The sequence below is a fragment of the Flavobacterium sediminis genome (genome assembly GCF_003148385.1).
In the GTDB taxonomy this organism is placed as follows: domain Bacteria; phylum Bacteroidota; class Bacteroidia; order Flavobacteriales; family Flavobacteriaceae; genus Flavobacterium; species Flavobacterium sediminis.
This window is the reverse complement of the sequence record NZ_CP029463.1, coordinates 1,556,080-1,613,750: the sequence shown is the minus strand read 5'-3', so window position 1 is coordinate 1,613,750 and position 57,671 is coordinate 1,556,080. Positions and strand designations below refer to the sequence as shown.

Below are 57,671 nucleotides of genomic sequence, written 5' to 3'. Positions count from 1 at the left end.
GAATAATCCTTGCTCTATAGTCATCCAGTCTGGATCTGTCCGTAGCATTTTTTCCGATATTCCAACTCACAGAATAATTAACCTCAACAATTGCCGGCTGGGTCAATGTAAAGGAAGTAGCTGTACCTCCTATGGGTATACCAACTTCACTAAATCCTGATCCTTCTCCTGTTTGATTAATTAAAGAGGTTGGATTCTGAACATCTTCTAAATAATTTTCAGAATCAAAAATAACGTCAACATTGTCCTGTAATGTTCCAAGCACCAAATCTCCATTTGCATCAGCATAAACTTTGGTCGTCAATCCGGTTCCTAAATTATTCGGATTGTAAAACTGCCCGAGACCTTCTATTCTAATATTAGAATCGGTTCCCGCGATATGCAATTCTTCCTCCGGCGTATAGGTTTTAATTCCCACTTGCGAATTAGCAGCAAAAGCACTTAAAACAATATATATATATGTAATTTTTTTCATGATTGTAAAATTTAATTGTACACTCTAACTTTTAAGTAATCACTCGCCCCGCCAAAACCTACATAAGTTTCAACATTCGGGTTATCCAGTACTACACCGAAAAAATATAATGAATGTGTTCCGGGTGGTAATGAAGCAAAACCTTGACTATTCATATAAGAATACCCCAATGCTCCTCCGGCATCACTCCCGTATGATTGTCCGTTAAAACCATATTTAACAGCATATTCTGCAGGTGATAAACCATCATTATTAATATCTATACAAAAAAATGTCTGAATAACTCTTGTTTTTAGATCACTTATACTTTCCGGTGGATTTGTTGTTAAATCAAGAGAAGACATCAGAAACGTCAGTCCGTATTTAACCTCTATAGTACAATTCTGAGGAGCTGTAAAAGGAACACTATAAATAAATTGCTCTGCATAAGTAACTCCAGCCGGATTACTAACCACTCTCCCTAATTTATCATAAGGAGGAGCTAACATCAAAAGGTTATCCGGAACAAAATTAGGCACATCAATTAAAAAGTTTATCGGAAGCCCCATTCCGAGATTATAACTTGGCGGAGTCAAAGTTAAATTACCTCTATAATCCACATATACCGGAGCTAGGTCTACTCCATTATTTAGCGGATTATTTGCCGTACTGAAACTTTCCACTCTTATAGTATTAGGACCTGCAATATGCAACGTTTCCTCCGGGGTTTCAGTTCCTATACCTACATCTTGGGCATTCACTACACAATAGTTTAACAGTATGACTAACAGTAGTATTTTTTTAAAATAATTATGTTTCATAGTAAGTAGTTTATGAGGGGGTTAATGTAATCTGAACAATAATGAATCATTTCCTCTGGCAAATTTCACGCAGGTTTCCTTTCCTGTAAAAGATGTACTGGCTGTGATTCCGGATGAAACTTCACCAAAAAAGCGAATCGTATAACTACCAGCTGCCGGCAGAGTTATGTAGGTTGTAGAAGTATTATACATCAATCCGGTTTTACTATCACGCGATCCTCCGGTATAACATTTTGAAGCGTGTCCAAACTGTCTGGACAAACCATCAAGCATAAAATACGTATTGACTCTTCTTGCGGCCATATCTGTTAAAACATCTTCCGCTAAGTTTTGAAAAACCTCAAAACTAATACTGTACTTTACTTCCAATAAAGCTAAACTATTTGTATTGATCGTAAAGCTAAAGAGTTCTGCCACTTCAACGCCGTCTTCGTCTCCGCCGGGTAAATAAACTACAGATTCCGGCAAGGTAGCTGGATTTAAAGCATCAGAACCTTCACTATTATAAAGAGACCTGAACTCAAGAGTTAAGCTTCCTTGATCATCAACAAATAATGGGTATGTATTTGTACCACCTCCGTTAAACTCATTATTGGTCTCATTTAATCCTTCAACACGGATAGTGCCCGTGGGTGATCCAAGATGTAATGCCTGCTCCGGCACCGTTTCGTTAATGCCTACACCACTTACTTGCGCATGCACACAAGCAAACCCAGCGAGGCAAATCACTGATAGTAAGTAACTTTTCTTCATAAGAATGATTTATGTATAGATTTGATTTTCAGCATTGAAGATATCAATTTTTTTTGAAACCTCTTAAACTTATTTTAACAATTTCTTAAAAAAATGTTGTAATTATGTTAATTGTTACGAAAATGTGTTAAATAAAAAAATCGCGTTATATTAAAAACATTTTTTGATTTTTTTACAAAGCATTATTTTTTAAATCTGAAAAAATTCCATTCAAAAAAATTTAGCCTTACATTTGAAGAAAAAAATGAAAAAAGGAGTTTTATTAATTAATTTAGGATCTCCGGATAGTACATCTGTAAAAGACGTAAAAAAATATCTGGACGAATTTTTAATGGATGAAAGAGTCATTGATGTCCCTTATTTATTAAGAGCTTTTTTAGTCAAAGGAATTATATTAAACACCAGACCTAAAAAATCTGCTGAGGCATACAAAAAAATATGGTGGCCGGAAGGCTCACCGTTAATCGTTCTTTCAGAAAGATTACAAAATAAAGTTCAACAAAATGTGAGTGTTCCCGTTGAACTCGCCATGCGGTACGGAAGTCCGAGTATTGAAAAGGGACTTCAGGAATTAAACAATAAAGGAGTTGAAGAAGTATTGCTTATTCCTCTGTATCCGCAGTTTGCTATGGCAACTACTGAAACAATATTAGTTTTGGCTGAAAAAATCCGTAAAAAGAATTTTCCGAATATGGAATTTACCGTTTTACCTGCTTTTTACAACCAAAAGGACTATATAAGAGATTTATCTAACGCTATAAAAAGGTCTCTTGAAAGTTTTGATTCTGATTATTTATTGTTTTCCTATCACGGTGTACCGGAACGTCATATCAAAAAATCAGATGTTACCCAATCGCATTGTAAGATAGACGGAACTTGTTGCAACACTCCATCGAAAGCTCATGACTTTTGTTATCGCCATCAGTGTTATGAAACGACGAAGCAGGTTGCAGAATTCTTGGGCTTAGCCGAAGGTACATATAGCACTTCTTTCCAATCCCGTTTAGGAAAAGATCCTTGGCTACAACCTTATACAGATGCCACAATTGACGGACTGGCACAAAAAGGGATCAAAAATCTGGCTGTAGTTACTCCTGCGTTTGTTTCAGATTGTTTGGAAACCTTAGAAGAGATAGGAATGGAAGCTGCTCATAGCTTTAAAGAAAACGGAGGCGAAAACTTTTTAGCTATTCCGTGTCTTAATGATAATGACGACTGGGTGAAAACCTTAAGTCGATGGATCGATCAATGGGCTTTAGCATAAATCAACTATTATTAAATGGCAATAACTTCTGACGAATTAGGTACATTAGATATTAAAAAACTTTTATTGAAGCAATCTATTCCGGCATCAATAGGGATTTTATTTATGTCATTGAATATCTTAATTGATACCATTTTTGTAGGACAATGGATAGGTTCATTAGCAATTGCTGCGGTTTCCGTTGTATTACCTTTTACCTTTTTGATCTCATCTTTAGGGATGGCTATCGGGGTAGGCGGAAGTTCTATTATTTCAAGAGCTTTAGGCGCTAAAGAACCTGAAAAAGCAAGAAACACCTTTGGCAACCAGCTAACCATGACTCTTGTTTTAGCTGTCGTTTCTGTAACGATCGGTTACTTATTTTCAGATAAGGTTCTTGTTCTGTTTGGTGCTAACGGGGCAATCCTTAAGCCTGCCCGGGAATTTTATTTTCCCGTTTTGTTCGGAGTTCCCTTTTTAGCGCTTTGCATGACAGGAAACACTGTGATCCGTGCTGAAGGAAAACCAAAATTTGCCATGTATGCCATGCTAATACCTGCTTTTGGAAATCTAATTCTTGACATTCTTTTTATTAAGGTTTTGAATTATGGTATTTTCGGTGCAGCCTTGGCTACTTCAATTTCTTATTTTTTATGTTTCATATTCATCTTATGGTTTTTCATTGCCAAATCAGAAATCAGAATTTCAACTTCGCATCTTATACTTAAAGGAAAAATAGTTCAGGAAATTTCATCATTAGGCTTCGTTACTTTTGCACGTCAAGGGGTTGTAAGTCTTCTGGCTATTATTGTTAACACTACTTTATTTGTGCACTCAGGAGAAGCAGGCGTTACTATTTATGGTATTATCAACCGAATGCTTATGTTTGCTTTATTTCCTATTTTAGGCATTACACAAGGCTTCTTGCCTGTTGCGGGTTATAATTTTGGCGCTCAACAATTTGCCAGAGTTAAACAATCCATTTATTATTCTGTAATTTCCGCTTCAGTTTTAGCCAGCATCATTTTCTTAGGGATTTTTGTTTTTTCTGAATCTATCATTCGGATATTTACGACTGATGAAACCATTATACACAGTTCTTCTGATGCTTTGCGATGGGTTTTTGCTGTTACCCCTATTATTGCTATCCAATTGATCGGCGCTGCATACTTTCAGGCTATCGGTAAAGCGATCCCCGCTTTATTATTGACATTGACCAAGCAAGGTTTCTTCTTAATACCGTTAGTTTTAATTTTACCGAAATATTTCGATACTTTTGGGGTATGGCTTGCTTTTCCGATATCTGATTTTCTGGCTACAATAGTCACCGGATATTTTTTGAGAAAAGAAATTATAGCTACACTTAACAAATCGTAAAATGGAATACAATTATATAAAAGCGCTACATCTTATTTTTGTCGTAACCTGGTTTGCCGGACTCTTCTATATTGTCAGGCTGTTTGTATATCATGCAGAAGCAAAAGATAAATCTCAACCGGAACAAGATATTTTAATGAAACAATACCAATTAATGGAATACCGTTTGTGGTATATCATTACATGGCCCAGTGCTGTTCTGGCAAGTATTTTTGCTTTTTGGATGTTATTTTTTACAGAAGCGGGAAAAATCTGGTTACAAATGCCATGGATGCATGTTAAACTCTTTTTTGTTTTTTTACTGTATCTATACCATTTGAAATGCCATCAAATCTTTTTGCAATTGCAAAAAAATGAGATAAAGCATTCTTCTTCATTCTTCAGACTATGGAATGAGGGAGCAACGATCATCTTATTTGCTGTTGTTTTTTTAGTGATTTTAAAAAGTGCCATTAACTGGATTTTTGGTGTTATCGGGATTATTTTATTTTCCGTTTTATTAATGATAGGATTTAAACTCTATAAAAAGATAAGAGAGCGTAACGAAAAAAACAATGACTGATTGGTTTAGCATAAAAAGGTTATCATTGCGTACGAGAATTTTTTTCTCCATGATCTTGTTGACTTTGATTGCTTCTGTTTTAATTGCCGGAGTTTCTATCTATCAATTTCGCAAAGAAGCCAAAGTTTACCATCAAGATCGGTTAGAGCGCAAAGAGAACTCTATTTTAGAACATATCAATTATGTTCTGCAAACCACAACTTACCCGCTGACGACTGAAAATATCCCCTATATTTTTAAAGAAAAGATCTTTGAGCTATCTGATATCCACAGTATGGAAATCAACTTTTATGATTTGGAAGGAAATCTTTTGGTTTCTTCGAAAGCCGTTTTTAAACTGGATAGTGTTCAACCTAAGATCAATAAAGCCACACTACAAATCTTACGAAATTCTTTAGAAAAACGCTATATTGAATTTACTACTCGTGACGGACAACAATTTCGATCGTCCTACTCTTATATCAAAGATACCAAATTTAAACCTTTGGCTATTTTAAACCTTCCTTATGAAGAGGATACTACTTTTTATGATAATGAGATCAAGAACTTTCTGATCCGGTTTGGTCAGGTTTATATCTTAATGTTTTTGATTGCTATCATTTTATCTTATTTCTTATCAAGTTATATCACTCAATCCTTAAAGATCATCAGTGATAAAATAAGAGAAACTAATTTTAATCAGTTGAATCAAAAGATTGAGCTGGAAGCCGGAAGCAAAGAGATCAATCTACTGATACAGTCCTACAACAACATGGTAGATCAATTGGAGGCCAGCGCTACAAAATTGGCTCAAAGCCAAAGAGAACAAGCCTGGCGTGAAATGGCAAAACAAGTTGCCCACGAGATTAAAAATCCGTTGACTCCAATGCGTTTAACAGTTCAGAGCTTTCAGCGTAAGTTTAATGAAAACGATCCTGACATTAAGCAAAAATTAGATGATTTTACTAAAACACTCATTCAGCAAATAGATACCATGAGTTCAGTAGCCAGTGCTTTTTCTAATTTTGCTTCTATGCCGGCGCAGCAAAATGAAACATTAGATATCGTTAAGGTAATCAAACTGACTCTGGAGATCTTCAATGAAGACTATATTGAATTTCAATCCTCAACAGAGAAGATCGTTACTAAATTAGACAGAACCCAACTTATCCGCATCATCACTAATTTAGTTAAAAACGGTATTCAGGCTATACCGGAAGAACAGGAAAATAAAAAAGTACTGATTGCCGTAACACAGGAGAGCGACTCTGTTTTGATTAAAGTACAGGACAACGGAAAGGGAATACCGGAAGAAAACAAGCCTTATGTTTTTGAACCTAAATTCACTACTAAATCAAGCGGAATGGGTTTAGGATTGGCTATCATTAAAAACATTATTGAAAATTATAACGGAACTATTACCTTTGAAAGTGAAGAAAACAAAGGAACAATATTTTATGTTCATTTACCTATAACTGAATAAATTTTAAAAACAAATGGAAAATATTTTAATTGACATTCAAGACCATGTCGCTGTTGTTACGATCAACCGCCCAACAAAACTTAATGCTCTTAATAAAAGTACTATTGAAGAATTACACCAAGCCTTTGCAAAACTTTCTACTGATGAAACTGTTAAATCCGTTATTGTAACCGGAAGTGGTGAAAAAGCTTTTGTGGCAGGAGCTGATATTTCGGAATTTGCTAATTTTAGTGTAGAAGAAGGCGGAAAACTTGCCGCCAAAGGTCAGGAATTACTTTTTGACTATGTACAAAATCTTAACAAACCGGTAATTGCTGCTGTCAATGGTTTTGCTTTAGGAGGTGGATTAGAGTTAGCAATGGCTTGTCATTTCCGTATCGCATCAGATAACGCAAAAATGGGCTTACCCGAAGTAACTTTAGGTGTTATTCCAGGTTATGGAGGAACGCAACGTCTGGCACAATTAGTTGGAAAAGGAAGAGCAATGGAAATGATCATGACAGCCGGAATGATCGATGCTAATACGGCGCTAAATTACGGACTCGTAAATCATGTAGTTACACAAGCCGAATTACTGGATTTTGCCAAAGGAATTGCTCAAAAGATAAATAAAAATTCAGGAGTGGCTATTGCTAAAGCTATTGAAGCTATAAACGCCAACTATCAGGATGGTGTAAACGGTTTTGAAATAGAAATCAACAACTTCGGAGCTTGTTTCGGTACTGAAGATTTTAAAGAAGGTACAACCGCTTTCTTAGAAAAACGCAAAGCTAATTTTCCGGGAAAATAAAAAAACAAAAAACTGTCATTTTCAATGTAGAGAATGACAGTTTTTTTATTGCTATATTATCGGTTAAAAATTTAGTATCCTAATTTTTCTCTAACACGTCTTAACACATTACCACCAATTGCGCTTGCTTTTTCAGCACCGGCCAATAACAATTTGTCAACCTCCTCCAGATTGTTCATATAGTAATGGTACTTTTCTCTTTGAGTTGCAAATTTTTCAACGACCAATTCAAACAAAGCCTGTTTTGCATGTCCGTAACCATAACCACCGGCTAAATAGTTTTTACGCATTTCCGCTGTTTGTTCAGGAGTGGCTAATAACTTGTAAATAGCAAAGCAGTTACACGTATCCGGATTTTTAGGTTCTTCTAAAGGCGTACTATCTGTTTGAATACCCATAATCTGTTTGCGCAACTTTTTATCCTCTTCAAAAATATTGATAAAGTTATTGCGCGATTTACTCATTTTCTCTCCGTCAGTTCCTGGAATGATCATAATAGTTTCATCGATCTTTGCTTCCGGAAGCACAAACGTTTCTCCCATTTGATGATTGAATCGGGAAGCAACATCTCGGGTAATCTCTAAATGTTGTAATTGATCTTTCCCTACCGGAACAAATTCAGCATCATACAATAAAATATCGGCTGCCATTAGCATCGGATAGGTAAACAATCCGGCATTTACATCGTCTAAACGGTCTGCTTTATCTTTAAAAGAATGTGCCAACGTTAAACGTTGGTACGGAAAAAAACAACTCAAATACCACGAAAGTTCTGTAACCTGCGGAACATCACTTTGACGGTAGAATACTACTTTTTGAGTATCTAATCCGCATGCCAGCCATGTAGCCGCAACACTATAGGTATTAGCGCGTAATAACTCGCCATCTTTAATTTGTGTAATAGAATGCAAGTCTGCAATAAATAGGAACGATTCGTTCTCCGGCTTTTGGGTCATTTCAATGGCCGGAAGAATAGCTCCTAACAAATTTCCTAAGTGTGGCGTTCCTGTACTTTGAACTCCAGTAAGTATTTTTGCCATTTTATATAATTTTTTGCAAAATTAGGACATTTCAGTGTAAGGAGAAAAGAAAACCGCCATACTTATGCTTTTATTCATAAAGAAACCGGGAACTTCTCGGTTTAATGTCAAATATTCTTATTTTTGACATCAGAAGTTTTGCCTACATAGAGGTAAAGTAATTAAATAAAAAACACCTACAGACAATTCTCAATGAAAATTCTACAATATATCTTTTGGTTTTTCTGGCGTATCTGGTTTTACATTCTGGTAATGATCCCGATTCTTGTTCTTTCACCGGTTTTATTAGTATTAGTAAGTTCAGAAAGTACTTATAAACTTTTTTTCAGAGTGGCTCGCTTTTGGGCCAAATTTGTCCTTTGGGGTATGGGGTTTTATCATAAAATCAAATGGGAAGCTCCTCTTGAAAAAGAAAAAAGTTATATGTTAGTTGCCAATCATACCTCAATGACCGATATTATGTTAATGCTGATCGTTGTTAAAAACAATCCTTTTGTATTTGTCGGCAAGAAAGAACTTTCTAAGTTTCCTATTTTCGGTTTTTTCTATAAAAGGGTTTGTATCATGGTCGACAGAAGTAGTAGCAAAAGCCGATATCAAGTTTTTGAGAGAGCACAGAAAAGATTACATCAAGGGTTAAGCATTTGTATTTTTCCGGAAGGCGGTGTACCGGACGATGAAAGTATTATTTTAGACGAGTTTAAAGACGGTGCTTTTCGTTTAGCCATTGAACACCAAATTCCTGTTGTTCCCATGAGTTTTATTGACAATAAAAGGCGATTTCCATTTCGTTTCTTTAGCGGAAAACCGGGGAGAATGCGTGTTACCGTTCACAAACCTATTGAAACTACAGGTATGACACTTGACCATAAATCCCATTTGAAGAAAGAAGTCCGGGAAATTGTTTTAAAAGATTTAAAACATTAAAAAAAGTCCCGTATTCTGCGGGACTTTTTCAGTTCTATACTTTTACAAGCTACAGAACACTTAACTAAAAATTTAAGCCTAACCAACTAAAGTTTATTAAAAATGGTAGCTTATACCGGTATATAAACCTATGGCATACGGTTTAAAATTTCCGGCGTTTTCACTAAACGTATTGATCTGGTATTTAAACATTGGTTGTAAATTCGCTTGAAATGATTTAAAAAACACATATTTAAAACCCAAACCGACATTACTACTAAAATGTATATTGTTCAAATTATTGGCTTTACCAAAATCCATTTCCATTCCTTCGGAAAGTAATTTCACTTCGTTTTGTTGTAAAAATAAGGTACTCATACCACCTATAACTTCTATTCCGAATTTTTTATCTAAAAGCTTATACGTCAACTCAAACGGAACCTCAATATAGCCGATCTGTTGATTCAGGCTTCCTATCTCATCTTGTGTGAAATTCTCAACATCACCATAAACATTTGCGCTTTTATTATAAAGTACTACACTTTGAGCCGCTTGGGTTCTATCTACATGCAATGTACTTTCTGCTAACTGTTGTGTTCCGATACTTCGCTTCAATACAGAAGAATGATATACATTCTGCGTATCATAACTAAGTGCCAAATTGTTTATTCCGGCTCGAAGTGCTAATTTTGGCGTAACCTGATATTGTACTCCAACTCCGTAACTCAACGATGTTTGATAGCTTTTTGTATTAGATGCAAATTGCTCGTCCAAAGGAGATCCTTCTGTTAGAGAATTAAAATAAACGGGTGCCGCACTAGTACTGACAGCCCATTTATTTCTTTTCTCTTCTTTTTCTTTTTCATCAGCATTCTTTCCCTCTTCTTTTTCTTTGAGCAATTTTTCAAGCGCATTTTCTTCTTTTAATACTTCTGCAACTTGAGAACTATCTTGAACAATCTGTTTCTCTAAATCAGCCAGAACCTTATTATTAAATAAGGAACTGTCTATCACCTTGACGTTGTTATCAAACTCTGCTATTCCATCAATTTCATTTTTGTTAAAATCAATTACACCTTCTGTAAGTTCCTCACCGGTATTGATCTGATTTAACAATTCCTCTACATTAGTTTTTTCTTTTCCGTTATTGTTATTCTGAACAATTGTATTATTTACTCCTTGTCCGTTTACAAGTCCGTCATTGTCTTCTTCAATAGCAATTTTTCCCTTTTGGTAATTCGTTTTATTGGTCTTTGCATCAGCAATATTTTGCTCTGCTTGCTGCTGTTTCAATTCATTTATCAGGTCATTTTGATAATCTCCTTCTTCTTGTAAAATCAAACCTTCCTGTTGTTTGTTTTTATGATCAGATATTCCTGAATTATTATTGGTCAAAGGTTCGGTTTCAACCCACTTTAAACTATTTCTATCCGAATTGTTTTGACCTGCTTTTTCGTTTTCTTCTCGGTTGTTATTAACTAAAGCTTCCCCTTTCTTTAAAATTGACGGCTTTACCAATTGGTTCTTTTCTGAACGATTTCCTCTTTCAGTCCGTTTATTTTGTTGTTTTTCTAAATCAACAAATTGATCTTCCCGGTAAGAAGATGATTCCCCTGCTTCATTTAAGGTTCTGCCATTATCAACACCTGTAACGATCTCCCCGGGTTGCACAAAAACCCCATTTGGATTATTCTGGTCGAAACCTGATTTTTCATTATCTTGTTGTTCTGTTTTTTCTGTATTCGATTTTCCGTTTACTAACCCCGGCACTTCATTTGTTAGTCCTCCGTCAGGTTTACTTCTATCTATAATACCTGGAAAAAAGGAATCTTTAGCAAAATAGAACAAGAAAAAGCCTAAAACTAAAGAAGCCGCTATTCCGGAAGCTTTAAACCAAAACGGAAGAACACGTCTTTTTTTCTTCTTTTCATTTAGTCTTTCTTCAATATTGCTCCAAGCGTCCTGAGGCGGTTGTACCTCAAAATCTTTGAACTTTTCCTGAAACAATCTTTCTATGTTTTTATTTTCTTTCATTACACTATTTGTAAAACATCACTTTACATTGGGCCAGATAGACTGATTATGTTTTTCAATACGTTCTTTTAATATTGCTTTGGCTCTTGCCAGATTAGATTTTGACGTCCCTATATTAATGTCCAGCATTTCGGCAATTTCTTTATGGGAATATCCGTCGATAACATACAAGTTAAAAACCAGTCGATAACGATCCGGTAATGCCTGAATGATCTGAGTCAGAAATTCTAATGAAATGTTCTCATCTTCTACTTCTACTTCTTCCTGTTCCGGAAGATTCTCACTTATAATCTCAAAAACTCCTTTTGTCCTATACTGCTGTAATACATAATTAATAACTACCCGCTTAGCCCAACCTTCGAAAGAACCTTTAAACTGATACTGATTTATTTTTTCAAAGAGCAATAAAAAACCTTCTTGTAAATTATCCTGAGCTTCCTCATAACTTCTTGAATACTTAAGACAGACTGCAAATATCTTAGGACTTAAAAGTCTGTATATTTGCTCCTGAGCTTTAGTATTTCCTTTCTTACAATCATGTATAAGTTGCTCTACTATCAAAATTCATTTTAGTTAATTCACAACCGGTACTTCTACTTCATAAAAAATATTTTCCAAATTTTCATCAACACCTTGCCAAAATTTAAACACATAAGAACCATTGTTCGTTACATAAAAGTCTAATGTCGCCGATTTCAGTTCATCTGTAACTGTTTGACATGTTTCTGAATCCAAAACGACACTTTGGATAGCAATTGTTCTTTCATTCAAATTCTTCTCATAATAAAAACCTCCGAAAGAATAGCAAGTAGAGGGCTTATAATACCATACCTTAATCTGATAGGTCTCACCCATTACAAATTCAGTAGGCAGCTCAACTTCTTCTATTGGCAACAGTTCATAATGAAAGTTCGGTTCATCATTGTTAACACTACAAGCCGAAACTATAAACAACAAACTTAATAACAGAACTATTTTTTTCATCATTCTTATTTTTTATATGGGGGCATTTATTTATATGATACACTTTTAATCAAAAGGTTGCGTTGAATTTAAAAAAAAATCCCGAAATATTTCGGGATTCTCTTTTTTAGTGTTGATTTTTAATAGTCTCTTTGATTTTTTCTTCCAGTTCTTCCATCAGTTCCGGATTGTCTTTTATAAGTGTCTTAACGGCATCTCTACCTTGTCCTAACTTCGTTTCTCCGTAACTGAACCACGAACCGCTTTTCTTTACAATTTCAAAGTCTACTGCCAGGTCTAAAATTTCACCGACTTTAGAAACTCCTTCTCCATACATAATATCAAACTCAGCTGTTCTGAAAGGCGGTGCCACTTTATTCTTTACAATTTTCACTTTGGCACGATTTCCTATCACATTTTCTCCATCTTTGATTTGAGATGATTTACGAATATCCACACGAACCGAAGCATAGAATTTCAAGGCATTACCTCCTGTTGTTGTTTCCGGGTTTCCGAACATTACCCCGATTTTATCACGCAACTGGTTAATAAAGAAAACCGTGCAATTTGTTTTATGAATAGTACCGGTTAATTTACGCAACGCTTGTGACATTAAACGGGCATGTAATCCCATTTTACTGTCTCCCATATCTCCTTCAATTTCACTTTTTGGTGTTAAAGCAGCAACCGAGTCTATTACTACAATATCAACTGCTCCTGAACGAATCAAACTTTCTGCAATTTCCAATGCTTGTTCTCCGTTATCAGGTTGTGAAATAATTAAATTATCGATATCTACACCTAATTTTTCTGCATAGAAACGATCAAATGCATGTTCGGCATCTATAAAAGCGGCAATTCCTCCTGCTTTTTGAGCCTCTGCAATGGCATGTAATGTTAACGTTGTTTTACCAGACGATTCAGGTCCGTAGATCTCAATTATTCTTCCTCTCGGATATCCATTTACTCCTAAAGCTAGGTCAAGTCCTAACGATCCTGAAGATATTGATTCTACTTCTTCAACAGCAGAATCTCCCATTTTCATTACGGTTCCTTTACCATAAGCTTTATCTAGCTTGTCTAACGTTAATTGAAGGGCTTTTAATTTGGCTTCTTTATCTGAACTCATACATCAATTTATTTTGTGTAAAAATACAATTTTTTATTCTCGTAAAATCTTGGGTATTAAAAATAAAAGTTCATTTTCATAAAAAAAATGAAAAATATCATTATGTTCTAACTCTTCCATAGTATGGATCGGTTTTTTTAGCAACTCTGAGACATACTTTCTTATCTCTTCATTTTGGAATTCAAGTAAAACTTCATTTTCCCTCCATTTAACAAGACAATCTTTTTCGGTTAAATCATATACTGAAACAGGGTTTAAAAAAACATCAAAGTCTTCAGTATCATAAGTTTTCTGCAATAACTTAAACAATGCTTCCATAACTTTTACAGCAGAAATTGACGACAAACAAACTCTATCTTTACAGTTAATGATAACATCATAATTGCACTTCAACGTACAATTTCCGGGTTTTCCCCATACAATTTCATTCTGCTCAGAAAAACTCCCCAAGAACCCGGACCTGTCGGCCCGTAAATACCAACCGTTGGCACATTAAAAGCTCCCGCTACATGGGTAATACCTGCATCGTTTCCAATATGAAAGATTGCTGCTGCCATGGCTTCGCCAACTTCATGTAAATCTCCCGTAACCAAATCAATATGAGAATATTCTTTTGACAAAAATTGCTGCGGATTGGGGTCGTCTTTTCCTAAAATAATTTTACATCTTAGTTTTGGAAAAACTCTGTAAATCTCTTCTATAAGCTCTGCATAGTTTTCCGTAGGCCAAATTTTTAATAGAAATCCGGCTCCGGGATGTAGTGTGTAGTGAAGATTATCAAAATCCGTTTCACGATCAAAATACGGAAATCCTGTATACTTATTTGATAACTCTTTATGAAAACGACAAACCGCATCTATATAATGTTGAATTGAATGCTGTTTTACTTTTTTACTGGTAACATACTCTATTTGATCTACACTCCTATCAAAAATAGGATAGTTACCGAATTCAATTACCGTATCAAATTCAGCATGGTCTATTTGAGTAGCATCTACAACTTGAATTCCTTTCAAGTATTTTTGAAAGAAGCTTACCAAACGCGGACTCAATGCGTAGGTTACCGACTCAGAAACTTTCTTCAGTTTATAAACAGCAGGAAGTGTAAAAAAGATATCCCCTAAACCGGCATAACTTTTCAACAACAAAACCTTTCCTAACGATTTGGAAACAACATTTTGTTTTGAAATAGCTTTAATTTTATCCCAAAACTCCGGAATAGCAGACTGCATTTCTTCTTTTGCACGCTCTTTATCATCTGGATAAAAGTCAAAAGACCATGTTCCTACTCTATCATTGGTTATCAATTCACAACCTGATAGAAATGCTTCCGCAGCCAATCTTCCCGATGGTTCCGGCCAAACCGGTTTAATAACTATCTCTTTAGTTTTACCTAAAACTTTTAAAACTTCCGCATTATCAATCGGCTCTCTGAATTCTATATTTTCAGGAATATCTCTTCTAAGTTTATTACTTCCATAGACTACAAAACTCTTATTAGGATGTTCCAATGCGTAATCCACAAAAGCATCGCCACCTTTTAAGTAACTTAACTCACTAAAAAAAGGAATTGCATCTGTTTTCTCATCTGAAATAGAAATATTTTCCACATCCACTGTAGGTGGCATAACCAAATAATTATGGGAAACAGCTTCGCCATAGAATGCAACGTGAGCCTCAAAGTGTTTTGGCGATTGAAAAATATTAAGTTGAGAATTAGCAAAAAGGGTACGATACAAATGAAATTTATCGGTATCACAACAATTTCTGATATTTCTGTCTAACGTGCATAGAATATTCCTTCGAACACAGAAATTATAGTCAAACTCTATCTTACAAAACGGAATTTCGGAATCTAAAACAAAATTTAAAATATCACGTTCAAACTTACATCTTGATGTATTGCAAATGATAAGTAGATCTTGCGATAAAATATGTGTTTGGACTTCTTCAAGATTATCAAGTAAATCGACTTCAACAAGAAAGCCCAACTCATTTCCTTTTGAAACCAGTTGGGCAATCGTTAACTCTGCCCCTCTTTTTAAAGTAAGGGCTGTATCATGTAAAAAAAGAATTTTTTTCAAATCTTAACCTCCGTAATAACCATCGTCATAATAGCCATCATCGTAGTAACCATCATCATAATACCCGTCATCGTAATATCCGTCGTCATAATAACCATTACTAAAGTTATCACCGTCATCCGAGGAACAAGAAGCTATTAAATTACCTGTAATTACAATAGCTGAAGTAGCCAAAAGTACCTTTCCTGAATTTTTTAAGAAGTTACGTCTATTCATAGCCTTAAAATTTACATCGCAATATAAACTATTTTTCTGAAAAATTCTCTAAAAAAAGATTTACAGTTATTTTTAATCGATTATTGTTACCTTTGCCCCGAATTCTTCCATTTAGAATTCAAAAATTATATTTCTCACTTAAATGTTATAGCATGCAACTGTACAACACTTTAAGCGCAGAAGAACGTGCCCGTTTAATTGACGAAGCGGGAAAAGAAAGAATCACACTTTCGTTCTATGCGTATGCCAAAATTGAAAACCCGCAACAATTTCGCGACGATTTATTTTTAGCCTGGAATCCACTGGAAGCTCTAGGTCGTATTTATGTTGCTCATGAAGGAATTAATGCCCAAATGAGTGTTCCAGCCGATCAATTTCAAGCTTTCAAAACCACTTTAGACGAATATGATTTCATGCACGGCATTCGTTTAAATGTCGCTCGCGAACAAGACGATCATTCTTTTTTAAAGTTAACCATAAAAGTGCGTCACAAAATTGTTGCCGATGGATTAGACGATGCTACTTTTGATGTAACCAATAAAGGAATTCACTTAAAAGCGAATGAATTCAACCAATTATTAGACGACCCTAATACAATTGTAGTCGATTTTCGCAACCATTACGAAAGTGAAGTAGGACACTTTAAAGGCGCCATCACACCCGATGTAGATACATTCCGTGAAAGTTTGCCTATTATTAACGACCAACTAAAAGACTACAAAGAATCTAAAAACTTATTGATGTATTGCACCGGAGGAATTCGTTGCGAAAAAGCTTCGGCATACTTCAAACATCAAGGCTTTAAAAACGTATACCAATTAGAAGGTGGCGTTATTGAATATGCACGTCAGGTAAAAACTGAAAATTTAGAAAGCAAGTTCATTGGTAAAAATTTCGTTTTTGACAATCGTTTAGGCGAAAGAATTACCGATGATATCATTTCGCAATGTCACCAATGCGGAAAACCTTGTGATACCCATACCAATTGTGCAAATGACGGCTGTCACTTACTATTCATTCAATGTGACGAATGTGCTGCCAAAATGGATCATTGTTGTTCTACCGAATGTCAGGACATCATTCATTTGCCTTTAGTGGAACAAATTAACTTACGAAAAGGACAAAGCAACAGCAATAAAATTTTCAAAAAAGGAAAATCTGATGCTTTAAAATTCAAACATTCAGGGACATTGTCTGATGTTTCTTTGGCTAAAGCAAAACCAGAAAGCGATTTACCTATTCGTCAAAAAATTGCCACTAAAAAAGTTTTGGTAGGTAATGGCGAACATTATTATTCTAAATCGCAAGTCGCTTTGTTCAAGCTTACGAATAAAGAAATCAATACAGGCGATTTACTTTTAATTTCCGGTCCGACAACCGGTGAAGTTGAATTTACTTTGAAAAAAATGTTGGTTAACGGAGTTGAAAATACATTGGCAACAGCTGGCGATAAAATTACTATCGAATTGCCTTTTAAAATTAGAAAATCAGACAAACTATTTAAAATCACTAAGAAATAATGACTTCTACAGGAAAAATAGAATTAATGGCGCCTGCTGGTAATTTTGAATCCTTACAGGCAGCTTTAGACAACGGATGTGATTCGGTTTATTTTGGTGTAGAGCAGTTGAACATGCGTGCTCGTGCTTCCATCAATTTCGTCTTAGACGATTTACCGGAAATAGCACGTCGTTGCCAAGAAAAAAACGTTAGAACCTATCTCACTTTAAATACAATTGTTTACGATCACGATTTGTCGATTGTAAAAACACTTTTAAACAAAGCAAAAGAGGCCAACATTACAGCCGTTATTGCGTCTGATCAAGCGGTAATTATGACCGCTAGAAGCATTGGAATGGAAGTTCATATTTCTACTCAAGTAAATGTGACCAACATTGAAACAGTGAAGTTTTATGCCATGTTTGCCGATACTATTGTGCTTTCCCGCGAATTAAGTTTACGCCAAGTAAAGAAAATTACGGAACAAATAGAGAAAGAGCAAGTAAAAGGACCAAGCGGCAATTTAGTTGAAATTGAAATTTTCGGTCACGGTGCATTGTGTATGGCAGTTTCCGGAAAATGCTATTTGAGCCTGCATTCTCACAATTCTTCTGCAAACCGCGGGCATGCAAACAAAATTGTCGTAAAAAATACACGGTTATCGACCAAGAAACTGGTTTTGAAATTGAAATCGATAACGAATACATGATGTCTCCAAAAGATTTATGTACGATTGATTTCTTAGACCAAGTAATCGACTCAGGTATCAAAGTACTAAAAATTGAAGGTCGCGGTCGTGCTCCGGAATATGTGGCTACAGTTATCAAAACCTATAGAGAAGCTATTGATTCGTATTATGACGGAACATTTTCTCAGGAAAAAGTGGCAGAATGGATGGAAGCTCTAAATACCGTTTACAACAGAGGTTTTTGGAGCGGTTATTATTTAGGTCAAAAATTAGGTGAATGGAGTAAAGAATCCGGAAGCAGTGCTACACAAAAGAAAGTATATATCGGTAAAGGGATGCACTATTTCCCTAAAGCCAGCATTGCTGAATTCAAAATTGAAGCCTACGATCTTAAAAAAGGAGATAAAGTTTTAATTACCGGTCCTACAACAGGCGTTCAGGAATTAGTTATTGAAGAGATGATGGTAAACGATGAGAATTCTGAAAAAGCCACTAAAGGAGATAGCTTAACGTTAAAACTCCCATTCAGAATCCGATTGTCTGACAAGTTGTATAAAATCGTAGAAGCATAATGGTCATTGTTACATTACAACGAGACAAATGTATTGGTTGCAATTATTGTGTTGAATTTGCGCCCAAGCAATTCCAGATGTCTAAAAAAGACGGAAAAACCGTTCTGATAAAATCAGTAAACAATAAAGGTTTTCACACGCTAAAATCGCACGATCATACCATAACAGAAGCCTGTGAACAAGCCGAAAAAGCTTGTCCGGTTCACATTATTTCGGTAAAAGAAACATAAAACCCCCATTGATAATACTTTTTTAAAGCCTGTTCTCGTTATATACGAAAGCAGGTTTTTCTTTTTTAAACCATTCATAAATTTGTATTATCTTTACACACAAAACACACTTTTGACAAGTAGTTCCATTTAAGGAACGATCAATATATAAAACTATGGCATGTAATAATTGTTCCACAGGAACTAAAGATGGTGTTCCTAAAGGATGTAATAATAACGGTTCATGCGGCACCGGAAGCTGCAACAAATTAACGGTATTCGACTGGTTATCTAACATGGGTTTACCTCAGGGACAGGAACCATTTGATGTAGTGGAAGTACGCTTTAAAAACGGAAGAAAAGATTTTTTCAGAAATCCTGAAAAACTATCGCTTTCCATGGGCGACATTGTAGCTACTGAAGCGTCTCCCGGACATGATGTCGGCATTGTATCTCTTGCAGGCGAACTGGTAAAAGTTCAGATGAACAAAAAGAATACCGCTCTGAACGCAGAACTACCTAAGATCTATAGAAAAGCATCTCAAAAAGATATCGATATCTGGAGTGAAGCCAGAAACCGTGAAGAACCGGTGCGAATGCGTGCCCGTGAGTTAGCTATTGCCCTGAACTTGGAAATGAAGATTTCTGATGTGGAATTTCAGGGTGACGGTTCAAAAGCTACGTTCTACTATACAGCAAATGACCGTGTAGATTTTCGTCAGCTTATTAAAGATTTTGCAAGAGAGTTCAGTATTCGTATTGAAATGAAGCAAGTTGGGTTCCGTCAGGAAGCTTCTCGCTTAGGAGGTATCGGTTCTTGTGGTAGAGAACTTTGCTGTTCAACCTGGTTAACCGACTTCAGAAGTGTTAACACTTCTGCTGCTCGTTACCAACAATTGTCACTAAACCCTCAAAAGCTAGCCGGTCAATGCGGTAAGTTAAAATGCTGTCTGAATTATGAATTAGACACTTATTTAGATGCCCTTAAGAGTTTCCCGGATCTGGATACTAAACTATTTACGGAAAAAGGAAATGCTAATTGTCAGAAAGTTGACATTTTTAAAGAATTAATGTGGTTCTGTTATGAAAACAATCCTGCCCATTGGCACGTTCTAACTGTTGAGCAAGTAAAAGAGATCTTAGCTGTCAATGCTAAAAATCAGAAAGTTGCTGCTTTAGAAGATTTTGTAGTGGAAGACACCAAAACCATTGAAAAGAATTTCCAAAATGTTGTAGGACAAGATTCTCTTAATCGTTTTGACAAACCTAAGAAAAGACCTAACAAAAACAAAAAAAGAAGAAATAATAACAATAATAACAAACAACAACAGCAAAAACCAGCAAATAAAAAAAATGCGCCTAAGAAAAACTAAATACATCCTTTTATTAGGTTTTGTATCTTTTTTCTTGTCTTGTGACAAAAAAAGGGTGTTTGACCAATACGCTAAATTAAACGGCACCTGGAATCACAAGGATACCATCTCTTTTACATTTGAACAAAAAGACACGGTATCTCCCTATAATTTGTTTTTAAACATAAGGGACAATGCTGATTACCCGTTTAATAATTTATTCGTTATTGTTACCATGGAAAATCCGGATAACGAAATAAAAACAGATACTCTGGAATATGCTATGGCAAATCCGGACGGTTCTCTTTTAGGAGAAGGTTTTACTGACATCAAAGAAAACAAACTCTGGTATCAGGAAAATTTTGTATTTAAAAAAGCCGGAAACTACAAAGTTTCCGTCACTCATGCCCTTAGGGAAACCGGAAGCATTACCGGATTAGAAAATTTACCTGGCATCACAGATGTAGGATTCAGAATTGAAAAAACCAACTAAAAATATGGCAACAAAAAAGACAAATACAAATGAGTTTTCCGTTTACATAAAATGGTTCTGGAAAATTTTTATCCTGGGAATTGCTTTTGTTGTACTTCTATTCCTTTTTGCCTCATGGGGCTTTTAGGGGAAATGCCTAGTTTTGAAAAACTTGAAAATCCAGATTCAAACATTGCAACAGAGATTATCTCTTCAGACGGAGAAGTAATCGGAAAATACTATGCCCAAAATCGTGTCCCTGTAAAATTTGAAGACCTTCCTCCTCATTTAGTGAATGCCTTAATTGCAACAGAGGACGAACGTTTTTATGAACACTCCGGTATTGATGCTCGAGGTACACTTCGTGCAATTGTTAAACTCGGTCAAGACGGTGGAGCCAGTACTATCACCCAACAATTAGCCAAGTTATTATTTCATGGTGAAGGTTCTAAAAATATAATTATGCGACTCATCCAAAAAGTCAAAGAATGGGTCATTGCTGTACGATTAGAGCGTCAATATACTAAAAAAGAGATCTTGTCAATGTACTTAAACGAAGTCGATTTTCTTTATAATGCAGTAGGTATTCGCTCAGCAGCTAAAATTTATTTCAATAAAGAGCCGAAAGACTTAACTGTAGAAGAAAGCGCTCTTTTTGTTGGAATGTTAAAAAATCCTGCCTTATATAACCCTACAAAAGAAAAAAGAAAAAAACTAGTATTCGACCGTAGAAATACTGTTTTAGGTCAAATGGTTAGAAGTGGATTCTTATCTGACTCGGAGAAAAACAAATTAGCAAAAGATTCTATTGTTTTAGACTTTAAACCGGAAAGTCATAAAGAGGGTTACGCTACTTATTTCAGAGAATATTTGCGTGACTATATGAAAAAATGGATAAAAGACCACCCAAAAGAAGATGGTACGGAATACGACCTTTACAGAGATGGCTTAAAAATCTATGTAACATTAGATTCTAAAATGCAAAAATATGCTGAAGAAGCTGTTGCAGAACATTTACCAAACCTTCAGGCGGAGTTTTTTAAATTAGCCAAAAACAATAAAAATGCACCTTTCTTAAACATTTCAAAAGAAGAAACAGAAAGAATTATGATGCGCGCGATGAAATCATCCGAAAGATGGCGTATTATGAAAGAAGAAGGAAAATCAGAAGACCAGATTTTAAAATCTTTTGACATCAAAGCAAAAATGAAAATCTTCTCTTGGAAAGGGGAAAAAGATACGATCATGACACCAAGAGATTCCATCCGTTATTATAAACATTTCCTTCAAACAGGAATGATGGCAATGGAACCTCAAACCGGATACATCAAAGCTTGGGTTGGCGGTATCAATTACAAATATTTTCAATACGACCATGTGGGGCAAGGAGCCCGTCAGGTAGGTTCTACCTTTAAGCCCTTTGTTTATGCCACAGCGATAGAACAATTAGGAATGTCTCCTTGTGATTCTATAATTGACGGACAATTTACCATGCATAAAGGCAGATGGGGAATTGAAAAAGATTGGTCTCCGTCTAATTCTGATGGTAAATACAAAGGAATGATCACCTTAAAACAAGCCTTAGCTAATTCCATCAATACTGTTTCTGCTAAACTAATCGACAGAGTGGGACCACAAGCCGTAGCCGATATGGCTCATGATCTGGGAGTTACCTCTGATATTCCCGCCCAACCTGCTATCGCTTTGGGAGCGCCGGAAATAACCGTTAGAGAAATGGTAGGAGCTTTCAGTACGTATGCCAATCAAGGTGTTTATATAAAACCTACCTTCATTACAAGAATAGAAGACAAAAACGGTATTGTATTAGATCAGGTCATTCCGGAAAGCAAAGATGTCATGAACAAAGATGTGGCCTATGCTATCATCAAATTACTTGAAGGAGTAACAGAAGACGGTACCGGAAGAAGACTTCGTTGGGGCGGAGCCGGATTTAGAAATTATGATTATAAATTCAATAATCCTATCGCCGGAAAAACAGGTACTTCTCAAAATAATTCCGACGGTTGGTTTATGGGCGTTGTTCCCAATTTAGCTGCCGGTGTTTGGGTTGGAAATGAAGACCGGGCTGCCCATTTCAGTAGAACGTATTATGGTCAGGGAGCTACTATGGCATTACCTATCTGGGGATTATTCATGAAGAAATGTTATGAGGACAAAGACTTAAATATCTCTAAAGAGGATTTTGAACGACCAAAAGATTTATCTATAAAAGTAGATTGTTGGAAAAAAGAAGTTGACTCTACAGCTATTGATGAACCTGATATGGGGGAATTTAATTTCTGAAAAAGGAACCAAACTAAACCAAAAATAAATAAAACAACATGATTACTCGAAAAGTGAACAACGTTCAGGAAGCTTTACAAGGTCTTGAAAGCGGCATGACCATCATGCTTGGCGGTTTCGGACTTAGCGGTATTCCTGAAAACAGTATTGCCGAACTCGTGAAAATAGGTGTAACCAACCTTACTTGTATTTCCAACAATGCAGGGGTTGACGATTTCGGTTTGGGTTTGTTGTTGCAAAAACGACAAATCAAAAAAATGATTTCTTCTTATGTGGGTGAAAATGCCGAATTTGAACGTCAAATGCTATCCGGAGAATTAGAAGTAGAACTTACTCCACAAGGAACATTAGCCGAAAAATGTCGTGCCGCTCAAATGGGAATTCCCGCTTTCTTTACACCTGCCGGTTACGGAACAGAAGTTGCCGAAGGAAAAGAAACTCGTGAATTCAATGGAAAAATGTACATCATGGAACATGCTTTTCAAGCCGATTTTGCCATCGTTAAAGCCTGGAAAGGTGACGAAGCCGGAAATTTAATTTTTAAAGGGACAGCTCGTAATTTTAATGCGCCTATGGCCGGTGCCGGAAAAATCACCATTGCCGAAGTAGAAGAATTAGTTCCTGCTGGAACTTTGGACCCTAATCAAATTCACATCCCGGGAATTATGGTCAATCGTATTTTCCAAGGAGCGAAATTTGAAAAACGCATTGAACAACGTACAACCCGTAAACGTTAATTTTTAAAGATTTATTGATTTGAAAATTTGAAAATGAGAAACGATAAAGAAAATCTAATTGTAAAATTGACTTTTGAATTCGCTTTAGATATTATCGCTTACTCAGAATCTATAAGAAACAATAATCGTTTTGAAATGGCTTCTCAAATTTTCAGATGTGGAACTTCAATTGGAGCAAATATCAAAGAAGCTCAGAATGCTGAAAGCAAAGTTGATTTCATTCATAAATTTAAAATATCAGCAAAAGAAGCAGATGAATTGCAATATTGGTTAGAACTTTGTTTACATTCAGATTTTTATCCAAATCCAAGTGAAGAATTATTAAAAAAATTACAATCAATTCATTTGATTATTTCTAAAATTATTTCATCCTCTAAAAAGAAATGATTTTCAAATTGTCAAATTACCAAATCATCAAATTAAAATGGCTTTAGATAAAAATCAAATTGCAAAACGAATTGCTAAAGAAGTAAAAGACGGTTACTACGTAAATTTAGGAATTGGAATTCCTACATTAGTTGCCAACTTTGTTCGTGAAGATATTGCCGTAGAATTTCAGTCGGAAAATGGTGTTTTAGGCATGGGACCTTTTCCTTATGAAGGCGAAGAAGATGCTGACATCATCAATGCCGGAAAACAAACCATCACTACATTACCGGGAGCTAGTTTCTTTGATTCTGCTTTCAGTTTCGGAATGATTCGTTCTCAAAAAGTAGATTTAACTATTTTAGGGGCTATGGAAGTAGCCGAAAACGGAGATATTGCCAACTGGAAAATTCCGGGTAAAATGGTAAAAGGAATGGGGGCGCTATGGATTTAGTCGCTTCTGCCGAAAATATCATTGTTGCCATGATGCACGTGAATAAAGCTGGTGAATCGAAATTATTAAAAAAATGTTCGTTGCCATTAACCGGCGTTGGCTGTGTGAAAAAAATCGTAACCGAATTAGCCGTTGTTGAAGTAACTCCACAAGGTTTTAAACTTTTAGAAAGAGCTCCGGGTGTTTCTGTAGAAGAAATTCAAAAAGCAACTGAAGGAACACTAATCGTAGAAGGTGAAATTCCTGAAATGGTTTTAGACTAAAAAACATTTGTCATTTCGATGAACGTAGTGAAGATAAATTACATTAAGTTATGAGATTTCTCACGATGTTCGAAATGACAAGAAAATAAAAACAGCCTACAAGTAATTTAAACCTTGTAGGTTTTTTTAATTATCAAATTGACACATTCTCATTTATGAATCCAAAAGTAATTTTAAAATCAGGTAAAGAAAAATCAATACTAAGAAGACACCCTTGGGTTTTTAGCGGTGCCGTTTACGGTGTAACGGAAGAACTAACTGACGGCCAATTAGTAGATGTTGTAGATAGTAACCAAAAACATTTAGGAACTGGTTTCTACAGCGATAGAGGAAGTATCGTTGTTCGATTATTGACTTTTGGAAACGAAAAATATACCGAAAACTTTTGGGCAGAAAAACTACAATCGGCTTGGGAATTACGAACTCGCTTGTTGGATTTGGAAGTAACCAATGCTTTTCGTGTTATTCACGGTGAAGGCGATGGCATTCCCGGATTAATTATTGATTTTTACAATAATTGTTGGGTTATTCAAGCACATTCTTCCGGGATTTTTCAGGAAATGGAAAAAATAGCAGCCGCTATTCAAGCTAATTTTTCAGATAATTGCGAAACCATTTATTGCAAAAGCTCGGGAACTTTACCGAATACCGGAACAGATTATTTCTTATTCGGAGCCCAAGAAAGCACTGTAGCCAAAGAAAACAACATTCAATTTCACGTGAATTGGGTAGAAGGTCAAAAAACAGGTTTCTTCTTGGATCAGCGTGATAACCGAAAACTATTAAGCGAATTTTCGAAAGGCAAAAAAGTATTGAACACCTTTTGTTATACCGGAGGTTTTTCTATTTACGCCATGAGTGCCGGAGCTGAATTGGTAACTTCAGTAGATATTTCACAAAAAGCAGTTGATTTAGCCGCTCAAAATATGGAATTGAACTTTCCGGGAGCCAATCATAAAGCGGTTGCTGATGATGTATTCAATTTCATGAAAGAAAACCACCAGATTTATGATGTCATTGTGTTAGATCCGCCGGCTTTCGCCAAAAGTATTAAAAGCAAACATACTGCAACACAAGCTTACAAACGCTTAAACATTGCCGGATTAAAAGCATTAGCACCCAAAGGAATCTTATTTACATTTTCGTGTTCGCAAGTCATTGACGATGTATTGTTCTACAACACCATTGCAGCTGCAGCCATTGAAACCGGAAGAACCATTCGGGTATTACACAAATTGTCACAAGGACCGGATCATCCAACAAATATTTACCACCCAGAAGGACATTATTTGAAAGGATTGGTTTTGTATGTTGAATAACGTTTAGTCATCAGTAGTCTGTTAGTAAACAGATTTCCCGTTATTGTTTGTCACTTCGAGCGGAGTTGAGAAATGTCAATCTCTTCATGAGATTCCTCCTCTCGTCGGAATGACAAAATTAAAAAGACCTATTAGCTTACACTAACAGGTCTTTTCTCTATATTCTTTTGTCTTTCTTCTAAAAAAATTTATTTCAAATCAGCAAAGAAGTCGTTTCCTTTATCGTCCGTAATAATAAATGCGGGGAAATCTTTCACGGTAATTTTACGAACCGCTTCCATTCCTAATTCCGGGAAATCAACAACCTCAACATTCAAGATGTTTTCTTTAGCTAAAATAGCTGCTGGTCCACCTATTGAACCCAAATAAAATCCGCCATATTTTGTACACGCATCCGAAACTTGTTTCGAACGGTTTCCTTTGGCTAACATCACCATACTTCCACCGTGTTTTTGAAACTCCTCTACATACACATCCATACGTCCGGCAGTTGTGGGTCCAAAACTTCCCGATGGCATTCCTTCCGGAGTTTTAGCAGGTCCGGCATAATAAACCGGGTGATTTTTGAAATATTCTGGCATAGGTTGTCCTGCATCTAGCATTTCTTTAATCTTAGCATGTGCAATATCACGAGCAACAATTACCGTTCCGTTTAATTTCAAACGTGTTTTAACCGGATATTTAGTCAATTCGGCTAAAATATCTTGCATTGGTCTATCCAAATCAACAGTAATTGGTTCTTCCAAATGTGGCGCAACTTCCGGCATAAATTGTCTTGGATTGGTTTCCAATTGCTCTAAGAAAATACCGTCTTTATTAATTTTTGCTTTGATATTTCTATCGGCAGAACACGAAACGCCTAACCCAACCGGACAAGAAGCAGCGTGACGCGGCAAACGAATGACACGAACGTCATGCACAAAATATTTACCACCAAACTGCGCACCAATTCCGCTTTCGTGACAAATTTGTTTTACTTTTTCTTCCCATTCTAAATCACGGAAAGCTTGACCGCCCATGTTTCCGGAAGTCGGTAAATTATCATAATATCCGGCAGATGCTTTCTTAACCGCAGCTAAAGTCGCCTCAGCAGAAGTTCCTCCAATAACCAAAGCCAAGTGGTACGGCGGACAAGCCGATGTTCCTAAATCTTTGATTTTAGTTTTTACAAATTCCGTTAAGGTTTTCTCGTTCAACAACGATTTGGTTTGTTGGTACAAAAATGTTTTATTGGCAGAACCTCCGCCTTTTGCCAAAAACAAAAATTCGTACGAAGCTCCTTTTTTAGTATAAATATCAATTTGAGCCGGTAAGTTTGAACCTGAGTTTTTCTCTTCAAACATGCTGATGGGCACAATTTGAGAATAACGTAAATTTTTCTTTTGGTAGGTATTAAAAATACCTTTCGACAACCATTCGGCATCATCCGTTCCGGTGTACACACTTTCCCCTTTTTTAGCCACAACAATTGCTGTTCCGGTATCTTGACATGACGGCAACTGCCCTTCTACCGCCACCGAAGCGTTTTCTAATAAATTGTACGCCACAAAACGATCGTTATCCGTTGCTTCCGGATCGTCTAAAATGTTTTGTAAACTTTTCAAGTGTTTGGTACGAAGCATAAACGAAACATCTGTCATTGCTTCTTCGGCTAAAAGCTCTAATCCTTTGGGATCAACCACCAAAATTTCACGATCGCCTAATTTTTCGACAGTAACGTAATCTGAAGTAATTTTTTTGTATTGCGTATCGTCCTTTTCAATAGGAAACGGCTCTTGATATATAAAATCCATTGTGTTTGTGTTTTGTTGCGTAAAGTTAAGGATTCTATATTTTTGAGAAAAAGTTTTGTGTGGTTATTTGGTATATGTTTTTTAGAAGCAGACATTTTAGTTTACAACTCTACAGTCGTCCCGCTTTCGCCTGCACACGGTGCTTGGCTCTATCGGGGCTATGAAAAACTTGAGTTGTTTTAATTGAAAAGATTATGAGATTTCTTTTTCTTTTTTTAACGAATTAGAATCACAAAGCCCTAACTATTTAGTAAATATAAACTAATTGCAATAATTAAAACTGTTATTAAAAAGCCTATTCTGTTGTTCCAGTTTTCCATTTTAATCTGATTAAATGGCTTTTTACCAAGATAAAGAATCCATTTAAAGGCAATACCAATCCATCGGAAACTATTAAAAATAGCATCTTGAAATCCAGTTACAATAATATCCTCAAAAAAACTCATCTCCTAAAAAAACCAACTTGCCACAAAAATGGCTGTTAACACACAAATCAAATCAACCAGTAACATCATCCAAAGCGTGTAACGCGTATCCTTGATATTTACTGAACCAAAGTAAACCGCTATGACATAAAACGTGGTTTCGGCACTACATTGAAAAATACAACTCAAACGTCCGGCAAAAGAATCGGGACCATAAACACGCATAGCATCGATCATAAATCCGCGCGAACCACTGGAAGCAAACGGACGCAACATGGCAACCGGTAACGAATCGATAATTTCTTTATGAACGCCTAAATGCGAGAAAATAAAAGCAATTCCGTAACTTATCAATTCAAATAAACCGCTATTTCTAAACAAAGAAATCGCTACTAACATTCCCATCACATAAGGAAAAATCATAGCGCCTGTTTTTAAACCATTGTTAGCACCTACCACAAAAGTGTCGAACAAATTAGTATTCTTTTCAATAAACTTCTTTTCGTTTACAAATGAAAAAACCAAGGTAAAACCAATAATTACCAACAATAAAACACCAGATAAATTGGCCGTAAAATAATTTTTACCAATTAAATCTAATGTGTTTACATAAAACAACAATCCAACAATTGCCCCAATCAAAGCCATTAAACCGGCAATCAGAGAAGCGCTTTTGAAATTAATACGTTGTCTTATTCCAACCAAAATAAAAGCCGCAATCGTCCCCACGAAAGACGTAATGATACAAGGCAACATTACATCGGCCGGATTAGCAGCATTTTCAGCAGCGCGATAGCCAATAATGGATGTCGGAATTAATGTTAACCCGGCTGCGTGCAAACACATAAACATAATTTGTGCATCACTGGCTTTGTCTTTATCGGGATTTATCTCTTGTAGTTTTTCCATGGCTTTTAAACCAAATGGTGTGGCCGCAGAATCAAGTCCTAAAAAGTTAGCTGCAAAATTCAACGTCATGTATGAAATGGACTCATGATTTTTAGGAATCGAAGGGAAAATTTTGGCAAATGCCGGACTCAAATAGCCAGCTAATTTTTCGGAAGCTCCTGAAATAATTAGTAATTCCATGATGCCGCAAAAAAAGGCTAAATAAGCAATTAACGGAATAATCAGATCCAACAAACTACTTTTGGCCATGGGTAACAAACCATCTGCCTGTTGTTTACCACTGTAGATTTTTACAGTTTGTTTGTTGTAAACATAAGTAGTGTCTGCATCTGTGGTAACTTTATTTAAAACAAACTCTTTGCTTTTTGATGCTTGTAAACTGTCTTGTACAAATTTCGGAACTTCGTTTAGATATTTTTCACCAATTAAAAGGGCTTCGCCTTGTTTTCCGTTCAATACATAATCAATGGAATAATATTGATTGGTAAATAATCCTGCAATAATAAATGTAATGGAACAAACGAATATAACGAGCCAAAATCTGCTTAAAACCATAAATTGAATTTTTGTAAAAGTATGAATTCAATAGCAATGTCAAAAATCAATTCCAATAACAATTTTATTATACATGCGTAATTTCCTCTTCAATCAATAAATCTTCTCTACGAAAACGAAGAAAGACCTGAGCTACGGCAATCACGTCTTTTTCACAATAGGTTATAATACGATCAATATCTTTTTCTATATAGTATACCCGAGCTACTTCACTACCATCGATATCGTCTTTGGGTGACGGAACACCTAAAACTTTGGTCAGTAATTTCAGTGATGTAAAATGTTTAAAATCACCAAATTTCCACAATTCCAGTGTGTCTAAATGTAGAACTTCCCATGGTTTTTTTCCGAATAAATTTAATTTATCCGGCAAAGCAATTCCGTGAATGATCATTCGCCTTGCAATGAAAGGAATATCAAATTCCTTAACATTATGTCCGCACATAACATGAGCAGCCGAGCCAAAATGATTGTTCAGCAAGTTAGCAAAATCCTGTAAAATCTTAGGTTCTTCTCCCAGAAACTAGTTACTCTAAAATTACGAATATCTCCTTTGTTTGTAAAGTACCCCACAGAGATACAGATGATCTTTCCGAATTCAGCCCAGATTCCCGCACGTTCATAGAAATCTTCTGCTGTAACCTCATCACGACGTTGGTATTGTGTTTTTTGTTCCCACAATTTTTGCGTTTCTTCATCCATTCCCATGTAGGAATCATATTGAGGAACAGTCTCAATATCGAGAAACAAAATATTATTAAGTTGAATTTTTTCGAGCATAATTTTTATAGTTGTGAAAGTTCAATTATTTCCGTTGTGCTAACATTTCATAAGCTTCATCTACATACACATACAGGTCATCACTATGCGGATCTGTTTCTGTTTGCAACCCTTTTATGTGCCCTAAACGCACAATAATTAAGTCGTCTTCCGGTATTACAATAACAAATTGCCCTAAATGACCGCGCATATAATACAGTTTTTTACCATTGATCGTATGCATCCACCAGCCATAACCATATTGCGGACTTTCCGGGAAACGAGGCGTTATACATTTTTGTACAAAAGCCGAATCCAGTAATTGCTGTCCGTTCCATTTTCCGTCTTGTTTCATCAACTTTCCGAAGCGAGCAAAATCACGGGCATTACTGGCAAAACAACAATATGCTTTTTCGATTCCGTCTCCTTCATGATCCAATTGCCAAAGTGCATCGTTCTCTGCTCCTAACGGTTGCCAAAACTCTTTAGACACATAATCTGAAAGGTATTCTCCGGTGGCTTTTTCAACACACATGGCCAGCAATTCCGTCGCTCCGCTTAAATATTTGAATGATTGACCCGGTTTCTCACTAACTTCCAATCCTAAAATAACATTCTTTAATTCATCGTCAAAATAAGCACGGGTTACAATAGAAAACGGACTGTAATAATGTTCGTCCCAACTTAACCCGGAAGCCATTGATGATAAATCTCCTACCGTTACATCTTTAGCATATTCGCCCTTTAACTCAGGAAAAAAGTCAACTACTTTTTGATCCAAACCCGTAATCTTTCCTTCCATTATGGCTTTTCCTAAAGCTAATGTTACAATACTTTTAGCCATTGAAAATGAATTGGATTTTGAATCCTTTCCATAACCGTCATAATAACTTTCATGCCAGATACTATCGTTTTTAATGATCATATAGGCAACCGTTTGTAATTCTTTATGCGTGTTTTCTAAAATTTTTGTCGCCGGAACGGAATTGTAATCTTTTGCGATTGCCCAAGGCTGTGCTACTCCTTTTTTAACTTCCCGATTCGGAAAATAATGGTAATCATCTAAAAAGGCTGTATCGTGTCCGTTAAAATAAACTGTTCGAACCGCTCGTAACAAGTAATCAACATTAAAGATATACATTAACAGTACCAGAAATAGTATCGGGATAATAGCCCACTTGGTAAGTTTATTGAGAAATTTCATGTTTTAAAAAAGTTTAAAAGACCACTAATACACGAATGTACTAATTTTTTGATTTATTTTAAACAGATTAAAACAAAGAATTCAGAAGAGTGTTTGTTGTTTTTCTTCCTGTTCATGTTCTAACAACCATTGTTTACGCCAAAGTCCGCCGGCATAACCGGTAAGTGAACCGTTTGAACCAATTATCCTGTGACAAGGAATTACAATCCATAGTGGGTTTTTTCCGTTTGCTGCAGCCACGGCTCTGATTGCTTTTACATCTCCCAAACGTTTTGATAGTTCTAAATAAGAAAGTGTCTTTCCAAAGGGAACTTTTAACAACTCTGTCCATACCTTTTGTTGAAATTCAGTTCCTTGCGGATTAAGTTTAAAGGTAAAATCTTTCCGAATACCTTTAAAATACTGTTCCATTTCTACAACTGCTTTTTCTAAGATTTGAGGAATATGTCCAGTAGGAGCTACATCATCATGCCCAATTGAAATTTCCGTGATGCCATGTTCATCTCCAATTATTTTAGTTATCCCTAAAGGTGTATAAAAATAAGCTGTCTCCATAAAATAAAAAAACCACCTTAAATATAAGGTGGTTCACTGTAAAGATATAAAAAAGTTGTTTTTATTACTTTAATAAGATTGATTTTTCTTCTGTTTCAGGTTTTTGAACTGTTCCTTTTATGATTAACACTTTAGGAGCAGCACCTTCTTCATTAGTTGTAACAGTAACTGTTTTGTGGAAATTTCCTGGGTGAGCTGCATTATAAGTAGCTGTAACAGAACCTTTTTCTCCTGGTTTAACCGGAGTTTTAGTGTAGTTAGTTGCAGTACAACCACAAGATGGTTTTACATTCGTTACTAAAATCGTTTGTTTCGAAGTATTCGTAAATGTAAACTCATAAGAAACCGGTTTCCCTTTTTCAATTTCACCAAAATCATGAGTATCGTTATCCCATTTCAAGTCAGACTGTTTTGTTGCCTTAGCTGCTGCTGCCATAGCAGGCTTTTGTTGAACTGTCATTTTTTTTGCTGTAGCCGGTGTTTGAGCAAATGATAATGCTGAAACAAATAAAGCCACTAAAGATAATTTTAAAGCTTTCATATTTACAATTTTTAGTTATTATTAATTTTGTTTCACAAATTTAAAAAAACAAATGGTAGTTTTGTTGTTAACCAAACCGTAATGATTGTTAACGACTTGTTAACAGGGTAAAAATGAAAGTAAATAAACTAAATATCGTAATCTTCATAGGGCTACTGGCTATTATAGGAGTTATTATAATGCAACTCTTTTTGTTAAGTCAGGCTTACAACTTTGAAAGAAAGGAACTCGATCAAAGAATTCATTTTGCTTTACAGGATGTAGTTCGGAAGATCTATAATGACAATCAATCGAACCTCCCTATTACCAATCAGATCAAAAAAGTATCTGACAACTATTATATTGTTAATGTTGATGATGTTTTTGAAAACAACATTCTGGAACATTATCTGAGAACGGAATTCAATAAAGTAAAGCTCGATCAGGATTTTGAATATGCCATTTACAACTGTGCAACGGATGATATGGTATATGGGAATTATATTTCTGCCAACGGTAAGCCGCAAAAAAAATGTGAAAATTGCTTCACTAAAAAGAATGAGCTCATTTATTATTTTGCTATCCGCTTTCCGAAACTAAAACAGACCTACGCGAATGATCTAAAACAATACTGGATATTTACTTTTGTTCTGATCGTTGTTTTAGTTATCTATGTTTATTCCGTTATATTGCTACTAAAGCAAAAACATTACACAGCTTTACAAAATGACTTTATCAACAACATGACGCACGAGTTCAAAACACCGTTGTCTTCCATTCTTATTGCTTCAAACTACGCGAATTCACAAAAAGAAATTTCAAGCAACAAAAAATTAAGCCGTTATATTCAAATCATTATTGATCAAAGCAATAAATTAAACCAACATATTGAACAAATCTTATCTTTAGCTAAAGCCGACAGCAATCAAATCCAATTACAAAAGAGTTGGATAGATCTGGAAAAAACCTTAGATCTCATTAAAGAAAACATCAGCTTAAAACATCATAAAGAAGTTTCCTTTGTGTTTAAAGACACCATAAACATCGAAATATTTGCTGATGCTTTTCACTTTTACAATTTACTTTTTAATTTAGCTGACAATGCTGTTAAATACGGAAATGACACCCCTGAAATTTCAATTGCAGCACAAAGTGAATCCAAATATTTAAAATTAATTATTTGTGACAACGGACCGGGGATTCCTAAAGAAGATCTGCCTTTTATTTTTGATAAATTTTATCGCGTAAATCGCAAAGACAATGAAGAAGTAGAAGGTTTCGGGATAGGTCTGGCTTATGTAAAAAAGATTTGTGAATTACACCATTGGCATATTACGGCCAAAAATTCAGAATCCGGATTGTGCATTGAAATAAAAATACCTCTTAAAAATATCAGCAATGGATAAAAAGAAAATCTTGTATGTAGAAGACGATGAAACACTGGCTTTTTTAACAGCTGATAATCTGGAACAACACTTTGATGTTGTTCATTGTAATACCGGAAAAAAAGCATTCGATCTTTTTTGTCGGGAAGATTTTGATTTATGTGTTTGTGATATTATGCTTCCTGAAATGGATGGTTTTGAACTGGCTACTGAAATACGAAAACGCAATGCCGATATTCCGATCATATTTTTATCGGCAAAGACTATGAAGGAAGATCGTATTAAAGGGCTAAGGCTAGGTGCTGATGATTATTTAGTGAAACCCTATTCTATTGAAGAGCTGATTTTAAAAATTGAAATTTTCTTAAACCGTAGTCAAAAATACAACGATAAGGCACCTAAGGCTTACACTTTCGGGCATTTCACTTTTGAGCCGGAAAATTATTTGTTGTCACTGCCCGATAAAGAAATTACCTTAACGGAAAGAGAAGCCGCTTTGCTGAAATTCTTTTTAGACAACCCGAATACCGTTCTGAAGCGTGAAAAGATATTAACCTCTTTATGGGGAACAGATGATTATTTTTCGGGCAGAAGTTTAGATGTTTTTATTTCCAGATTACGAAAGATCTTTAAAGAAGAAACCCACGTTAGGATTGAAAATATTCCGCGCGTGGGCTTTAAAATGGTTATAGATGATTATTAAAAACTTTTAATATAGGCTTCTAAAGACTGTAACTCCTCATCGGTCATTTGTTTCGTAATAGCAAAATTAGCTTTCATCACTTCAAATTGCGTCGGATCGACCAACGGATCTGCTTCTCCTTTTAAGAAAGTAACAATACTGGCGTCTTTAGCTTTGTAGGTCGCTGATATATCCTTTAAACTTGGTCCGATAACCTTTGTTGAAGGCTGATGGCACGAAACGCAAGTTCCTTTTCCTTCAAAAATTTCTTTTCCCTGATCTGCTAACGGATTGGATTCTGTGACTGGTTCTGATACTGTTTCAGTTGTTGTTTCGGTAGCAACAGGCTCTTCCGTTGCTTTGCCAAATGGCTCTGCTTCTTTTTTATCGCCACAACTAACCAGTGCAAGAACAGCTAATGCAGCGAAACTTAATTTAACTTTTTTCATTTTGTTTTGTATTTGCAAACTAACACTCAAAAGTAATATGATTTAGTAAAATAAAAGGTGACTTTTGTCACACAATCTGCATTTTTAAGAATTGTTAATAAAATTTGTTGATAAAATTTTGAAGAGCGTATTGTTTCCTTAATTTTGTATTTATGATGATTGAAAAACATATATCTGATTTACTGTATCGCTATCAATGCGTTACGATACCCGGGTTCGGTGCATTTGTTACAGAAATTGTATCGGCTCAGGTTAACGGTAGTGCTGCTACTTTTCTTCCGCCCAGAAAAATAATCTCTTTTAATCCGAATATTAAAAACAATGATGGCTTATTGGCCAATCATATTGCACAACGGGAAAAAATCACGTTTGAAAAAGCTGTTGCGTTATTAACTCAAAAAGCGAATTCTTGGATTGCTGAATTACAGCAACACAATAGTGTTTCTTTTCCTAATATCGGAAATATTAGTGTAAACGGTGAAGAATTGAACTGGATTTTTACTCCTATTGATTCTGTGAATTACTTAACTTCTTCTTTTGGATTAACCAGTTTTATTTCTCCTGAAATTAAGCGCGAAGTTCTTAAAGCCATCGAAGAACAACCTGTTTTTGAAAAAATAGAGACAAGTACCACACTAGTTAAGGAAGAGGAAGAAGATACAAAAGTAATACCTTTTGAACCGGTCGCAACTAAAAGAAATTTCGGTTTCGCCAGATATGCTGTTGCATCAATAGCCTTACTTGCTGCTATGGGAACATACGGCTATAAAATGTATTATGACCAACAAATAGCAACTAAAACTCTGATCGTTCAAAAACAAGTTCAGGAAGAAGTTCAAAAAAAGATTCAGGAAGCCACTTTTGTTATTGATGTACCCGAACTATCCGTTTCGTTACCGATAGCTGAAGAAAAGATGCCTTACCATTTAATTGCGGGAGCGTTCAGAAGTGAAGAAAATGCAGACAAAGCTGTAAGGCTATTACAAGAACAAGGTTTCCAGCCTAATAAATTAAATCGCAATAAATATGATTTAATTCCTGTTACCTACGGTAGCTATAAAACTTTAGAAGAAGCCGAAGCAGAAAAAGTTAAACTTCAAAAAGAAGTCAATGCAGAGGCTTGGTTATTTATTGAATAATATTCTATCCCAATATTTTTACAGAAAGACAAGGTTATTGACCTTGTCTTTTTTATTTCCTCATAAAGTCGCTACCATTTTTTATCTTTGTCAAAAAAACTATGAAACCTAAACACCCTTCGGATTCCGTTACTATTCTAACAGATCTGGTGCTGCCGGGAGAAACTAATCCGTTTAACAATATGTTTGGCGGAGAACTCTTAGCCCGTATGGACAGAGCAGCCAGTATCACTGCCAGCCGTCATTCCGGCAGAGAATGTGTTACGGCATCTGTAAATCATGTCGCATTTAACTCCCCTATTCCGTCCGGAAGTATTGTTTCTGTAGAGGCTAAAGTGTCACGCGCATTTAATACATCATTGGAAATCTTTATTGACGTTTGGTGTGAAGACCGCAAATCAGGCAGCAGAATAAAAGCTAATGAAGCTATTTATACTTTTGTTGCTCTTGATGATGATGGAAATCCTGTTTCTATTCCGGCAATAGAGCCTGAAACGGAATTAGAGAAACAACGCTTTGAAGCTGCTTTGAGACGAAAACAACTTAGTTTAATTTTATCCGGTAAAATGAAGCCTCAGGATGCAACTGAATTAAAAGCTTTGTTTGCTTAATTCCATAACATTACAGAGGGGCAAAACATAAATTTTCAGGTTCTAAATCATCTATCTTTAAAAAGAAAGACATCACCAATAGCCATGTAAAAAAACAATCAAAATTGGTGCTGTGCTAAAAAGGAAAAGCTTCCAGAACCTGGAAACTCGATAAACTTTCATAATATCTAAATTGAAACGTTAATTATAAAGAATATTCCGGATAAGTTTCTTTTAAATAGATTTCTACTTTTGACGGAATTTCAAATAAAATGATATATTCTAAAAGATAAAACAATACAATAAAAACACTGAAAAAAAGAGTCTTTAGTATTCCAATTTCTGATTTTCTTTCCATTGTGCTTCTATGTATTTGCCAAATGATCTACTAATTCCGTTTGCAAATCATACCTTTCTACATGATACTGATATGTAAATTGATACAAGCGATCAATCTGTTCCGATGTTAGTTTCATAGTTCTACGTATTGTTTATATTCTCTCTCCAGGGTTAAGCTTGTTTGGTATACAACCCATGAATATACAATGATTAAAGCAAAAAACACCATTCGGATATATTCAGAATCAATGTGTTTATCTACCCTAAAAACATAATTCAACAAATAGGTTGACAGTGCATAAAACCCAATCATTTTATCGACAACAGCTATTCTTTTAAATCTGTATTTTCCGGAAAAGTTTTTATAGAGATAAACCAAAGCCAATCGTATAATGAAAACCATATAGACAACACTATATACGTCAAAACTTAAATCACTGTCCCACAAAAAATTTATCCCGAACAATAAAGCCAAAGAACCAAATGCTACCAAAATTGTTGAGGGTAAATAAAATCTTTTTAGCAAAATTCTCTTTGCCTTATTCCCTGCTCTTTTTGTTGCTTCCGAATTTATTTTTTTAAACAATTTCCCTTTGTTAAAGATAAAATTTTCGAAAGCCTCTTCAAAATCAACATGTTCTGCTTTCATTTTTTCCTCCACAGCAGTTGCCACATGATCGACCATCTCCATACGAATATCGTAATAAACAACACCGTTATTTTGTAAATAGTTGTCTACAAGCACAATGTTTTCTTTCGTTAACTTCATCTCAATAACTCAATTTAGGGTTCACAATAGTTTGCATATTCTTAATAAACTCCTCCAGTTCAGCCAGACGATTTACTGTTTCTTCCGAACCTTTTTCTGTGAGCTTGTAATATTTTCGCAGTCGGTTGTCTACCTTTTCTACCTCAACATCCAACAAGCCTTCTGCCTCCAGTTTGTGCAACGCCGGATACAATGCACCTTCTGTGATATGGAGTTCTCCTTTTGTAATTTCCTTTACTCGCTGCGTAATCTCATAGCCATACATTCTGCCGTTCTCTTCAAGCAACTTCATAATGATGGTATTCAAACTCCCTTTGTACAATTGCGAATTTTTCATTTGTATTCTTTTTTAGGCATCCCGTTTGTCTATTATATTTACGGAAAATGCTACTTTCATCTCTAATGCAAAACAAATGTATACATAAAAAACTTATGTATAATGATCTTAGGTATAGTTTTCTGATTTTTATCATATAATAAAAAAATAGTTTCCTTAATTTTGCCATTTAAAAATTATATTTTAATGTCGTCATTTTATAAACTCAGCATAAAAGAAGTAAAAAGAGAAACCCCTCAAGCTGTTTCTATTTCCTTTAATATTCCTGCCGAATTAAAAGAACACTACACTTTTGTAGCCGGACAATATGTAACTGTAAAATTAACGTTAGACGGACAAGAGATCCGTCGTGCTTATTCTATTTGTTCTTCACCAAAAAGCGGTGAATTACGAATTGCAGTAAAAGCCATTCCTAACGGACTGTTCTCTACTTTTGCCAATGAAAAACTGGTTGCAGGAAATGTTTTAGAAGTAAGCCAACCTGAAGGTAAATTTACCTTTGAACCGAATGTTGATAAGCAACGTAATTTAGCTGCATTTGCTGCAGGAAGTGGTATTACGCCTATTTTATCTATCATTAAATCCGTTTTAGAAGAAGAACCACGCAGTTCATTTGTTTTACTTTACGGAAACAAAAACCCTGAAGAAACTATTTTTCACGAGGAGATTTCTCAATTACAAGAACAATATTTAAGCCGTTTCTTTGTACATTATGTATACAGTCAGGCTAATATTCCGGGCGAACACTTTGGTCGCATCGACAAGCCCAATATCAACTTCATCATTCGCAACAAACACAGCGAAAAAACATTTGATAAATTCTTCCTTTGCGGACCGGAAGAGATGATTAAAACAGCTAACGACGTTTTAAAAGAAAATCATATTCCTGAAAAAAGTATCAAATACGAATTATTCACTACTTCCGATAGCGGAAATGAAAAAGTAGAAAACCTAGAGGGTAAAACTAAGATTACTGTTTTACTGGATTATGAGGAAACTACTTTTGAAATGGATAAAAGTCAAACGCTTTTAGATGCTGCCGTTAAAAAAGGATTAGATGCTCCTTATTCTTGCCGCGGTGGTGTTTGTAGCAGTTGTATTGCCCGTATTAAAAAAGGAACTGCCGAAATGAAGAAAAATGAAATCTTAACGGATAAAGAAGTAGCACAAGGATTAACATTAACCTGTCAGGCACACCCTACATCAAGCGAGATAGAAGTGGATTATGATGATGTATAAACACAAAACACATAAAAATAAAAAAGGAGCTATTTAAGCTCCTTTTTTATTTTTTCTACTACAGTATCCGGTTGAATGCTTCGCATAGCATCTTCATAGCCTTCCACTTTTTTATTTCCGTAAACTGATGTTGGCAACAACGGATATTGTGTTCTATCAGCCGTAATACAAAAATCATCCGGTTGGTTAAAAGGCTTAAATCCGGCATACGGATGTGTAGCACCCCAAAGTGTAATCACTTTTACACCAAACATGGCTGCAATATGAGCATTTCCGCTATCCATGGATAGCATCACATCCATATTAGAAATCAGATCAAGTTCTTGTTTAAATTTCAATTTTCCGGCAACTACTACCCCATTTTTATATTGGTTTTGTAATTGATTCAATTTTTGTATCTCAGCTTCGCCGCCGCCAAAAAGGAATATAGTATTCTTCTGATCCTTTGCTAAAGCATCCACCACTTGTTGCATCAGATCCTGCGGATATACTTTGGTTTCATATTGTGCAAAAGGTGCAATTCCTATCCAATTTTGTTTTTTTTCTCCTGTAACTGCAAGAATTTCTGTTGAAAGTTTCGCTTTATCCGGAAATATCGGATGCTCTAAAGAAATAGAAAAACCTAATCTTTCAAAGGTATCAACATGTCTTTCAACCATCGATTGTACCGGAGCAAAAACCTTATTCTCAACACGTGTCAGGGCCTTTTTATCGGCTCTGCCTTTATCAGTTGCAGCGACTTTCTTTCCGCTTAGTGCAAATAAAGTCCGTACCACTTTTGAGCGTAATACATTGTGCAGATCCGCAACGGCATCAATCTTTAATTGGCACAAATCGAAAAACAAACGCAATAACCCTACAAAACCTTTATGCCGCCCTTTTACATCAACACCGAAAAAAGTGACATTCGAAATTCCGTCAAAAAAAGGCGCAAAAAACGGTCGGGAAACCACTGTGATTTTAACTTCGGGATATTGCAAAGAAAAAGCTCTCAACACGGGAACCGTCATTGCGACATCGCCCATAGCTGAGAGCCTGATAACTAAAATATGTTTAGGCTTAGCCATCCAATATTTACTTCTTATTTTGATACAACACCGGATTCAATTCCTCGTCGTTATACATTTTCATTTGTTTGTACACCTTCATGTATTTGTCTCCGTTCTCAATATCTGTCAACAATTCGTTAATAGAAGTGTACATATCACTTTTTTGCTCCAAAAGAACATTCAGTTTTTCCTGGCATTTTGCACGATGCTCTGCTGTAGCTTCTTCACGATTAGCTTCTTCGCTCATGTGGTAAATCTTTAAAGCCAAAATAGACAAACGGTCAATGGCCCAAGCCGGACTTTCCGTATTGATTTTAGCATTCGGTTTTACCTGAACATCCTTGTATTTTTGAAGAAAGTAGCTGTCAATAAATTCTACCATATCCGTACGAACCTGGTTTGAAGCATCTATCTTGCGTTTTAGGTCTAATGCTGCCACCGGATCAATTTGCGGATCACGAATAATGTCTTCATAATGCCACTGTACTGTATCTACCCAATTTTTAGCATATAATAAATATTCTATAGTGCCTTTTTCATACGGATTCTTAACCGGTTGGTACACATCGTCAATTATATGATAGTCTTTAATAGATTGTTCAAAAATGGGAAAAGCAAATTCTGCAAACATGATTTTAAATTTTATTTACAAATATAGTTTTTATACTTTTATCCTTGAAAACATTTCATAACTTTTGACTTATGCACATTCATTATATCTCAGAACAAAACAGTATTTTAAATCATTTTTTAACGCAATTGCGCGATGTTTCCATTCAGAAAGACAGCATGCGGTTCCGTAAAAACATTGAACGCATTGGCGAAATTATGGCTTACGAATTGAGTAAAACATTAGATTATAAAAATATTGATGTTCAAACTCCGTTAGGCGTGAAACACACCACAACTATTGCTGAGCCAGTGGTTTTGTGTTCCATTTTAAGAGCCGGATTAGCACTACATCAAGGTTTTATGAACTTCTTTGACGATGCTGAAAACGGTTTTGTTTCTGCCTATCGTCATCATTATGACAATGATGATAAGTTTGAAATTTTAGTAGAATACCAAGCAGCTCCGTCTTTTGAAGGTAAAAACCTGATCCTGATAGATCCTATGCTGGCCACCGGACAATCCTTAGTGGCTGTTTTAAATCAACTGCATCTGGAACAAAAACCAAAAGAGATCCATATCGCTGTAGTCATTGCTGCTCCGGAAGGAATTCAGTTTTTAAAGGAAAACCTACCCGAAAATTGTCATTTATGGGTAGCGGCACTTGACGATCATTTAAATGCTAAAAAATATATTGTTCCGGGATTAGGCGATGCCGGAGATTTAGCTTACGGCAGTAAGCTATAAAGAGACCACAAAAAATACAATTCCTAAAAGGAGCAACACATCAAAAACGACTTCTTTTAGGATATTGTTCTTTATTCCTTCAAAAAAATTACTTCCCATAATAGAAAGCGGTGCCAGACTAAAGAGCAAACAACTGTTATTCTTATCTGCCGAAAACACATAGATAGCAACACCTAACAGAAATGAAAAAATAAGTTTTTTAAACGATGTTTTCATATTCAATGGTTTTCCCTGTAACGTAAAGATCATGTTGAAAAAAAACAAAAGTGCTATTGATGAAAACAATGCCAGTGCGATATTCTGATAAACACTTTCAAAATAGGTAAAATCGAAGCTAAAGAACGATTGGTTCAATAAATGAGGTAGTAATTGGTTACCCATCATTAAGTTTACCATAGAGAACAGGATCCCTACTGTAAAACAAGCTATAAAAGGGATGATCCAATTGCGATAATCTCCTGACGCATGCAAAATAATTGCAATAAATACCAATGCAATATAAAGTATACTCCAAAAATGGAACAAGGTTGCCAAAAAGATCCAAAATGAAGCATCAAAAATTTTCTCTTTTGTGGCAATTAATGATTTTAAAGATATTAAGCGTCTGAGTGCCAGCAATAAAAATAAATTCGAAATCAGGATCTCTCCGTTTTGAAAAGTCTTCGGAAAAAATAAGAGAAAGATCAGAAATAGTGCAATGGCATAGTTGTTACCTTTCGTTAAACTGTTCTTTACCGAAATGAAATCAACTAAACCGATACTGAAAACAATAACCGAAAAATACAATGTAAAATACCCTACTGAAATTAGGCCTTCTGTAAAAAGATCGTTGCTAAAAAAGTATAAAAAAGAACATACAAGCAGGACAACCCCTAATAATAAATAATTTAATGGTCTTGTTTTGCTAAAAATACTTGTAATCATCAGGATATTTTATATTTTTGTGGTGTAAATATAATACATTATAAAGATGAAATCGTTTTTTGAGGCTATACAATCATTGTTTGTTGACTTTTTACTAAAACCTTATGATGCATTAAGAGCACTAGAATTAGAAAACTGGTGGACTGCTAATACAATTAATTGGATCTTTATGATTATTTGTTGTGTAGCATTCGTTTACTGGATGAAACAATTAAGTATTTTTAAAGCAAACAGTGAAGATGAGCAAGATACAACAGCTCACTCTTTCTTGAAATAATAAAAAAAGTCCCGAATAAAAATTTCGGGACTTTTTTTATTGTCTTTGGTTTTACTCTTATAAATCAAAACCAATGTCTTTTCTAAAATACATTTTATCAAAAGCTATTGTATCTATGCTGCGGTAAGATTGTGCTATAGCTTCTTCATAGGTTTGCCCATAAGAAGTAATGGCTAAAACACGACCTCCGTTTGTAACAACTTCACCCTCTTTTAAAGTTGTTCCGGCATGAAACACAATTGAGTTGGCTACCTTTTCAATGCCTGTAATTGTTTTTCCTTTTTCATAGTCTTCCGGATAACCTCCTGACACCATCATTATTGTTGTTGCTGCTCTTTCATCAATTTCTAATGAAATTTTATCTAATTCCTGTCTAGAAATTGCTTCAAAGATTTCAACCAGATCACTTTTCAAACGAGGCATTACTACTTCCGTTTCCGGGTCACCCATTCGAACATTATATTCAATTACAAAAGGATCATCACCAACTTTAATTAAACCTATAAAAACAAAGCCTTTATAATCCATGTTGTCTTTCTGCAAACCGGCAACTGTTGGTTTTACAATTCTATCCTCAATTTTAGCTAAAAATTCAGGCGTTGCAAACGGAACCGGAGAAACAGCTCCCATACCTCCCGTATTCAATCCGGTATCGCCTTCCCCTATTCGTTTGTAATCCTTTGCTGTTGGTAAAATCTTATACGATTGTCCATCTGTTAAGACAAAGCAGCTCAATTCGATCCCACTTAAAAATTCTTCGATAACTACTTTAGCACTGGCAGAGCCAAATTTAGCATCGACCAACATGTTCTTTAATTCTTCCTTAGCTTCAGCTAAATCATTTAGAATCAAAACTCCTTTTCCGGCAGCCAGACCATCTGCTTTTAACACATAAGGAGCATTCAATGTTTCTAAAAATGCATAACCTTTTTCAACGGTTTCTGCTGTAAAGCTTTCATAACGAGCCGTCGGGATATTGTGTCTTACTAAAAACTCTTTAGCAAACTCCTTACTTCCTTCTAATTGTGCAGCGTATTTTGACGGGCCGATCACCGGAACAGAAACCAGATCTGCATCATTTTTAAAAAAATCATATACTCCGTTAACTAGCGGATCCTCCGGTCCTACTACTACCATTTCTATTTTTTCTGCTAAAACCAGTTGTTTTACTGCTTCAAAATCATTTGGATTAATAGCTATATTTTTAGCAATCAGGGCTGTTCCGGCATTTCCGGGAGCAACAAAAAGTTGGCTACATTTATTGCTCTGTAACATTTTCCAAGCCAATGCGTGCTCGCGACCGCCCGAACCTAAAAGAAGAATATTCATCGTGTTGTGTTGTTTTTTAATCTGAATCGTTCAGATAGTGTTGTTAATTCTCTGCAAAAATACATTTTCTAAAGAAGAAAGAGAAAAGAAATTTTTTACCATAATTTTTATACTTTTGGGTAAACCCAAAGCAATGCTGAAACTATTTGATCTAAGCTTAAAATTAAACGGCTTTCCTATTGCCAAAGCACAAGAAGAATTTGCTTCATTTACAGCAGTTTCAGCAGATGATTACCCAGAATTTATTGAAAAACGAAAACAAGCTATTGTCGATTTTCATTTGAAGCACAATACTTTTTACCGCAATTTAGCAGGCAACGAAACCTTTACTTCCTGGAATCATTTACCCGTTTTAGCTAAAAAACATCTTCAAAAGCCTTTAGTTGAAAGACTTTCTGAGGGATATACCGAAAAGACCGTTTTTGTGAATAAAACTTCCGGTTCAAGTGGCGACCCATTTGTTTTTGCCAAGGATAAACATGCTCATGCTTTAACCTGGGCTTCCAATATGTATCGCTTTGGTTGGTTTGGCATTGATTTTAATTCGTCGTATCAAGCACGGTTCTATGGTATTCCTTTAGATAAAACAGGTTATTACAAAGAACGATTTAAAGATTTTTTAAGTCACCGTTACCGATTTCCTATTTTTGATTTATCAGACAAGGTTTTGGAAGGTGTTTTAGAACATTTTAAAACTAAAAAATTTGACTACATCAACGGTTACACCAGTTCGATTGTATTGTTTGCCAAATTTTTACAACAGCGCAACATCATTTTAACCGAAGTTTGTCCGACTTTAAAAGTCTGCATGGTGACTTCGGAAATGTTATTTGAAGAAGACAAAAAGTTGTTAGAAACGTATTTAGGAGTTCCTATTGTAAACGAATATGGCGCTTCAGAATTGGATTTGATTGCTTTTCAAAATCCACAAGGCGAATGGCAGGTAAACAGTGAAACCTTATTCGTAGAAATTTTAGACGAAAACAACCAACCTGTTCCATACGGCACGGAAGGAAAAGTAGTGATTACATCTTTAGACAATAAAGCCCATCCTTTCATTCGTTATGAAATAGGCGATATGGGGATTCTGGATGAAAAAAGCACTGCTAAAAAACCTATTTTAAAAAAACTAATCGGTAGAACCAGTGACATTGCTTTGTTGCCAAGTGGCAAAAAATCGCCCGGACTAACCTTTTACTATGTAACCAAAAGCATCATTGAAGACGACGGGAATGTAAAAGAATTTATTGTCCGCCAGAAGACCTTGGATTCCTTTGAGATTGATTATGTAAGCGAAAACGAATTGACTTTGAATCAAATTACAGAAATTGAAAAAGCTATTGCCAAGTATTTAGAACCCGGATTGCATTTTACCTACAACAGAAAAGAGATTTTAAAACGAACAGCCAGAGGAAAGCTAAAACAATTTCAAACGGAACTATAACCAGATTACTTTGTGAAACGGGGCTTGACCAACAATTGGTGAATCAAAAACAAACCTGTATTGAAAGCAGCTTTCAACGGATTATTGCCATGAAAATCTTTATAAATGGTATAATTGTACTTAATCAATTTTACTTTGGATGACGAAACAGAATTTTTTCGCACACGATAATAAGCTAAACTTTCCGGAACCGGTTTTACCTTACCAATTTTTTTAACCAATGTAAGCCATAAGATCCAATCCTGGCGTTTTTTGATGCTTGCTATCGGAATTTTACCGAAAAAATCAACAGAATAGATACCTGTTAAGTTACCAATCCAGTTGCAATAAAATAATTTAGAATAGGTAACCTCTAAAGGTGCTGTAATTTCTTTTTGCAGGCTATTTCCTTCTTCATCTATCTGTTCATAGAAAGAAAATGTCATCGGAAGATGTTCTTCCTCCATAAATTGAAGTTGCTTCTCCAGTTTTTCCGGTTTCCATAAATCATCTGCATCTAAAAAAGCGATATAATTTCCCTGAGCTTGTTGAATAGCAAAGTTACGAGCTACACCCGGTCCTGAATTTTCAGCCAATTGGAAAACTTTTATACGCGTATCCTGCTTAGCAAAAGACCGGAGGACGGAAACCGTATGATCCGTTGAAACATCGTCTACCAGAATTAATTCCCAATGAGTATGTGTTTGTTTTAAAACCGACTGAATGGTTTCTGCAACAAATTTTTCTGCATTAAATGTGGGTGTTATAACAGAGACTAATTTCATTAGTATGCTTTTTCTTCTCCTCTCACAGCATTTGCGATGGTCATTATAATGATCTTAATATCCAACAAAATAGACCAGTTCTCTAAATAAAAGATGTCGTATTTTACCCTGTTGATAATATCCTTTTCATTTTCTACTTCTCCCGATAACCATTCGTCTGGGCTAAACCTGTAATTCCCGGTTTAATGAAATGACGAACCATAAACTTATCTACTCGTTTAGCATACATTTCAGTGTGGCTTACCATGTGAGGCCTCGGACCGACAACTGACATATCTCCTAACAACACATTAAAGAACTGGGGCAACTCGTCAATACTGGTCTTTCTCATAAAAGCACCTATTCTGGTAATTCTGGGGTCGTTCTTTTGTACCTGTTCCAAATCAGCGATCGGGTTCAAACGCATGGAACGAAATTTATAACAATAGAACTCTTCATAATTTAAACCATTTCTTTTTTGTTTAAAAAACACCGGTCCTTTTGACTCCAATTTAATCCAAATAGCCAAAACAGGTGTCAACCAAGATAGAACTCCGATAATGACAAACAATGAAAAAGCAATATCAAATGTTCTTTTAATTATTTGACTGGTTCTTTTGTCCAAAGGTATATTTCGCAATGAAACTATAGGTATATACCCATAATAGTCTAAAATCAAATTACGGGATAAGACATTTTTACTGTCGGGTAAAAGTTTTAACTTTTTAAGATTATTATCTGTAAAATTAACGAAACGGTTTAGTTCATTGTTGGTCAAACTATTCAGGGAACAATAGATTTCATCGATTTTATTTTCTGTTACATATTCGAAACATGATTTAAAATTGTTCTTCTTTAGCTCTTTCGTATCAAAAACATGTATGAGCTTATATCCGTAATCGGGATTGTCGTTAAAAAAATGGATCAGCTGATCTACTTGTTTACCGTTTCCTACAATAATGACTCTTCTGAAATTCCCTCCGAAAGTAACCCTGAAACGCCTTAAAAAGTAATACACTGAAAACTTTTCTACTGTAACCAAAACTAATGATAACGAAATAAATTTTATCATTTGAGAAGGTTCGGAAAACTTGTAAAAGTATCCTAAGTAGGCAAAATTGAATATGAGGAATAAAACATATTGTTTTACGATCTTACCTAAGATCTGGAACTCAGTTGTGAATCGAAAAACTTCATAAAAAGCTACATTCCAGGCAATCAGTATCCAGGCAATTGATATGAACAGGTGATAGCTAAAGATATTTAGCGGTTCAGGTAAAAAATAATAGCTCAGGAAGTTGATTATCAATAAATCAATTCCATAAGAAAATGGCCTTATATAGCCTGAATATCTACCTGTTCTTGATGACAATTTTTAATGAATAAAATTGGTAAAATCTTTATGCTCTTCTTTGGCTAATTCCTCAGGAGAAAGTGCTTTAAAATACTCATACGTAACTTTCATTCCTTCTGCTCTTCCTATTTTAGGTTCCCAGCCTAACAATTCTTTTGCTTTAGTAATATCGGGCTGGCGTTGTAACGGATCATTAGCCGGTAATGGTTTGTAAATTATTTTTTGGGTTGTTCCTGTTAATTTAATAATTTCTTCGGCAAAATCCTTGATAGTGATCTCATCCGGATTTCCGATATTAACCGGTAAATGATAATCAGAATGCAACAGACGAAAAATTCCTTCTACTTGGTCGTCTACATAACAGAACGAACGCGTTTGCCCCCGTCTCCGAAAACAGTTAGGTCTTCTCCTCTCAAGGCCTGGCCTATAAATGCCGGAATTACTCGTCCGTCGTTCAATCGCATTCTCGGACCGTAGGTATTAAAAATACGTACAATTCTGGTCTCTAGTCCGTGAAATGTATGATAGGCCATTGTAATGGCTTCCTGATAACGTTTGGCTTCATCATATACCCCGCGAGGTCCTATCGTATTAACATTTCCGTAGTATTCCTCAGTTTGCGGATGTACCAACGGATCTCCGTATACTTCAGACGTTGAAGCAATTAAAATCCGTGCTTTTTTTACACGAGCCAATCCTAATAAATTGTGTGTTCCCATGGCACCTACCTTTAAGGTCTGGATGGGGATTTTTAAATAATCTATAGGACTCGCCGGAGAAGCAAAATGTAAAATATAATCCAGTTTTCCCGGAACATGTACAAACTTAGTGATATCGTGATGATAGAACTCAAAGTTCTTTTCTTTGAACAGGTGTTCAATATTTTTTAGATCCCCTGTAATCAGATTATCCATCCCTATAACATAATATCCTTCTGCCATAAAACGATCACACAAATGAGAACCTAGGAATCCTGCTGCTCCTGTAATTAATATTCTTTTCATTTCTTTATTAATTTCTACTATTTGAAACGGCGAAAAAAGAATAGAAAGCGGTAAAAAAAACTACTCCTCTCTGCCTCCATAAAAATGATTCTGTCAAAAATAAGCTTATCATCAGAATTGTAAAAGCAATATGCATAAAATCTTTAACCTGTAAAGCTTTGTAAAGTGATACGCCCAACATAACTATTAAAAGAATAAATCCTATTACTCCTAACTCGGCAAAATTCTGTATGTACTGATTATGAAAATTGAGCGTTCCATAACCCGGGTAAAGATCATACTGCTTTTCTTTATCCAATAATTTTTTCAGAGAAGCATTTAATCCGAACCCTTTCCAGAAAATAGGTTCTTCCTGTAAAAACTCAAAAAACATTCTGGCCTGATATACTCTGAAAGCAGCTCCCGGGAAAAAATCTCCATTAGAAAATTTTTCATTGTTCCATGCTTCATAAATGCTCACAACATGAACTTGCTCTGTATGAATGGTAGTCATGTCGTTACGCACTCCTCTTTCTGTATTTGATTGAATTTCAACTAAAAAACGTTCTTTAATTCTACTAAAAGAAAGAATAAACCCAATTGCAAACACCATTATAGCTATATTGCGCAAACGGACTCTGTGAACTGCTTTAGAATAAAAAGAAGTATAAAAAAACGTCAGTAAAAGAAAAACAACAATAATATTCTTTGACGATAACAGTAAAAGAAAGAGAAAAAGAAAAAGTACTATAGAATAGTCTGCTTTAGATTTTACTTCTTTAGTAAGGAAGTAAAAAAATGCCACTGCTACATAAACGGAAACATGAATAGCATTTAATAATTTAGGGACTAACCCATAGTCATCATGATATTCGCCATGGTAAAAAAAAGCATTGCTATCACCTGTTATCGCATATCGTATCAGTGCCCGCATCATAAATACTAAAGTGAAGGCAACAATAGAAAAACTATAGTATTTAAGTATTTTCTCTTTGGTTTTTTGATTAAAAACCGGAATAAAGGAAAAAAGAAAAGGGATCAAAAGCAATGTGATCTCTTTAGGAATCGCTTTAAGTGTTCTTTCTTTATCAATGGCCCAGAAATATGACAAAGCCATCCAAATGAACAAAAGAATAGGTATTGCCAGAAAAAAGGATCTTTTAAACGTTACTTTTTTTCTGTTCAGAAGAAGAAACAGAAACAAAATCCCTAAAGTAATATTATTTATTCCCAGCGGAAGAACAATAGTTACCAATAAAAGCAAAAAAGGAATAAAGAAATTATTTTCCTTTTGTGTTTCTATCAAATCTTGCCATACATTCTTCAAAAAACTGTAAATATTGGTCATTTATAGTGTTCCAATTAAAATTTTTTCTGATTCTTTCAAAGTTGTTCTGAACTTGTTGCAAGTTATCACTTTTTTGACTGTATTTAAGATATTTTTAACTTCTTCCGAATTTGTAAAGTAAAAGGCATTTTCCTGTAAAACTCCTCTGTTAAATTCATTATTATGAGCTGCTATTAAAGCCTGTGAAGCCATAGCCTCAAGTAAAGAAGGATTCGTACCTCCTACTGTATGACCGTGAAAATATAAATTAGAGAAATAACGAAGATTGTTTAATATCTTAATATCGTATATCGCCCCGACAAACCTTATCTTTTCAACCGATCTGAATTTATTCTTCAAATAGGTTCCGAATTTTGTATCGTAATTTCCGAAGACCAAGATAGGAGTTGTTACCTCGCTTGCCATTACTCCGTCTAAAACCATTTCAATGTTATTTTCCGGCTCAAATCGTGCCATAATCATATTATATTTATATGGCTCAACCTTAAACAAGCTTAGCACTTCCTGATTCGGGTCATTAAAGTTATAAGCACCGTAAGCAATATAATGACTATTGAGATTGTATTTTTGTTTGAGGTAACTTTGAATTCCGAGCGAATCTGCAATTAGTGCGTCGCTTTTTTGTGCAGCCTGCTTTTCTGCCCAAAGCAATAGTTTCTGAACCGGTTTAGAGTATTTGGTTCGTTTCCATTCTAAACCATCCATATTAGTCACTACAATTGCTCTTTTTGGATGTAGACCAAACCAAACAGAACTACTGGTATACCCTAACTGAAGAATGATATCAAAATCTCTTTTCCGGGAATCCAGAATACAATTCAGATCATAAATATATTGTCCGGCTGTACCTATAACATATTCGGGATCATAGCAGTGAATTATTGAAACCCCTTTAAAAGATGTTTTTTTATAGGGGTGCTTGTGCGAGTTGTATACATAAACTTCATGATCCTGACTTGCTGCATAGGTTGCAAAATATTCTGCAAATTGTTCAAAACCACCGTAATAATTGGGTATTCCTCTGGTACCGAGTATTCCTATTTTCATCTCTTATCTAATGAAAAACAAAAATACTAATTTGGATTCTTAAACCTAATGGCTTCTAAATATTTATTTGCACTGGTTTCCCAGTTATACTTGGTTTTCATTTCTTTTATTAACGGCAATATCTCTTTATTGTGCAATGCAAAATATATTTTTCCTGCCAGATCATTTGAATCTTCCGGATTAAACTGATACTCTTTTAAAAAGGAAAAATCTTTCATTGCTGTAGTATTTGAACAAACAGTAGGAATATTTGCTGCTAATGTTTCCAGAGGCGGAATCCCAAAACCTTCTGCCAAGGAAGGGTATACGGACAGTTCAGCCCCTCTTATCAGATCTAATAATTCTGTATTATTTACATGGTCAAAAAAATATATTTTTTCTTTAACCTCTTTTGTTTGATTTGATAAGAAAACCTCTAACTCTTTATAATCTAAATCTTTTTTCCCCACAAAGACTAAATCATAATCTTTATAATATGCTTTTTCAATAAAGGTTTTTAAAAGTAACAAATGGTTCTTTCTGGGTTCTATTCTGCTAACGAGTAGAAAATATTTTTGTAAATTATATTTTTTATTAAGATTAGTCTGTATCTCCTCTTTATTATATTTCTGATAATATACTTCATTAACAGCATTAGGTGTAACAAATACAGGCTTATTCAATTTAAAATTTGAGATAATCCTCTCTTTTGAATAATTAGAAACTGTCAGGACCACATCTGATAGTTTTGATGAAGCTTTAAATAAAAATTTATTCTTTAAAATATATTTCCGATTAAAGAATACAGGATAATCCAAGAACAACACGTCATGAATTGTATTAATATATTTACAGAATTTGAATGGTGGAACAATATATTGGAAATGAGCAAAATCAATTTTATGTAAAGTTATTATTCTGGGAAAATCGATTAATAACCTCAGCCATTTATTCCTATAATTCAGTTTGATATATTTTATATTATCTTTCTCTCCGAATGTTTCTTTTAGTTTATTAATATTTCTTGCCGCAAAATAAAAAACAATAGTTTCCTGCTCGACCAACTTTTTATATAAGCCTTCAATATAGGTAGTTATGCCTTGATAATCTTCATCAAACTTGTGACAATCAACCATTATTCTCAATCTGCGCTCGTTGTTCATCGGGACAATTCTTTTTTCTTTTCATAATTAAAAAACAACAAGGCTCCTAAAATCAGTATTAAAACATCTCTTTTATTGAAAATACCGGTAATGGTCAGTGAAGAGAACAAATAGAACAAGCCTATTGCTGAAATCAGATGTGAGGAATAATCTTTTTGATAGTAATTCGTTTTATAAAGTCCTATGAGGAAAAATAAATAAGCGATGATCCCTATTAAGCCTGTTTTATAGAAAACAAATACATAACCATTATGAATCTCTGAGATAAATTTTAGTCCTTTTTTGGTACCCCCTAAAGGGGAGTGAAACCTTAAATTAATTTGTGAACCATACCCTGTACCTAAAAAATAACTTGACGGATTGTCATCCATCAATGCAATTGCTCTTGATGCTTCATAAGCTCTCCAGTGATCCCATAAATCCTTGTGGTTTTCCCGATCTATTTTAGTAATAAATATTTCGCCCGGTGCAATTTTTAATTTATACAAAAAGCCATCAATCCCCGTTGCATTTCTGTTAATTTTCACAGAAAATAAATATCCGTACAGTATAAGAATACCCAATACTAATGAGACCATTATTTTTAATGTTCTCGCTGTAATTATGGTATAACCTTTAACGGCCAGAATCATGATTATGCCTACAACAAACATCGTTCTGGATAAATAAAAAAAGTACGATATTAATAACAAAATTAAGATCTGTCTCTTTCTTTTCTTACTGAACAAAGGAAGTTGAGAAAAAGCATCTGAAAACCATAAAAGCAATAATGCAAAAAGCTCAAGAAAATTATCTTTTCCGAATTCACGAATCTGGGAGACACTTCCGGATAAAACATTTGTAAAGAAAAGCAAAAGTACAAAATGTATACTAGCAGATATGAGTCCGCTCAGAATAATTGCTTTTAAAAAAATTTGAAAATTATTAATTTTTTTGAAGAACATATAACCCAGTGTTATCCCAACAATCGGCTTAATGAAGTAAGAAATATCTTTAATAATATTCCCAGTTTGATAGTTATAAAAAAACATCACAAAGAAAGGAATACTAAAAAGTATAAATAGCGGTATAATCCTTTTTAAGAAGCGAATCGATATTCTTCCATTACCCGAAAAAATAAAAAAAGTCAGAGTCAGCAACTGTAACAGCATATTCACTTTAAAAGAAGGAATATACAATTGTGCTAGTAAAATAATAGAAAATAGTGCGGAATATAAGGTAGCAACTTTAATTTTCATCAAAACAGGCCTTTAATCATTTTTACTGATTGGTTTATTTTTAAAACACCTAAACAAAGATACTTATAAAAACCTTTAAAATGCTTTTTTATATAGAGCCTGTAACCTTTAATCAACATGGGATTTTTCTTTTTGTTAAATCCGACATAATGAATATATTTTTGTTTTGAATAAAAAACTCTTTTATATCCTAAATCAGCAATTCGTTTACAAAAATCCACATCTTCTACATACAGAAAGTAATCTTCGTCAAAGCCTTTAATTTCATCATAAATCCTTTTAGGCATTAAAATAAAGGATCCGGTGAGCCAGTCAACTTCATAAATTTCTTTTGAAAAATCACCTGAAATAAAATCGTTATTGAATTGAAATGCTTTCTTCATCCAAAACAAATTGGTAAGGTTCGGGAATTGTCCGGCTGCCTGTAAATATTCCTTATTACCATTCAACATGTTAATTCCTAATGCTCCTACTGTTTTATGAGTTTTTACATAATCTAATGCCGGTTTTAAATTGTCCTGTAGAACAGTATCTATATTTAAAAGTAGTACGTATTCCCCTTTTGCTTGTTGAACGGCAAGGTTATTTCCTTTTCCGAATCCGTTATTGGATCTCGATTCTATTAAACAAATCGTCGGATAATTTTCTTTTATAAATGTACAACTCTCATCTTGTGAATTATTATCGATCAAAATAATTTCATAGTCAATTTCTAATAAATGTTGCTGAATACTTTTTAAACAAGCATCCAGATATTGTATTCCATTATAATTAACCAGAATAACCGATAATTCTACACTCATATTACATAAAGGTAAAAAAGCCTAATTTCTTTTTTATCACAATAACAAAGATACTATTTACAATAACATTTACTAATAAACTTGAAAAGGCAGCTCCTTCATATCCATACAAAGGAATTAAAAGAAAATTTAAAACCACATTCACCAAAAATCCTATAAACATAATATTTCTAACGGTAATTTCATTACCTGTCATGTTTAAAATTTGGTCTACATTACCTGTCATAGCATTAAACAAAGCACCTAATGTTATTAAAACAAGAGCTAATTTTCCTTGTACAAACTCTTCTCCAAAGAAGTTCAGGAAAAAAGAACCAAAAAAGATCAAAAACAATGCAACGGGTAATGTTAACACTATAGTTAACTGAGTCGCTTTATTGATCGTTCTTTTTAAACCTAAAAAGTTCCCTAGATTATATTTATCAGATATATCGGCAATAATGACCGACCCCATTGCTGTAACAAAAAAAAGGGTTAGATAGCCTAATTTAAAGGCGGCATTATAAATTCCGATATTTTCTTCTGTTTCAAATTTTCCTAACATCAGCACATCTGTCCAATTCAAAAGAATCAGAAAAAAACCACTGATCATCATCGGAACCGATTTTCTGAGGATTTCAAGACTTTTCAGTTCAACCTTTTTGTAGCTTCCGTTTTTGAAAATAATTGATACCCCTATTAACACGGTAAGCAGAACTGACAAAGCATAGGCTAAAATTATTGTAAAACTTTCTAATCCCATAGCTTTGAATACTATAATAAAAAGTAAAAAAAACAAATTGGGAAAGATAAAATACAATAATCCGTAAACTAAAAACTTCTTTACAGATAAGAAGTAGTTGACGTTAATTTCGTGGAAAACAAAAAAAATTAAAGAGGCAAAAACAACTTTTAAAAATTTTGTTAAGTCTGGTTTATCATAAAAAAATGCAATCTCTTTTGAAAAAAGAAAAAGTAATACAAGAGGGATGACGGCTATAAGAAAGGAAATCTTATACGATTTTATCAGTAACCCTTTGTTTTGTTCTTCAGAATTAAATCCTCCGGTAAAAGCAATAAAAGCAGAAGGAATACCTAATGAAAAGAACATCACTATTAATTGTAAAATAGTTAGTGCCAGAGCAAATAACCCATAAGACGAACTTCCAAAAAGATTTGTAATAACTAAAGTCACTGAAAAATTCAAAACCATTCCCAGTAACTTAAAAATGAAGGTACTACCTCCTTTTTTAAAAAAGATCTTTTTTAAAAGCTCCGCTATTTTGTCGCTTTCTATCATTTTTTTAATTTTTCCCGGTAATCTTTCACAACCTTTTCCCAGTCAACAACATAAGACATTGTTTCTCTGTGCATGTGACAAGATAAAGAAGGTAAAGGTGACAATCCTAGCAATTTTGAATAGAAAAATTTGTTGCCTAATAATTTTCGACTCAAAAATCTGTCATTTGCTCTATTTGCTGACCTTTCAAAAACCTTTCTATGTTTTTTAAAGGTATTCGTCTTGACTAAAAAAGTAAAGGTTATATCTCTTATCTGCCTCCAATGCAAAGTCTTCGTTTTAAAAATAAAACTTTTCTCCATATAAAAAGGAGCATATCTATCGGGATAATCGCAAGGGAAAACTAAAAATTCAGGTTTTTTAAAGTAACGTTTCATACGAAACAACAACAGCTCTCTCTTACGCAATAATTGTTTAACTTTTATATCTCCGGGATAAATTGTACGATATTCCTCTATTAAAGTAACTATTTCTGAAAAACAATCAGAAGTGTGTAAATAATCATCTTCGCAGAAATACACAAACTCATCATCAGGTAGTGATGCTGCTAATCTGAAGCATTCTCGCAAGGAATTATCGTTACCGTATTTACCATGGATCATTTCAACTTTAAAAGCTTCAAAGAAACGGATCATTTCTTCTGAAAGGTCATCTGCAACAATAAATATACTGTGTTCAATAGCTTTTAAAGAGTCTACTAAACTCAAAAAACAAATCTTTATTAACTCTTTTTTATCTAAGTCAAATGGTCTGGGAGAACCATGAACCGCATTAACTTTATCGCATGTTCTAAATATAATATTTAGTTTAGTAGAATTCTTCATTCAGAGAATAGCTAATTTTTATTTACAGCAAATTTAATAAATCATTTGCCCAAACGTTCCAATTTAATTTCTCAATATACAATTTTCTTGAAGAATTACTCAATTCATTATAAAGCTCAGGTTGTTCAATGTACTTTTGAAGCAATTCAAAATACACTCCAGCAGTAGCCTCAGGGTTTACACAAAATCCATTTACTCCGTTTGCTATAGCATTACTTATCCTCCTGTATTTCTTGAAATACTCGGAACGCCGTAAGCACTGGCCTCACAAAAAACAATGCCGAAACATTCTGCTTTACTGGGTAAAAATAAAAAATGGCTATTTTTAAAAATGGCAGCCAATTCTTTTAAATCAGACTCTTTGTTTTTGTTTAAAAAAGGAATGACTTTCATTTTATCGTGCTTAACAGGCGGAATACATCCGCAAACCGTCAGGTGAATATCATATTCTGCCTCAAGTAACCTTAAAAAAGTGTCATATACCAGATCTCCTCCTTTTCGATACCAATCGACTCCTAAGAACAAAATATTAACCGTTTCGTATTTTGAAATCTGTTTAGGTTCAAAATGAACATACCTTTCGTCAATATTTGCTCCGAAAGGAAGAACCGCTATTTTTGCTTTTGAATTATAATGATTGACTACATAGTTTTTTGCCCAATTGGAAGGATACGTAATATAAGCTGCTTTTTCAATAGCTTTTTGTTCAATTATATTAGATTCCTTTACTGAAAACTCAAACAAGTTAGAATAGGTGTCATAATATTCATTCATCTGACCAAAGGAGGAATCTGAACAATAAATAATGGGAA

General features: G+C 34.8%; 56 protein-coding genes and 5 pseudogenes (2 of these 61 only partly in view). 24 read left to right on the top strand and 37 right to left on the bottom strand.

Going from position 1 to position 57,671, the window contains the following annotated elements; translation table 11 throughout:
• The 3 genes in view from DI487_RS07485 to DI487_RS07475 are tightly spaced (at most 21 nt apart) and all read right to left on the bottom strand, a layout consistent with a single transcriptional unit that may run on beyond the window.
• A protein-coding gene (locus DI487_RS07485; protein WP_109569087.1) for a hypothetical protein crosses the window boundary here: on the bottom strand, positions 1–475 show its 5' portion. 350 nt of this gene lie to the left of the window's left edge; 475 of the gene's 825 nt are visible here — the first part of the coding sequence; its start codon is at positions 473–475; its stop codon lies beyond the left edge, outside the window.
• A gap of 11 nt (positions 476–486) precedes the next feature.
• Entirely contained in the window at positions 487–1,275 is a 789-nt protein-coding gene (locus tag DI487_RS07480; protein WP_109569086.1) for a hypothetical protein, read from the bottom strand.
• 21 nt (positions 1,276–1,296) lie between these two features.
• A complete protein-coding gene (locus DI487_RS07475) occupies positions 1,297–2,028 on the bottom strand; it encodes a hypothetical protein (protein WP_146193394.1) in 732 nt (243 codons plus the stop codon).
• A 244-nt stretch (positions 2,029–2,272) separates the two neighbouring features.
• Here DI487_RS07475 and hemH point away from each other — a divergent pair, with 244 nt between their 5' ends.
• The 5 genes from hemH to DI487_RS07450 are packed head-to-tail and all read left to right on the top strand — an operon-like array spanning position 2,273 to position 7,462.
• On the top strand, positions 2,273–3,292 hold the full coding sequence (hemH, locus tag DI487_RS07470; RefSeq protein ID WP_109569084.1) for a ferrochelatase: 1,020 nt from the start codon (positions 2,273–2,275) through the stop codon (positions 3,290–3,292).
• Positions 3,293–3,307: 15 nt separating this feature from the next.
• A complete protein-coding gene (locus DI487_RS07465) occupies positions 3,308–4,648 on the top strand; it encodes an MATE family efflux transporter (RefSeq protein ID WP_109569083.1) in 1,341 nt (446 codons plus the stop codon).
• Position 4,649: 1 nt separating this feature from the next.
• Positions 4,650–5,210, top strand: coding sequence for a CopD family protein (locus DI487_RS07460; protein ID WP_109569082.1), 561 nt, complete (start codon positions 4,650–4,652; stop codon positions 5,208–5,210).
• Positions 5,203–6,672, top strand: coding sequence for a sensor histidine kinase (locus DI487_RS07455; RefSeq protein ID WP_245896553.1), 1,470 nt, complete (start codon positions 5,203–5,205; stop codon positions 6,670–6,672). Before DI487_RS07460 ends, DI487_RS07455 begins: the two co-directional genes overlap by 8 nt.
• A 13-nt stretch (positions 6,673–6,685) precedes the next feature.
• Entirely contained in the window at positions 6,686–7,462 is a 777-nt protein-coding gene (locus DI487_RS07450; protein ID WP_109569080.1) for an enoyl-CoA hydratase/isomerase family protein, read from the top strand.
• A 71-nt stretch (positions 7,463–7,533) separates the two neighbouring features.
• On the opposite strand, the gene trpS is transcribed toward DI487_RS07450, so the two are convergent.
• Positions 7,534–8,502 carry a tryptophan--tRNA ligase gene (gene trpS / locus DI487_RS07445; protein WP_109569079.1) on the bottom strand — a complete coding sequence of 323 codons (969 nt, stop codon included), beginning with the start codon at positions 8,500–8,502 and terminating at the stop codon, positions 7,534–7,536.
• Between the two features lie 192 nt (positions 8,503–8,694).
• On the opposite strand from trpS, the gene DI487_RS07440 reads away from it, so the two are divergent.
• The gene (locus DI487_RS07440; protein WP_109569078.1) at positions 8,695–9,429 is read left to right on the top strand and encodes a lysophospholipid acyltransferase family protein; all 735 of its coding nucleotides are present in this window, start codon (positions 8,695–8,697) and stop codon (positions 9,427–9,429) included.
• 96 nt (positions 9,430–9,525) lie between these two features.
• On the opposite strand, the gene DI487_RS07435 is transcribed toward DI487_RS07440, so the two are convergent.
• The 7 genes from DI487_RS07435 to DI487_RS07405 form a co-directional block, all read right to left on the bottom strand.
• Positions 9,526–11,442 carry a hypothetical protein gene (locus DI487_RS07435; protein ID WP_109569077.1) on the bottom strand — a complete coding sequence of 639 codons (1,917 nt, stop codon included), beginning with the start codon at positions 11,440–11,442 and terminating at the stop codon, positions 9,526–9,528.
• An 18-nt stretch (positions 11,443–11,460) separates the two neighbouring features.
• Entirely contained in the window at positions 11,461–12,003 is a 543-nt protein-coding gene (locus tag DI487_RS07430; protein ID WP_109569076.1) for an RNA polymerase sigma factor, read from the bottom strand.
• Between the two features lie 12 nt (positions 12,004–12,015).
• Positions 12,016–12,426, bottom strand: a complete 411-nt coding sequence (locus DI487_RS07425) for a membrane lipoprotein lipid attachment site-containing protein (RefSeq protein ID WP_146193392.1) — start codon at positions 12,424–12,426, stop codon at positions 12,016–12,018.
• A gap of 106 nt (positions 12,427–12,532) precedes the next feature.
• Positions 12,533–13,534, bottom strand: a complete 1,002-nt coding sequence (recA, locus tag DI487_RS07420) for a recombinase RecA (RefSeq protein WP_109569074.1) — start codon at positions 13,532–13,534, stop codon at positions 12,533–12,535.
• Between the two features lie 33 nt (positions 13,535–13,567).
• On the bottom strand, positions 13,568–13,852 hold the full coding sequence (locus DI487_RS07415; protein WP_109569073.1) for a hypothetical protein: 285 nt from the start codon (positions 13,850–13,852) through the stop codon (positions 13,568–13,570).
• Between the two features lie 71 nt (positions 13,853–13,923).
• Positions 13,924–15,618, bottom strand: coding sequence for a glycosyltransferase family 9 protein (locus DI487_RS07410; RefSeq protein WP_109569072.1), 1,695 nt, complete (start codon positions 15,616–15,618; stop codon positions 13,924–13,926).
• Positions 15,619–15,621: 3 nt separating this feature from the next.
• Entirely contained in the window at positions 15,622–15,834 is a 213-nt protein-coding gene (locus DI487_RS07405) for a hypothetical protein (protein ID WP_109569071.1), read from the bottom strand.
• A 152-nt stretch (positions 15,835–15,986) separates the two neighbouring features.
• On the opposite strand from DI487_RS07405, the gene trhO reads away from it, so the two are divergent.
• The 10 genes and pseudogenes from trhO to DI487_RS07355 all read left to right on the top strand — a co-directional run bounded on the left by trhO (position 15,987) and on the right by DI487_RS07355 (position 26,070).
• The gene (gene trhO, locus DI487_RS07400; RefSeq protein ID WP_109569070.1) at positions 15,987–17,354 is read left to right on the top strand and encodes an oxygen-dependent tRNA uridine(34) hydroxylase TrhO; all 1,368 of its coding nucleotides are present in this window, start codon (positions 15,987–15,989) and stop codon (positions 17,352–17,354) included.
• Positions 17,354–18,594: pseudogene (locus DI487_RS07395) on the top strand (peptidase U32 family protein). The gene trhO and the pseudogene DI487_RS07395 overlap by 1 nt, the downstream one beginning before the upstream one ends.
• Positions 18,594–18,824, top strand: a complete 231-nt coding sequence (locus DI487_RS07390) for a ferredoxin (RefSeq protein WP_109569069.1) — start codon at positions 18,594–18,596, stop codon at positions 18,822–18,824. The pseudogene DI487_RS07395 and the gene DI487_RS07390 overlap by 1 nt, the downstream one beginning before the upstream one ends.
• 155 nt (positions 18,825–18,979) lie before the next feature.
• Positions 18,980–20,176 (top strand): PSP1 domain-containing protein, encoded by a 1,197-nt coding sequence (locus tag DI487_RS07385; RefSeq protein WP_109569068.1) that lies wholly within the window; start codon positions 18,980–18,982, stop codon positions 20,174–20,176.
• On the top strand, positions 20,157–20,648 hold the full coding sequence (locus tag DI487_RS07380; RefSeq protein WP_109569067.1) for a gliding motility lipoprotein GldH: 492 nt from the start codon (positions 20,157–20,159) through the stop codon (positions 20,646–20,648). The genes DI487_RS07385 and DI487_RS07380 overlap by 20 nt, the downstream gene beginning before the upstream one ends.
• 4 nt (positions 20,649–20,652) lie before the next feature.
• A pseudogene (locus tag DI487_RS07375) lies at positions 20,653–22,931 on the top strand (penicillin-binding protein 1A).
• Between the two features lie 38 nt (positions 22,932–22,969).
• Positions 22,970–23,668: a CoA transferase subunit A gene (locus tag DI487_RS07370; RefSeq protein WP_109569066.1), complete on the top strand. Its 699-nt coding sequence runs from the start codon at positions 22,970–22,972 to the stop codon at positions 23,666–23,668.
• Positions 23,669–23,701: 33 nt separating this feature from the next.
• The gene (locus DI487_RS07365) at positions 23,702–24,055 is read left to right on the top strand and encodes a four helix bundle protein (RefSeq protein ID WP_109569065.1); all 354 of its coding nucleotides are present in this window, start codon (positions 23,702–23,704) and stop codon (positions 24,053–24,055) included.
• A 37-nt stretch (positions 24,056–24,092) separates the two neighbouring features.
• Positions 24,093–24,751, top strand: a pseudogene (locus tag DI487_RS07360) (CoA transferase subunit B).
• Between the two features lie 155 nt (positions 24,752–24,906).
• The gene (locus DI487_RS07355; RefSeq protein WP_109569064.1) at positions 24,907–26,070 is read left to right on the top strand and encodes a class I SAM-dependent rRNA methyltransferase; all 1,164 of its coding nucleotides are present in this window, start codon (positions 24,907–24,909) and stop codon (positions 26,068–26,070) included.
• 188 nt (positions 26,071–26,258) lie between these two features.
• On the opposite strand, the gene DI487_RS07350 is transcribed toward DI487_RS07355, so the two are convergent.
• The 6 genes and pseudogenes from DI487_RS07350 to DI487_RS07320 all read right to left on the bottom strand — a co-directional run bounded on the left by DI487_RS07350 (position 26,259) and on the right by DI487_RS07320 (position 32,811).
• The gene (locus DI487_RS07350) at positions 26,259–27,863 is read right to left on the bottom strand and encodes a fumarate hydratase (RefSeq protein ID WP_109569063.1); all 1,605 of its coding nucleotides are present in this window, start codon (positions 27,861–27,863) and stop codon (positions 26,259–26,261) included.
• Between the two features lie 449 nt (positions 27,864–28,312).
• A complete protein-coding gene (locus tag DI487_RS07340; RefSeq protein ID WP_109569061.1) occupies positions 28,313–29,752 on the bottom strand; it encodes a nucleoside recognition domain-containing protein in 1,440 nt (479 codons plus the stop codon).
• A 67-nt stretch (positions 29,753–29,819) separates the two neighbouring features.
• Positions 29,820–30,532: pseudogene (locus DI487_RS07335) on the bottom strand (3'-5' exonuclease).
• Positions 30,533–30,557: 25 nt separating this feature from the next.
• Positions 30,558–31,715 (bottom strand): serine hydrolase domain-containing protein, encoded by a 1,158-nt coding sequence (locus DI487_RS07330; protein ID WP_109569060.1) that lies wholly within the window; start codon positions 31,713–31,715, stop codon positions 30,558–30,560.
• An 81-nt stretch (positions 31,716–31,796) separates the two neighbouring features.
• Positions 31,797–32,270, bottom strand: coding sequence for a methylated-DNA--[protein]-cysteine S-methyltransferase (locus DI487_RS07325; RefSeq protein ID WP_109569059.1), 474 nt, complete (start codon positions 32,268–32,270; stop codon positions 31,797–31,799).
• A 64-nt stretch (positions 32,271–32,334) separates the two neighbouring features.
• Entirely contained in the window at positions 32,335–32,811 is a 477-nt protein-coding gene (locus DI487_RS07320) for a DUF1573 domain-containing protein (RefSeq protein WP_109569058.1), read from the bottom strand.
• A gap of 113 nt (positions 32,812–32,924) precedes the next feature.
• Between DI487_RS07320 and DI487_RS07315 the strand changes: the two genes are divergently transcribed.
• The gene (locus DI487_RS07315; RefSeq protein ID WP_109569057.1) at positions 32,925–34,196 is read left to right on the top strand and encodes a sensor histidine kinase; all 1,272 of its coding nucleotides are present in this window, start codon (positions 32,925–32,927) and stop codon (positions 34,194–34,196) included.
• The gene (locus DI487_RS07310) at positions 34,189–34,878 is read left to right on the top strand and encodes a response regulator transcription factor (protein WP_109569056.1); all 690 of its coding nucleotides are present in this window, start codon (positions 34,189–34,191) and stop codon (positions 34,876–34,878) included. Before DI487_RS07315 ends, DI487_RS07310 begins: the two co-directional genes overlap by 8 nt.
• On the opposite strand, the gene DI487_RS07305 is transcribed toward DI487_RS07310, so the two are convergent.
• Positions 34,875–35,306: a c-type cytochrome gene (locus tag DI487_RS07305; protein WP_109569055.1), complete on the bottom strand. Its 432-nt coding sequence runs from the start codon at positions 35,304–35,306 to the stop codon at positions 34,875–34,877. The two genes, DI487_RS07310 and DI487_RS07305, sit on opposite strands and share 4 nt — an antisense overlap.
• Before the next feature lie 152 nt (positions 35,307–35,458).
• Between DI487_RS07305 and DI487_RS07300 the strand changes: the two genes are divergently transcribed.
• Positions 35,459–36,445 carry an HU domain-containing protein gene (locus tag DI487_RS07300; RefSeq protein WP_109569054.1) on the top strand — a complete coding sequence of 329 codons (987 nt, stop codon included), beginning with the start codon at positions 35,459–35,461 and terminating at the stop codon, positions 36,443–36,445.
• A gap of 101 nt (positions 36,446–36,546) precedes the next feature.
• Positions 36,547–37,056: an acyl-CoA thioesterase gene (locus DI487_RS07295; RefSeq protein ID WP_109569053.1), complete on the top strand. Its 510-nt coding sequence runs from the start codon at positions 36,547–36,549 to the stop codon at positions 37,054–37,056.
• A 184-nt stretch (positions 37,057–37,240) separates the two neighbouring features.
• Here the strand turns inward: DI487_RS07295 and DI487_RS16025 are convergent, their stop codons facing one another.
• The 3 genes from DI487_RS16025 to DI487_RS07285 form a co-directional block, all read right to left on the bottom strand.
• Positions 37,241–37,393, bottom strand: a complete 153-nt coding sequence (locus DI487_RS16025; protein ID WP_170108183.1) for a hypothetical protein — start codon at positions 37,391–37,393, stop codon at positions 37,241–37,243.
• Between the two features lie 114 nt (positions 37,394–37,507).
• On the bottom strand, positions 37,508–38,143 hold the full coding sequence (locus DI487_RS07290; RefSeq protein ID WP_109569052.1) for a hypothetical protein: 636 nt from the start codon (positions 38,141–38,143) through the stop codon (positions 37,508–37,510).
• A 1-nt stretch (position 38,144) separates the two neighbouring features.
• Positions 38,145–38,480: a PadR family transcriptional regulator gene (locus DI487_RS07285; RefSeq protein WP_109569051.1), complete on the bottom strand. Its 336-nt coding sequence runs from the start codon at positions 38,478–38,480 to the stop codon at positions 38,145–38,147.
• Positions 38,481–38,666: 186 nt separating this feature from the next.
• Between DI487_RS07285 and DI487_RS07280 the strand changes: the two genes are divergently transcribed.
• Positions 38,667–39,719: a ferredoxin--NADP reductase gene (locus DI487_RS07280; protein ID WP_109569050.1), complete on the top strand. Its 1,053-nt coding sequence runs from the start codon at positions 38,667–38,669 to the stop codon at positions 39,717–39,719.
• Positions 39,720–39,748: 29 nt separating this feature from the next.
• Here DI487_RS07280 and DI487_RS07275 read toward each other — a convergent pair whose 3' ends face one another.
• Both DI487_RS07275 and DI487_RS07270 read right to left on the bottom strand, forming a co-directional pair.
• On the bottom strand, positions 39,749–40,786 hold the full coding sequence (locus DI487_RS07275; RefSeq protein WP_109569049.1) for a glycosyltransferase family 9 protein: 1,038 nt from the start codon (positions 40,784–40,786) through the stop codon (positions 39,749–39,751).
• A gap of 7 nt (positions 40,787–40,793) precedes the next feature.
• Positions 40,794–41,399, bottom strand: coding sequence for a DUF4254 domain-containing protein (locus DI487_RS07270; RefSeq protein WP_109569048.1), 606 nt, complete (start codon positions 41,397–41,399; stop codon positions 40,794–40,796).
• Between the two features lie 71 nt (positions 41,400–41,470).
• Between DI487_RS07270 and upp the strand changes: the two genes are divergently transcribed.
• Entirely contained in the window at positions 41,471–42,124 is a 654-nt protein-coding gene (gene upp / locus DI487_RS07265; RefSeq protein ID WP_109569047.1) for a uracil phosphoribosyltransferase, read from the top strand.
• Here the strand turns inward: upp and DI487_RS07260 are convergent.
• Positions 42,119–43,048 carry a hypothetical protein gene (locus DI487_RS07260; protein WP_109569046.1) on the bottom strand — a complete coding sequence of 310 codons (930 nt, stop codon included), beginning with the start codon at positions 43,046–43,048 and terminating at the stop codon, positions 42,119–42,121. The two genes, upp and DI487_RS07260, sit on opposite strands and share 6 nt — an antisense overlap.
• Positions 43,049–43,094: 46 nt before the next feature.
• Between DI487_RS07260 and DI487_RS07255 the strand changes: the two genes are divergently transcribed.
• Positions 43,095–43,325: a DUF6341 family protein gene (locus DI487_RS07255; RefSeq protein ID WP_109569045.1), complete on the top strand. Its 231-nt coding sequence runs from the start codon at positions 43,095–43,097 to the stop codon at positions 43,323–43,325.
• Between the two features lie 57 nt (positions 43,326–43,382).
• On the opposite strand, the gene purD is transcribed toward DI487_RS07255, so the two are convergent.
• Positions 43,383–44,654, bottom strand: a complete 1,272-nt coding sequence (gene purD, locus DI487_RS07250; protein WP_109569044.1) for a phosphoribosylamine--glycine ligase — start codon at positions 44,652–44,654, stop codon at positions 43,383–43,385.
• Positions 44,655–44,787: 133 nt separating this feature from the next.
• Between purD and DI487_RS07245 the strand changes: the two genes are divergently transcribed.
• The gene (locus tag DI487_RS07245; RefSeq protein ID WP_109570630.1) at positions 44,788–46,098 is read left to right on the top strand and encodes a phenylacetate--CoA ligase family protein; all 1,311 of its coding nucleotides are present in this window, start codon (positions 44,788–44,790) and stop codon (positions 46,096–46,098) included.
• Positions 46,099–46,103: 5 nt separating this feature from the next.
• Here DI487_RS07245 and DI487_RS07240 read toward each other — a convergent pair whose 3' ends face one another.
• The 12 genes and pseudogenes from DI487_RS07240 to DI487_RS07190 form a co-directional block, all read right to left on the bottom strand.
• Entirely contained in the window at positions 46,104–46,862 is a 759-nt protein-coding gene (locus tag DI487_RS07240) for a glycosyltransferase family 2 protein (protein ID WP_109569043.1), read from the bottom strand.
• Entirely contained in the window at positions 46,862–46,957 is a 96-nt protein-coding gene (locus DI487_RS16605) for a hypothetical protein (RefSeq protein WP_317046289.1), read from the bottom strand. The genes DI487_RS07240 and DI487_RS16605 overlap by 1 nt, the downstream gene beginning before the upstream one ends.
• 38 nt (positions 46,958–46,995) lie before the next feature.
• A complete protein-coding gene (locus DI487_RS07235; RefSeq protein WP_317046284.1) occupies positions 46,996–48,213 on the bottom strand; it encodes an exopolysaccharide biosynthesis polyprenyl glycosylphosphotransferase in 1,218 nt (405 codons plus the stop codon).
• A gap of 3 nt (positions 48,214–48,216) precedes the next feature.
• Positions 48,217–49,199 (bottom strand): annotated as a pseudogene (locus tag DI487_RS07230) (UDP-glucuronic acid decarboxylase family protein).
• Positions 49,200–49,206: 7 nt separating this feature from the next.
• A complete protein-coding gene (locus DI487_RS07225) occupies positions 49,207–50,526 on the bottom strand; it encodes an O-antigen ligase family protein (protein ID WP_109569042.1) in 1,320 nt (439 codons plus the stop codon).
• Positions 50,527–51,573, bottom strand: a complete 1,047-nt coding sequence (locus tag DI487_RS07220) for a DUF1972 domain-containing protein (RefSeq protein ID WP_317046283.1) — start codon at positions 51,571–51,573, stop codon at positions 50,527–50,529.
• 26 nt (positions 51,574–51,599) lie between these two features.
• A complete protein-coding gene (locus tag DI487_RS07215) occupies positions 51,600–52,715 on the bottom strand; it encodes a glycosyltransferase family 4 protein (protein ID WP_109569041.1) in 1,116 nt (371 codons plus the stop codon).
• Positions 52,712–53,953: an O-antigen ligase family protein gene (locus tag DI487_RS07210; RefSeq protein WP_109569040.1), complete on the bottom strand. Its 1,242-nt coding sequence runs from the start codon at positions 53,951–53,953 to the stop codon at positions 52,712–52,714. Before DI487_RS07210 ends, DI487_RS07215 begins: the two co-directional genes overlap by 4 nt.
• On the bottom strand, positions 53,953–54,756 hold the full coding sequence (locus tag DI487_RS07205) for a glycosyltransferase family 2 protein (protein ID WP_109569039.1): 804 nt from the start codon (positions 54,754–54,756) through the stop codon (positions 53,953–53,955). Before DI487_RS07205 ends, DI487_RS07210 begins: the two co-directional genes overlap by 1 nt.
• 1 nt (position 54,757) lies before the next feature.
• A complete protein-coding gene (locus tag DI487_RS07200; RefSeq protein ID WP_109569038.1) occupies positions 54,758–56,035 on the bottom strand; it encodes an oligosaccharide flippase family protein in 1,278 nt (425 codons plus the stop codon).
• Complete coding sequence (locus DI487_RS07195) at positions 56,032–56,859, bottom strand: hypothetical protein (protein ID WP_109569037.1); 828 nt, start codon at positions 56,857–56,859, stop codon at positions 56,032–56,034. The genes DI487_RS07200 and DI487_RS07195 overlap by 4 nt, the downstream gene beginning before the upstream one ends.
• Before the next feature lie 216 nt (positions 56,860–57,075).
• Positions 57,076–57,671: the 3' portion of a glycosyltransferase family 4 protein gene (locus DI487_RS07190; RefSeq protein WP_109569036.1), read on the bottom strand. The gene runs 349 nt beyond the window's last position; the window shows 596 of its 945 coding nt (coding positions 350–945); its start codon lies beyond the right edge, outside the window; its stop codon occupies positions 57,076–57,078.

Coding starts and splice junctions, on each gene's coding strand:
- DI487_RS07480 (WP_109569086.1), bottom strand. CDS start 1,275: ATGAAACATAATTATTTTAAAAAAATACTACTGTTAGTCATACTGTTA.
- DI487_RS07475 (WP_146193394.1), bottom strand. CDS start 2,028: ATGAAGAAAAGTTACTTACTATCAGTGATTTGCCTCGCTGGGTTTGCT.
- hemH (WP_109569084.1), top strand. CDS start 2,273: ATGAAAAAAGGAGTTTTATTAATTAATTTAGGATCTCCGGATAGTACA.
- DI487_RS07465 (WP_109569083.1), top strand. CDS start 3,308: ATGGCAATAACTTCTGACGAATTAGGTACATTAGATATTAAAAAACTT.
- DI487_RS07460 (WP_109569082.1), top strand. CDS start 4,650: ATGGAATACAATTATATAAAAGCGCTACATCTTATTTTTGTCGTAACC.
- DI487_RS07455 (WP_245896553.1), top strand. CDS start 5,203: ATGACTGATTGGTTTAGCATAAAAAGGTTATCATTGCGTACGAGAATT.
- DI487_RS07450 (WP_109569080.1), top strand. CDS start 6,686: ATGGAAAATATTTTAATTGACATTCAAGACCATGTCGCTGTTGTTACG.
- trpS (WP_109569079.1), bottom strand. CDS start 8,502: ATGGCAAAAATACTTACTGGAGTTCAAAGTACAGGAACGCCACACTTA.
- DI487_RS07440 (WP_109569078.1), top strand. CDS start 8,695: ATGAAAATTCTACAATATATCTTTTGGTTTTTCTGGCGTATCTGGTTT.
- DI487_RS07435 (WP_109569077.1), bottom strand. CDS start 11,442: ATGAAAGAAAATAAAAACATAGAAAGATTGTTTCAGGAAAAGTTCAAA.
- DI487_RS07425 (WP_146193392.1), bottom strand. CDS start 12,426: ATGAAAAAAATAGTTCTGTTATTAAGTTTGTTGTTTATAGTTTCGGCT.
- recA (WP_109569074.1), bottom strand. CDS start 13,534: ATGAGTTCAGATAAAGAAGCCAAATTAAAAGCCCTTCAATTAACGTTA.
- DI487_RS07415 (WP_109569073.1), bottom strand. CDS start 13,852: ATGGAAGCATTGTTTAAGTTATTGCAGAAAACTTATGATACTGAAGAC.
- DI487_RS07405 (WP_109569071.1), bottom strand. CDS start 15,834: ATGAATAGACGTAACTTCTTAAAAAATTCAGGAAAGGTACTTTTGGCT.
- trhO (WP_109569070.1), top strand. CDS start 15,987: ATGCAACTGTACAACACTTTAAGCGCAGAAGAACGTGCCCGTTTAATT.
- DI487_RS07390 (WP_109569069.1), top strand. CDS start 18,594: ATGGTCATTGTTACATTACAACGAGACAAATGTATTGGTTGCAATTAT.
- DI487_RS07385 (WP_109569068.1), top strand. CDS start 18,980: ATGGCATGTAATAATTGTTCCACAGGAACTAAAGATGGTGTTCCTAAA.
- DI487_RS07380 (WP_109569067.1), top strand. CDS start 20,157: ATGCGCCTAAGAAAAACTAAATACATCCTTTTATTAGGTTTTGTATCT.
- DI487_RS07370 (WP_109569066.1), top strand. CDS start 22,970: ATGATTACTCGAAAAGTGAACAACGTTCAGGAAGCTTTACAAGGTCTT.
- DI487_RS07365 (WP_109569065.1), top strand. CDS start 23,702: ATGAGAAACGATAAAGAAAATCTAATTGTAAAATTGACTTTTGAATTC.
- DI487_RS07355 (WP_109569064.1), top strand. CDS start 24,907: ATGAATCCAAAAGTAATTTTAAAATCAGGTAAAGAAAAATCAATACTA.
- DI487_RS07350 (WP_109569063.1), bottom strand. CDS start 27,863: ATGGATTTTATATATCAAGAGCCGTTTCCTATTGAAAAGGACGATACG.
- DI487_RS07340 (WP_109569061.1), bottom strand. CDS start 29,752: ATGGTTTTAAGCAGATTTTGGCTCGTTATATTCGTTTGTTCCATTACA.
- DI487_RS07330 (WP_109569060.1), bottom strand. CDS start 31,715: ATGAAATTTCTCAATAAACTTACCAAGTGGGCTATTATCCCGATACTA.
- DI487_RS07325 (WP_109569059.1), bottom strand. CDS start 32,270: ATGGAGACAGCTTATTTTTATACACCTTTAGGGATAACTAAAATAATT.
- DI487_RS07320 (WP_109569058.1), bottom strand. CDS start 32,811: ATGAAAGCTTTAAAATTATCTTTAGTGGCTTTATTTGTTTCAGCATTA.
- DI487_RS07315 (WP_109569057.1), top strand. CDS start 32,925: ATGAAAGTAAATAAACTAAATATCGTAATCTTCATAGGGCTACTGGCT.
- DI487_RS07310 (WP_109569056.1), top strand. CDS start 34,189: ATGGATAAAAAGAAAATCTTGTATGTAGAAGACGATGAAACACTGGCT.
- DI487_RS07305 (WP_109569055.1), bottom strand. CDS start 35,306: ATGAAAAAAGTTAAATTAAGTTTCGCTGCATTAGCTGTTCTTGCACTG.
- DI487_RS07300 (WP_109569054.1), top strand. CDS start 35,459: ATGATGATTGAAAAACATATATCTGATTTACTGTATCGCTATCAATGC.
- DI487_RS07295 (WP_109569053.1), top strand. CDS start 36,547: ATGAAACCTAAACACCCTTCGGATTCCGTTACTATTCTAACAGATCTG.
- DI487_RS16025 (WP_170108183.1), bottom strand. CDS start 37,393: ATGGAAAGAAAATCAGAAATTGGAATACTAAAGACTCTTTTTTTCAGT.
- DI487_RS07290 (WP_109569052.1), bottom strand. CDS start 38,143: ATGAAGTTAACGAAAGAAAACATTGTGCTTGTAGACAACTATTTACAA.
- DI487_RS07285 (WP_109569051.1), bottom strand. CDS start 38,480: ATGAAAAATTCGCAATTGTACAAAGGGAGTTTGAATACCATCATTATG.
- DI487_RS07280 (WP_109569050.1), top strand. CDS start 38,667: ATGTCGTCATTTTATAAACTCAGCATAAAAGAAGTAAAAAGAGAAACC.
- DI487_RS07275 (WP_109569049.1), bottom strand. CDS start 40,786: ATGGCTAAGCCTAAACATATTTTAGTTATCAGGCTCTCAGCTATGGGC.
- DI487_RS07270 (WP_109569048.1), bottom strand. CDS start 41,399: ATGTTTGCAGAATTTGCTTTTCCCATTTTTGAACAATCTATTAAAGAC.
- upp (WP_109569047.1), top strand. CDS start 41,471: ATGCACATTCATTATATCTCAGAACAAAACAGTATTTTAAATCATTTT.
- DI487_RS07260 (WP_109569046.1), bottom strand. CDS start 43,048: ATGATTACAAGTATTTTTAGCAAAACAAGACCATTAAATTATTTATTA.
- DI487_RS07255 (WP_109569045.1), top strand. CDS start 43,095: ATGAAATCGTTTTTTGAGGCTATACAATCATTGTTTGTTGACTTTTTA.
- purD (WP_109569044.1), bottom strand. CDS start 44,654: ATGAATATTCTTCTTTTAGGTTCGGGCGGTCGCGAGCACGCATTGGCT.
- DI487_RS07245 (WP_109570630.1), top strand. CDS start 44,788: ATGCTGAAACTATTTGATCTAAGCTTAAAATTAAACGGCTTTCCTATT.
- DI487_RS07240 (WP_109569043.1), bottom strand. CDS start 46,862: ATGAAATTAGTCTCTGTTATAACACCCACATTTAATGCAGAAAAATTT.
- DI487_RS07225 (WP_109569042.1), bottom strand. CDS start 50,526: ATGACCAATATTTACAGTTTTTTGAAGAATGTATGGCAAGATTTGATA.
- DI487_RS07220 (WP_317046283.1), bottom strand. CDS start 51,573: ATGAAAATAGGAATACTCGGTACCAGAGGAATACCCAATTATTACGGT.
- DI487_RS07215 (WP_109569041.1), bottom strand. CDS start 52,715: ATGAACAACGAGCGCAGATTGAGAATAATGGTTGATTGTCACAAGTTT.
- DI487_RS07210 (WP_109569040.1), bottom strand. CDS start 53,953: ATGAAAATTAAAGTTGCTACCTTATATTCCGCACTATTTTCTATTATT.
- DI487_RS07205 (WP_109569039.1), bottom strand. CDS start 54,756: ATGAGTGTAGAATTATCGGTTATTCTGGTTAATTATAATGGAATACAA.
- DI487_RS07200 (WP_109569038.1), bottom strand. CDS start 56,035: ATGATAGAAAGCGACAAAATAGCGGAGCTTTTAAAAAAGATCTTTTTT.
- DI487_RS07195 (WP_109569037.1), bottom strand. CDS start 56,859: ATGAAGAATTCTACTAAACTAAATATTATATTTAGAACATGCGATAAA.